Below are 57,671 nucleotides of genomic sequence, written 5' to 3' on the forward strand. Positions count from 1 at the left end.
CACCGCTTGTGCGGGCCCCCGTCAATTCCTTTGAGTTTTAACCTTGCGGTCGTAGTCCCCAGGTGGAGCACTTAACGAGTTATCTTACGGCGCTGAAGGGGTTACCCCCAACACCTAGTGCTCATCGTTTACGGCTAGGACTACCAGGGTATCTAATCCTGTTTGCTCCCCTAGCTTTCGCAGCTGAGCGTCAGGACCAAACCAGAGAGTCGCTTTCGCCACTGGTGTTCCTCCCGATCTCTACAGATTTCACCCTTACACCGGGAATTCCACTCTCCTCTTTTGGCCTCAATTCTGTCAGTTTTAGAAGCAGTTCTAAGGTTAAGCCTTAGGATTTCACTTCTAACTTAGCAGAACGCCTACCTGCCCTTTACACCCAATAAATCCGAGTAACGCTTGCCACCCCCGTATTACCGCGGCTGCTGGCACGGAGTTAGCCGTGGCTTCTTCTCTAGGTACCGTCAGCTGCAATTATTAATTGCAGGTTTCTTCCCTATCGAAAGAGGTTTACGATCCGAAAACCTTCATCCCTCACGCGGCGTCACATAGTCAGACTTTCGTCCATTGCTAAATATCCTCGACTGCAGCCTCCCGTAGGAGTCGGGGCAGTGTCTCAGTCCCCGTGTGGGTGACCACCCTCTCAGGCCACCTATTCGTCTTAGCCTTGGTAGGCCATTACCCTACCAACTAGCTGATAAAACGCGAGCTTATCTCTAAACGACAACCCTTGCGGGCCACCTTTACATATACCGACATATGTCAGTATAAACACATCTGGTATTACCTTGCGCTTTCGCGAAGCTATCCCTGTTTTAGAGGCAAATTACTCACGTGTTCCTCACCCGTCTGCCGCTATGTCTTCAACCGAATTGGCATCCACCTTACGGTTTCAACCTCTCCAATCAAAGCATCGCTCGACTTGCATGCCTAATCTACGCCGCCAGCGTTCACTCTGAGCCAGGATCAAACTCTCCGAATAAAATCTTGCCGTAGGCAAGTTCACCTACGGTGAATCTCGTAAGAGAAAGTATAATGGCTCTAAAACTACTTTTTGTTTTGTTTCCTTTTCCGCTTGGCTATAATTTAGAAAGAACGATAGATACACATCTATTTATGCGCCGCTTAGTGCTTCTCGCACACCTTGCCTTATTTGATGGCAAGTGTGCCGCGTATCAGCTTATAACACCCGGGCATAAATCACCTTGGCATAAATGATTGCCAAGTACGCCCTAGTGGGCTGGATTGCCCGGTGTCGCGCATTCTGCGCAACAAAAAAACGCCCCGTAAGTTACAGGGCGCTTGATTTTACGCCTTAACTTAAGTTAAAATTAAATTTCAGATGATTTTGTCAATATCGCTTTTATTTATTCTCACGATATATTTGACCCGTGAAGATTTTAAATATACATCTTGCAGGGTAAGTAAATATAACAGAACATGCTTTAATTGTCAAGAAATTTTTTTTATTTTTTTCTTACCTGTTTATCATCTCCGTAAGCTGGAATATCGGCATAAACAAAGCCACTACTATGCCTCCTATAATCCCGCCTAAGAATACAATGACTAAAGGCTCTATCATGCTTGTAAGCCCTGATACCGCAACATCAACCTGCTCATCATAAAAATCAGCGATCTTAGAAAGCATCTTTTCCAACTGCCCTGTTTGCTCTCCTACGCTTATCATGCGGCAGACCATCGCAGGAAAAATCTTACTTTTAGACAAAGGCTTATATATCGGCTCTCCCTCGCGCACCGCGTTGCGGCAATTAAGGATAGTTTCTTCTATGACCTTATTTCCGGAAGTTGACGCTACTATATCTAAAGCATTCAGAACCGGAACGCCGCTTTTCATTAAGGTGGCGAAGGTGCGCGAAAATTTGGCCACTCCTACTTTGCGAAAAAGCTCACCCGCTACCGGCAGCCTTAATTTTTGATAATCAATATTATATCTACCGCGGACAGTGGCGGCATAACGTTTAAAAATAAACCCGGCAACAAAAAACCCTCCTATAACAATAGGGAACCATTTCTTGAAAATATCGCTTATCCCCACCAATATCCTTGTTGGTAGCGGCAATGTTCCGCCAAGGCTGTCAAATATACCCTTAAAGGTAGGCACTACCTTTATTAATAACAAGGAAGTAATCGCAAAGGCAACTATTAAAACTACAACCGGATAAATCATACTGGAGCGCACCTTTCGGCTTAAAGAAGCTGCCTTCTCAAGGTAAGAAGCTAATCTATCCAAAACCTGATCCAACATACCGGAAGTTTCTCCTGCCTTGGCCATACTGACGAAAAGATCAGAAAATATATTAGGGTGTTTTGCCAAGGCATCGCAAAAACTCATCCCGCCCTCTATATCCTGCTGCACGCTGGAAACAACATTTCTTAAGACTGGCTGTTCGATTTGTTCTGCCAATATATTTAAAGACTGCACCAGTGGAATACCTGCGTCAATCATGGTGGCTAATTGCCGAGAAAATATAACAATATCATCTATGCCGACCTTTCCTGTTTTCTTGCGCACAGAAACAGCTACCTTGGACTGTTCAATAGCTATAACAAACAACTCCTGCTTATGCAGGATTTCGCTTGCTTCGGTCTCGCTCTTGGCCTCAACTATTCCCTTAATGGTCTGCCCGCTTTTGCCTTTGGCAATATAATTAAAGGACAACATTTATATATTCCTCCTTGATTTATTCCAAATTCTCCACAATATTCAGAAATGCGCTTACTACCTGAGGATCGAATTGAATACCGCTGTTATTTTTTATTTCTGAAACAGCTTCTTCTTTTGTCAGAGGAACCTTACGGTACGAACGCGGCGAACGCATAGCCTCGTAGGAGTCCGCCAGATTAATGATCCTTGAGCCCAAACAAATCTCTTCCCTCTTAAGCCCCTTCGGATAGCCAGACCCGTCATAATGTTCATGGTGTTGGCGGATAAGCTCAATAACTTCTTTCAAGAAAGTAAGCGGCTCTAAGATCTGCGCGGCGGTTGATGGATGACGGCGCATTTCCTGCCATTCTTCGGGTGTTAATTCCGAAGGCTTAATTAAAATACTATCCTGAATGCCCACTTTTCCTAAATCATGCAGCTCGCATGCCTCTCTTATCATTTCTATTTCCCTGGCCGGCAATTGCATTTCTTCGGCGATGCTAACCGCGTATTTGGAAACAAGCTGGGAGTGGCTGTGCGTATAATGATCACGAGCGTCTATTACCTGTGCCAGGACTTTTATCGTGCGCAAATATGTTGCGCGCAAATCCTCATAAAGATGAGTCAAATTCCGCGCCGAATCTTCTATTCTGCTGGCTAAAAGCGCATTTTGTTTTTGCAAAGAATTATTTTGTTCCTGAAGATTATGCATGGACTTCCTGTGTGAAACAAGCATGGAATGTAATACAAAAGCCCTCTCAATGGAAAAAGAGGCTTTCTTATAATCTATGGGATTCTCTATACAATCAAATACCCCTAATGCCTGCAGATCATCCTGGGTAAAATTGACCGGGTTCTGGCTAAAAACTAAAATACAGCAATCCGGATCATTCTTCCTTATCTCTTTTAAAAACCAATCAAAAACAGGAATATCCTCATTGACAATCACCACATCAAAAGCGTTATCTTTGAATTTTTCCAAAGCCAGTCCGATATCGCTTTCAAGATAAACCATCCAGCCTTCCTGATCTTTCTGTTTTTCTTTAAGCCGCGCCATCAAGGAATCGTTATTATCAACACCTACTACTAATATCTTCATTTTTTGTATCCTATTCCTCAGTAGTGATCCTGACCGCCTCTTCCAAAGAAGTAACCCCGTCTCTTACTTTTATAAAAGCATCATCTCGGAGGGTAAGCATCCCACAATTTTTTATGCAATAATCTTTGATTTCATCAATAGAGCGCTTTTTGGTAATCATCTCTCTTATCTTATCATCAATAAGAGAAGTCTCCAGGATTGCTATTCTACCATAAAAACCCGTGTCATTACAATACTTACACCCATAGGAATTATACACCGGCATTCTTTCATCAAGGCCTAAGTTGCGCAAAACATCTTTGGGCACATCTATCTGTTTGCGGCACTTAAGACACAGTTTTCTGCACAGTCTCTGAGCGCACAACATCACCAGGCTTGATGAGACTAAAAACGGCTCAACCCCCATATCCAAAAGGCGGCTTATGCTTGATATCGCATCGTTTGTATGCAGCGTTGATAAAACAAGCTGTCCTGTAAGAGCGGCCTTAATGGCAATATCCGCGGTTTCAAAATCGCGGATCTCCCCGATCATGATTACATCCGGGCTCTGCCTTAATATCGCGCGCAATCCCGAAGCAAAATCAAGTTTAATCTCATGCCTGACCTGCACCTGCGTGATGCCTTCAATCTGATACTCTACGGGATCCTCAACTGTTACAATATTTTTCTCAGGGGTATTTAACTGGTTTAAAACGGAATATAAAGTCGTGGATTTTCCTGAACCCGTGGGGCCGGTAACTAAGATCATGCCAAAAGGCTTGGCAATGGCTTGCTTAAAAACCTGGGTCGGCCTCTCTGAGAATCCAAGCTTATCCAAACCTATGGAAAGATTGGTCTTATCAAGCGCGCGCAAAACAAATTTTTGCCCGAAAGTAGTAGGCAGGCTTGAAACACGAAAATCTACTTCCCTGTTTTCAAAACGCACCTTGAACCTGCCATCTTGAGGGATACGGCTTTCGGTAATATCAAGATTCGATATAATCTTAAGCCGCGCCAAGACCGCGTTCTGGTTATTCCGAGGGATTTTAAACGCCTCCAATAAAGACCCGTCTATGCGGTAACGCACTCTCAAGCAATCGTATTCCGGCTCTAAATGAATGTCTGAAGCCCTGCGGCGCAATGCTTCGCTGAGCATTAAATCCACCATTTTGACAATCGGCGGCTTCTGGCTGTCTTTAACCGCGCTTGATAATTCTATCTGCTCGCTTCCGATCATCTCTACTGAGTCTTTGGCGTCTTGCGACATGGCTTCGCCAACAGTTTCATTAAAGATATTCTGGAAACTGGCGGGCTTAGGGGCATAATGAGCGTCGATGGCGTGGACAATTTCTTCTCTGGGGCTTAAGACTATATCAATATCACAACCAGTGCATGATTTTAAATCATCCAAGGCAAAAACATTTAACGGATCGGCAATGGCCACGGTCAGGGTATTGCCTATGCGCGACAATGGGACAATCAAAGACTGCCTGGCCATATGTTCAGGTATCAACTGTACAATATTAGGGTCAAATTTATATTTAGCTAAATGAAGCGTAGGCACATAAAGGTGCTGTGAAAAAACCGCCAATAGATCCTCTTCTGAAATAAATCCCTCGTCGATTAAGACTTTACGCAAAGAAGCCTGTTTTGTTTTCTGAATAGCCAAGGCCTTATCCAATTGCTCTTGGCTTAAAAGCTTGTTGGTAAGTAAAATATTGATAATATTATCTTTCAGCGTGGGCATTTTATTATTCGTCAGCTACGGTAACCCTGACAACCTCTTCAATAGTAGTAAGCCCTCTTAGGGCTGAGTCTATGCCTTCTTCGCGTAAAGTCCTCATCCCCTCTTTCCTGGCTTGATCTTTAATCTGATATTCTTGAGCATGAGAAAGGATCATATCCCGTATTTTAACGCTTAAGATAATGACTTCCGCGATAGCAACTCTGCCGCTATAACCAGTATTAAAACATAACGGACATTTCTTGGGGCGGTAAAATTCACTTTTACTTTTATCTAATTTTAATGCCTCTGCTATTTCCGGGCTTAATGTATATTTTTCTTTACAGTTGGAACAGATCTTACGCACCAACCTTTGCGCCACAATACCCACCACCGCCGAATTAATCAAGAATGGCTCTACTCCCATATTGATCAGGCGCACAATTGATCCAGCCGCAGTAGTAGTATGCAAAGTAGAAATAACCAAGTGCCCGGTCAAGGCGCTTTTTATGGCGATGTCCACTGTCTCATAATCACGGATCTCGCCGATCATGATAATGTTAGGGTCTTGCCTGAGGATTGCGCGCAGGGAACTGGCGAAAGTAAGGCCAATGTCGGGCTTAATGGTCACCTGATTTATCCCATCGAGCTGAAACTCAACCGGATCCTCAACAGTAACAATGTTTTTATGCGGATCATCCACAAATTTAAGTATGGAATAAAGAGTGGTAGTTTTTCCGCTTCCCGTGGGCCCGGTGACCAAAAACATTCCATGCGGCATCTTTGAAGCTTGTTGGATCTTAGTAACATTATTATCAGAAAATCCCAATTTTGCTAAATCCAAGTTGGCTTGGGATTTATCAAGGATACGCAATGCCACTTTCTCGCCAAAGCTTGAAGGAATAATGGAAACACGAAAATCTATTTCTCTTCCTGATATGCGCGCCTTAAAACGTCCATCCTGCGGCAGGCGGTGCTCAGCGATATTAAGATCTGACATGACCTTAACGCGTGAGACTATGGAAGCATGCATGTTAGCCGGGGGCGACTGTTGTTCCTGAAGAACACCGTCAATACGAAAACGGACGCGCATTTTCTTGTCCCAAGGCTCGATCAAAATATCTGAAGATTTCTTCTTAACAGCGTCTTCAAGGATAAGATTGGTTACTCTTATAACCGGCACTTCGCGGCTGACCCGGGTTAACTCCTGTTCGCTGGGTTGGTTTTCTTTCTCCTCTTTAATAAGTTCAATCCCGGGGACATTTATCTCCTTGACCAAATCCTCCATCTCGTCTTTTGTAACATTGGGATAATACAGCTCTATAGCGGCAATAATATCCTGCATCCCGGAAATAATAGGATTAATATTATACCCGGTCAGGGATTTTACATGGTCAATAGCAAAAATATTCAAAGGATCAACCATAGCCAAAGTAATAGTCTGGCCTATTTTAGAAACGGCTATGATCTGATAATGACGGGCGATTTCTACGGGGATTATTCTAGCTGTAGCGGGATCGATCTTAAAACGTTTTAAATCAATAAGCGGCAGGCCCAACCCCTGGCTTAGGATAGAAACCAAATCCTGTTCCTTGATAAAACCTAAAGAGACAACAATATCGCTTAAGCGGCCTGCCTTTTCCTTCTGGATAGCAATAGCCTTATCCAATTGCTCGGAAGACAAAAGCTTACTATTAACCAACACTTCTTTAAGACGGTCCTTTAAGGAAAGCATCGGCTTTTTAGCGTCATACTTTTCAAAGTTATTTATTCACTGTAATATTTGGAAATGGCCTGTTTTATATCTGAAGAAGTAGAAACAAAGGTCTGGATATTGCATCCGGTCAGCATTTCCACATCCTCGATAGCGTGGACATTCAAAGGATTAGACATGGCTAAGGTCAAATTATTGCCTATTTTGTCTATCGGGATAAGCACGTATTGCTTGGCAACCCGGCACGGAACAATATTGGCTACATCAGAGCTTATTTCATAATTACCAAGCGGCAAATACGGAAAACCATACTGCGCGGTTAAGGATTGGGCGATATCTTCTTCCTTGGCAAACCCCAGCTCCACCATGATCTCTCCGATAAGGCCGCCTCTTTCTTTCTGGCAGTTCAACGCCTTATCAAGCTGGTCTGCGGATACAAGCCCGCGGTCCACCAACAATTCACCTAATTGCTTATTAATTATTCTTTTTATCGGCATAATCTAAATAGAAATCCTATTTCCCCCTTGGGCCTTGGCCATTTTTAAAGATTCCCTTGCCTTTAAGAAAAGCTCATCCGAGCTTACTCCGTCAATGGGGTTTTCGCTTACCGCCCCGCTTATAGTCAGATGCATATCTTGCGCTTGGGGATTACCTAAGGAAACTTCTACCTTCTTTCTTACTTCTTCAGCCATGCGTATGGAAGCGCGCTTATTCTTATCTTGAAGCACTACAGCGAATTCGTTATCGCCTGTGCGCGCCGCGCGGTCAGACTCTGAAATAAAATCCCGGATTATGTTGGCTGTTTTCTTCAAAGCCGCTTCCGTCTGCAAAGCCCCTAATTTATGGCTATAATTCTGAAAATTATCTATATTAAATATAACTAAAGAACACGGTTTCTGATAAACAATAGCCCTTTTGATTTCTTCTTGAAGACGGCTTTTAATAAAACTTTCATTATACAAGCCGGTAAGGTTGTCTTTAATCTCAAGCTCATCCACCCAACCGGAAAGCATATCATTTTCAACCGCGATAGAAAGCTGCTTGGCAAAAATATCCAGTAATTCCACATCTTCTTCATGATAACAAAAATCTTCCCTGTTATTTCCAATTACAAGAATACTGCTTAACGAACCTCTGACAAAAATCGGCAGGCTTAAAAAATTCTTCAGCCTAAATCTTTCATAAATAAGTTCGCGGTCTTTTTCCTGGATATAATTGGCTTTATCTACTGTAAGCGGCCTTGTTAAATTGGAGATTTTCGGAAAAATATCATCGCCCTTGATTACTTTTACCTTAGAAAGATACTGGGCATTAGCTCCATCAACAGCCTTCATGAAAAAATCACCATTGTCGGACTCACGCGACAAAATAAAAGCAACATCAGAGTTTGCCAAGGTGCGGGCTTTCTGCACCGAAAGAAGCAATATCTCTTCAAGCTTTAAACCTTGCGAAACAAGCGAACTTATCTGAAGAAGGCTGGAAAGCACAAGCACTCTTTTCTGTATTTCCAGATTTATCTTGGTAGTTCTTTCGCTATATCCCTTAAGCTCATCCATATTGCTGCGGATCTTAGAAGTAAGCTGATTTAAAGCATCCCCCAGGTATCCTACTTCATCACCTTTGCTGGTCTTAACGATATGCTGAAAATCCCCCTTGGCGATAATCCGGGCTTGAGCGCTTATTGAAGAAACTCTGTCAAAGACCTCTTTAATGATAAAAAACCCCGTAACAGCTACAATAACACTTATTGTCAATACCCACATAATCTGTGGACTTACCGTTAAATTGGTGCTAGGAAGAAAATAATTCATAATAACATAACCTAACACCAAAAAAGGCAATACAAGCATAAGATAAAAGACCATCCTCAGCTTGTATTTAAGATTGCCCGGACTTAAAAGGACATTTATCTGTTTATTCATAAAAAGTCCTTTTTAACATGTTAATTATTATACCTTGTATCTTATTATATTGCAATATATTTTAGAAATTGGCGCATTCCTGTGCCAAAGATTCCTTAGGAATGCCTGTATCAATGAAATCCCAAGGCAGCCTATCTTCTATTTTGCCTGCCAACAGGTAGTCTTGCGGGTTGATTCCAGAGCTAATAAAAGCATCCTGCCAAAGCTTAAAATTAAACTGGTCGTCCCAGGCCTGAAAACGCCCGCCCTGGCTAAAGACATGTTCAATGACCCCGCCTAAACGCCTATCGCCTCTGGAGAATACCGCCTCAATGAAACTCATATGCGGATCATGAAAATTAAGCCTTAAACTTTTGTGCTTAGAGGCTTTATCTCTTAGGATCTTTTGCTTAGCAAACATCGCCTCTATGTTATCCATAGCCTGCCACTGAAAACAGGTATGCGGCTTGGGGATCATCGTATTAACGCTTATATTTATCTGCGCCCGGGGCAAACCGATTTTTCTTCTTAATTCAGAAACCTTTACCGAAAAATCAATTATGCCCTCTAAATCCTCTTGCGTTTCAGAAGGCACCCCTGACATAAAATATAATTTTACCCTCTGATAACCTGCCGAATACGCTTTTTCCATGGCATCAAAGAAAACATCCTCATCAAATTCTTTATTCAGCACCCGGCGCAGCCTTTGGCTGCCTGCTTCAGGGGCAAAAGTAAGCCCGGTCTTTTTCACCTTAGAAAGAATTCCCGCGATATCGCCGGTTAAGTCTTTGGGTTTTATGGAAGGAAGCGACACGCTTACTGCCTTTTGGCTAAAACAAGCGAATAAATCTTTGAGTAATAAATCTACCCGCGGATAGTCGCTGACGCAAAGCCCGGCCAAAGAAATATCCTCATACCCGGTAGAAGAATATATTTCCTGCGCCGTAGAGATAAGTTTGTCTTTGCTTCTAAAACGCAAAGGATGATAAATTCTATTGGCCTGGCAGAAACGGCACTTATAAGGGCAGCCGCGCATTACCTCAAGCATCATGCGGTCATGGATAATCTCGATATAAGGCACAAGCCACTTCACAGGGAAAAAGCTACTGTCCAGATCCTTGATAAAACGCTTTTTTATCTTCTTGGCCGGCAAAGAAGGCACATAAACGCCTTCTATATGGGAAAACTCTTTAAGCAATTCTTCTTTAAGCAGACTGCCTGATTTATAATCATCTTTGAGCCTTGCATAAAGCCCCACTATCTCCGGGAGGGCCTCTTCAGCTTCCCCAATAAGAAAAAGATCAAAGAAATCACGCATCGGTTCAGGGTTAAAACAACAAACACCCCCTGCGATGACAAGGGGAAAATCTTTATTGCGCTCTACAGATCTCAAAGGGATATTGCCTAAATCAAGCATGCCCAGCACATTCACATAACCCAATTCATATCCTAAAGAAAACCCCGCGAAATCAAAATCTTTAAGCGGCCGGGCTTCTTCAAGAGAAGAAAACAAGAGGTTATTCGCGCGCAAAATTTGCTCCATATCCGCAGCAGGGGCAAAAAACCTTTGGCAGCAAACCCCATCCAGCTGATTTAACAAGCCATAAATTATCCTGATACCTAAATTACTCATCCCAACTTCATACAAATCCGGGAAACATAAAGCAAAGTTTACCTTGTTATCCTCAAATTTCTTTGAGGAAACATTCCATTCTCCCCCGGTATAACGCGCCGGCTTTCTTACCTGTAATAAATAATCTTCAGTCATAGTAGTAGTGTAAAGCTTAAAGCGAAAAATGCAAAATCATAATTAAAAATTTAAAAGTTTTCAATTTTACGCTATAGTTTTACGCTTTGCGCTTTGAATTTTTAGCTTTCTTAAAACACTGTCCTGGTCTTCTCAATATTGGCCAGTATTCCCAAAGATATAAATGTCACCAAGATTGAGGAACCCCCGTAACTCATTAATGGCAACGGCACTCCCACCACAGGGACAAGCCCTATATTCATGGCGATATTAATCAATACCTGCAAGCCTAACATAAAGGTAACCCCAAAAGCAAGAAGCTTACCGAAATAATCACTTGTAGATAAAGCGATGCGTATGCCCTTTTTTAGTATTAATGAATACAGGAACAATAAAACCAATACCCCCACAAGCCCCCATTCTTCAGAGAAAGTGGCAAAAATAAAATCTGTATGCGCTTCGGGCAAGAAATGCAGCTGGCTTTGCGTGCCGGCAAGCCATCCTTTTCCCAAAAATCCTCCTGAGCCAATGGCTATCTTAGATTGTATCACTGTATAGCCGGCGCCCAAGGGATCAATGTTGGGATTCAGAAAAACAAGGATCCTATTCTTCTGATAATCCTTAAGCATCTGCCATAAAATAGGCGCGCAAAGCAAAGATAATAAGAACAGCCCTGCATAGTAACGGATTTTTACCCCGGCCATAAAACTTACTGCCAAAAAAACAAATATTACTAATAATCCTGTGCCCAAATCCGGCTGTTTGATAATAATTACAGCGGGGATCATCACTAAAAAAAATGGCAGGATAAAAGCTCGCAGGATCCCGTATTTATACGCGCCCCATGTGGTATCCATCTTGCTTTGAGTAAAATATCGCGCGATAGACATAACCATTATAATCTTGGCGAATTCCGAAGGCTGGAAACTGAAAATTCCGATCCTTAACCATCTTTGCGCGCCAAGCCGAACACTGCCTAACGCCAAAACTAATAGAAGAATAATAAATATAGCAAAATAGAAAAGATAAGAAACACCCCAAAGATTCCGGTAATTAATGCTGGATATTACCCAGAATAATAACACCCCTAAGAAAACCCAGAGTATTTGACGTTGATAAATAAACTGCCAACTTTCTGCCTCTTTTTGATAAGTGCTGCTGTATATAGAAAGCACTCCGCAAGCGGTTATCAAAATAGCAATAAAAAGAATTGAGAGTCTGCTTTTCATATAAGCCCTTCCTCAAACATGCGCGTAATAATTTCTTTCGCTATTAAGCAGGCATAATAGCCTGCCTTGCCGTTTTCCAAGAAAACACAAACAGCAAATTTAGGGCGATCAGATGGGAAAAAACCGGCAAACCATCCGTGCGCAAAAGATCCAGTTACCTGCGCGGAACCTGTTTTGCCTGATACCTTAACTGGCAAATCCGCCAAAATACTGGCTGTACCAGCTGGATCTGATACGGCCTTACGCATGCCATCACTTATGTAATTAACTATCTCTTGCTTGGAAATAACTTTTATTTTCTTGCCAGAATGCCCCCCTGCGTTATATCCAGCGGCATATTTAGTAACATGCGGAACAACCAAAAAACCACCATTAGCAAAACAGGCAGTAACTCTTAGTATTTGTATAGGCGTGGTCAATAAATCACCCTGGCCAATAGAAAAATTGGCCGTATCCCCATCATACCATTTTTGATCCCGGCTTGATTTCTTCCAGGCTACTGATGGCACAAACCCGGATACCTCATATGGAAGATCTATCCCTGTGGTTTTTGCCAAACCAAATCTCAGAGAATAATCTGTTATTAGTTGCGGGCCCAAGGCTAAGCCTGTATGATAAAAAAATACATCGCAGGAACCGGCTATGGCCTGTATTAAATCTTGACGGTTATGCGTATCCCAGCACTTAAACTGCCGCCTGCCTATTGTTAGAAATCCAGGGCAAATAAAAGAAGTCCCGAGATTTATTTTCTTTTTTTCCAGGCCCGCAACAGCCACAATTAACTTAAATATAGAACCAGGCGCATACGAAGCGCTTATCGCGCGATTCAAAAAAGGCGAATGCTTGTCGTTTAAAACCTCTTCAATAGAAGAAGAGCCTTTGATAAAAATACCCGGGTCAAAATCCGGGAAACTTGCTAACGCCAGGATTTCCCCTGTATCAGGCTGCATAATAATAACCGCGCCTTTTTGGTTTTGCATCGCCTGTTGGACGATTTGCTGGATCTTAATATCTAAGGTTAGGCCCACATCGCCACCATTAACAGCAGGCTTATATCCTATTACTCTGACTAATTTTCCGACATGATCTACTTCCGCGGATATCGCCCCATCGCCTTGGCGTAAAATATAATCATATTTTTCTTCTGCCCCGCCAAATCCCACAATATCTGCCGGCTTATAACCGTAATCGGATAATTTATAAAGCCGCCACTGGTCTATTTGGCTTAGATACCCTAACACATGGCATGCCAGATTGCCATACGGATAATAGCGTAATGGATGCGGCTGTATGATAATTCCGGGTGAATCAAATTTAGCCTGCTCAAGGGCGATAAGCTTTTTGTTATCAGAAATCGTATCCAAAACAACTGGCAGCGATTCAGAGATATAACGCGACCTGAATCTCTTCCTAAGCTTCTGCTCATCCTGCTCTAATACAAAGGCGATTTTCCTTAACGCCCTTTCAAGTTCATCTTTATTTTGCCCTGAAACCATCACATCAAAAGCCAGGTAATTGTCCGCAATAGGATTTCCGTTACGGTCCAAGATCCTTCCTCTTGCGCCTTCTTGAGGCAGAACCCGGATGCAGTTCTTTTGGCTGAGCAAGCTGAATTTGGCCCCCTGGATTATTGCAAGATTAAAAACCCCAAAGCCCAAAACAACAAAGCTGGCGATAAAAACCGATATTACAAGTTTTGTCCTGTTCGGATAAGTCATTTTATGGATGGATTAATTATATATTCCCAAAGGATATAAGAACCTGCTGCGGAAAAAATAACACCAACGGCCAATATCCTTAAGAATACACCCCAAGATACGCTTAAGCCGTTTGTCAGCATCAGCCCGTGGATAATCAATGAATAAAACAAAAAACCTGCCGCCACCACAGAAATCTTTACAAAGATATTTTCTATTTCTATTTTTCTGGCAACAAAAGAAAATAAAAGGCTGAATACCGGAAATAAAATACAATTTAACCCAACCGAACCCGAGATAAAAATATCCTTAGCCAAACCGCAAAACAGGCCGATAATTAAAACCCTCGCGATATTATAACAAAACAATAAACTAAACAACGCGTTAATCAAAAACAAAAGATCCGGCTTAAGATATAATAACCGCATATCGTTTATAATGCCGGCCTGAAAATACGCGGTTAATAATATAAGCCCCGCTATAAAAATACTGCTCATTGCGCAACCACCATTACTTCCTCTGTGTTTGCTAAATCTGAAAAGGGTTTGACAATTGCGTATTTACTTAAGCCTGAGAATTCCTCGCCTACATAAGTTACCGTGCCAATCATTAAACCTTTAGGGCAGCCTGAGGTTAGCCCGGAGGTAACTATCACATCAGAAACCTGGATGTCCGCATCGCGCGGCAGATACTTCATATTTAAGCAATTTCCTAACCCGCCACAGATCAAACCTTCCTGACGGCTGCGCATAACTAAAGCAGAAATACTTAAACTAGGATCACTAATAAGAAGGACTTTGCTTGTAAAATTACCAGTCTCAACCACCCTGCCCAACAGCCCCTTATAAGACAAAACCGTCATTCCTTTATTGATGCCGCTTGCTTTTCCTTTATTAATAATAAGGCTTGCTGACCAGTTATCCGGGGAATGCGCGATTACACCCGCCACGCGCACCTTAAATGAAGATTGATCTTTCAGGGAAAGAAGCTCTCTTAAGCGGGAATTTTCCGCGTCTATTTCATCTATCTTATTTAACATCTGCTTCAGAAGCCCGTTCTCTTCTTCTAATTTAATATTATTTTTATAATTACGGTGATAGAAAATAGCGGCCTTTGTTTCATCGGCAAGAAAATTAAACAACGATAACGGCAGGTGTGAAATGTCTAAAGCAATGGGTTTAAGATAGGAAACGGTTAGAGAACAAACTAAAGCAAAGCCGGCTACTACGAAAGTAAGGGTTAGATTTTTACTGGGTTTAAACACATTTAAGAATGCATCTCAGACTTTATCGGAACGGTAACTCTCTTGAGGTATTTTATTTCATTAAGCACTTTGCCTGTTCCGTTTGCTACCGCGGTAAGAGGGTCATCGGCAACATGCACCGGCAGGCCTGTCTCTTCAGAAATTAATTTATCCAAACCTCTTAATAGAGAACCGCCGCCCGCCATCATAATCCCATGCTCAATAAGGTCCGCTGACAATTCCGGAGGAGTCCTCTCAAGAGAGATCTTAGCAGATTCCACGATTGCCCTTAAGGGCTCTTGCAACGCCTCTCTTATTTCTTCAGAAGTAATGGTGACGGTTTTAGGCAGGCCCGCGATTAAATCTCTGCCTTTAACCTCAAGGCTCATTTCCTCTTCTAAAGGATAGGCAGAGCCTATTTTTATTTTTATATCTTCAGCAGTACGCTCGCCGATCATTAAATTGTAAGTCTTTTTAAGATATTCAATGACCGCCTGATCCATTTCATCTCCGCCAATGCGTATAGAACGGGCAAAGACAATCCCCGCCAAAGAAATAACCGCGATCTCAGTTGTGCCGCCTCCTATATCTATGATCATATTGCCAATCGGGTCCTGAATCGGCAATCCCACCCCAATAGCCGCGGCCACAGGCTCTTCAATTAAAAATACTTCCCTGGCGCCAGCGCGCTCAGCTGAATCCTTAACCGCGCGTTTTTCCACTTCCGTAATGCCCGATGGGATGGCAATAACAATTCTGGGCCTGACTAAAACCCTGCGATGATGCACCTTCTTAATAAAATACCGCAGCATCGCTTCGGTAATTTCAAAATCCGCAATAACCCCGTCTTTCATAGGGCGAATGGCGATAATATTGCCCGGGGTCCGGCCTAACATGCGCTTTGCTTCATCCCCTACAGCTAAAACATGGGAAGTCCCGCGCTCTATAGCTACTACTGAAGGCTCACACAAAACTACGCCTTCTCCTTTAACATAAACCAAAGTAGAGGCGGTGCCTAAGTCTATCCCCATGTCATTAGAGAATAAACCTAATATATAATTTATTGTTTTCTTCAGTATCTCAGGGATTTGCGCCATAGCAAGGATTTTAACAGAGTTTCAAAGTGCTGTCAAACAAAAAGTTAGATTAAAATAGCCTTTAAAGTGCTTAGAAAATCCGGAAAAGACTTATCAATGCAGCTGACATCATCTAAAATACTCTCATCCCGGGCTGCTAAGGCGGCAATAATCAGGCTCATGGCAGTCCGATGGTCATTAAAACTTCTTAAGATAGCCGCGTAAAGCTCTGATGGAGCGTTAATAATAACATCTTCCCCGTATTTGGAAGGCACAACCTTAATATCTACGCCCATACGGGCCAAATTGCTGCGCATAGACTCTATCCTGTCGGTTTCTTTGAAGCGCAACTCCCCTACCCCGTGAAAAACACTTTTGCCTTTGGCAAGACTTGCAGCTACCATTAATATAGGAAGTTCATCAATTAAAGACGGCACCTGTTTCGCGGATATATTCACGCCGCTTAAACGGCTCGTGCTTACAAAGATATCGCCTGCCGGCTCAAAACGGGAAAATTTGTTATTATATTTTTTAATCCTGATCTTACCGCCCATTCTTTTAAGCACCCTTAAGAAACCAACGCGCGAAGGATTAAGGCTGACATTTTTGATAATCAAAGATGAATTCCTGAAAACAGCTGCTGCCACAATAAAGAAACTCGCCGAAGAAATATCCCCCGGAATAGTAATGGCTCCCGGAGAAACAAGCTTATCCAGAGCCTCTACAGAAACACTGTTTTTCTTAATTTCAACAGGCGCGCCAAAAAGTTTAAGCATACGCTCGGTGTGGTCACGCGTTTTAACAGACTCGATAACTGCTGTTTTTCCTTTTGCGCAAAGCCCTGCCAAAAGTACCGCTGACTTTACCTGAGCTGAGGCAACCGGCATTTTGTAATTAATAGATTTAAGCCCTCCCCCTTGAATAGTTAGAGGGGCATATTCTTCGGATTTAGCGCCTTTCATTCTTACTTTTGAGGTTATCTTAGCGCCCATTAATCTCAAAGGAAGGTTAACCCGCAGCATTGGCCGGCGGCCAAGAGACCTGCCTACCTTAATAGAGGCTCTAAAATTACAACCTGCTAAAACCCCCAACACAAGGCGCAAGGTCGTGCCGGATTCAGCAATAAAAAGCCTGCCGCTTTGGGGTCTCTTAAGATTCTTAAGCCCTTTGCCGTGCACTGTTACTAATAACCCGGGAAATCTTTTATTATTGCTCTTACGAAAACAGATATCCACGCCTAATTTTTGCAAAACTTCTATCGTGGAAAGGCAATCCTGATTGGCGGGAAAATTACTGATCACAACTTTGCTACTTGATAAAGCGCTTATTATAGCGCTTCTATGGGCAATGGACTTATCACCTGAGAAACAAATCCTGCCTCTTAACCCTGCAGCCGGCCGAATTAAGAAAAAACACATTTATTTTTTTATGACCTTATCACCCTCTTGGACTACTTCTTTTAATCCTGCGGAAGCAAAACCTGCCGCGGACATAGAATCATGCACTTTTTCTACGTTAACTTCTCCCAAAAGCTTATTGTTGCGGGAAACCTGAAAAGTGTCCCCGGCTTTCACGCCGTCTTTTTCGCCGATATTCAACACCACAAAATCATACTCACGGTTTACTACCGCGATGCTGCCTTCGGGATTAAGCAAGGCCTGCCGGGCAAGCTCTTTTGCTTTTTGCGCCTCTTTTGCAGCCTGGGCTTTCGCTTCAACCTCTTGCTGATTATCATACTTCTTGGTTGTGCGCTGCATCTCTTTGCGCATCTTCTCTTCATTCTTAAGTTTTAACTCGTCTTGTTTTTTCTGGGCAAGCTGCTGGTCTTTCTTTATTTTCTCTTCCAGCTTAAGCTTTGCCTCTTGGGCTTTCTGTTTTTCCCTGGCTTCCCTGGCTTCTTCTTTTGTGTTTTTCTTGACAGAAACTGCTTGCGGCTTATCTTCAGGGGAAACAACGATAGTGCCTAACTGCACGCCTTTAAATTTTTCTTCCAACTGGCGGGATTTTTCTTCCAAGTCTTTAATTTTTACCTCTAAATCTATTTTCTTATTTTCCAGTTCCGCCAAACGGGCTTGGATGGTTTTATTTTCTTCCTGCGCGCGGGAAAGCTGTTTGGCCAAATCATCTTTAGAGACAACCTGCTTATTCAGCTCTGCCTTTACTACGCCAATCTGATCCATGGCATCTTGCTTTGCCGCTTTCTCATTTTCCAATTCAGTATTTAAAGCAGAAACTTTTTTCTCCGTGGAGCTTAATTTATCCTCTAGGCTGAAGATCGTTTTCTTTGAATCTTCTAATTTCATTTTGGTCAGCTTCTGCTCAGCCCTGACATCTTCAAGCTGTTGCTGGATTTGGGCCTTAGCTAATTTTTCCTGATTAAGAAGATAATATAGGCCGCCTGATAAAGCCAAAGATATAATGATAAGAAGTGTTAATATGATAATCGCGACTTTACCTTTTTTATTCATGGCCATTCTCTCCTCCGTTTTTAATTTTTCAAGACCCTTAACTGGTTATTATAAGTAAACTACCGTTAAAATCAAGCTATTTTTAAGAATTCCTGCGGAATAGAAGAATCAAACTCTATAGCCTTCTGGCTTGTTGGATGGATAAAAGAAATATATTTCGCGTGCAGCGCCATGCGCGAAAAAGAATTATTCTTGCCGTATTTATCATCGCCTAATATAGGATAACCTAAATGCGACAGATGCACCCTTAATTGATGGGTCCTGCCGGTAAACGGCTCTAATTCTACTAAAGTAGAATCCTTATTGCGTTTGATGACCCGGTAAGAAGTCTTGGCGTATTTATTGCCTGAAGAAAAACTAACTGCCATATTTTTCCTTTTGGAAGGATGCCTTCCGATAGGAAGCTCAATTACATCATGGTCAAAATCCATAACCCCTTTAACCAAGGCCACATATTTTCTATTAATGGAATGCCGGGCGAATTGTTCAGCCAAACAAAGGTGGCTGGCGTTATTTTTCGCGATAACCAGAAGCCCGGAAGTATCCTTATCTAAGCGATGCACTATCCCGGGCCGCTCTGGGTTTATTGAAGAAAGATTTTTAAAACGAAACAGCATCGCGTTGACAAGGGTCTTATCCGGATTCCCCGCGGCAGGATGCACACAAAGCCCGGGCTGCTTATTAATCACCGCCAAGTCATCATCTTCATAAATAACATCCAAAGAAATCTCTTGAGCTAATAAAGCGGCGGCCTGCTTCTCTTGAAAAGAAAAAACAATTTCTTCATCCAGATGTAATTTATAATGGGCGCTTTTTACCGGCTGGCCCTGGATTAAAACACCTCCTTTAGAAATAAAATCCTGGATTTTCTCACGGGAAATGCCTAATTTATTTTCTTTGGAGAAAGCCGCCAATACCGCATCAACACGTTTGCCAACTTCATTGGCTGTAACCTTTAACCTGTATTCTGGCATATGTTAGCGTTTGTTAAGCTGGATCAGTTTTAGGCAAGCAAAGATAAAAAAACCCGCGCTTATAATCTGGAATAAGCTTAAGCCGTAAAAGAAATGCGGATTATCCGCGCGCAAGAATTCCATAAAAAACCTCTTGGTTGAGTATAATAAAAGATACCACAAGAATACCTGGCCCTGTCTATGGGGCTTATCCTGTAAGTTCTTCAGGAAAAGAAAAAGCGCAAAAAGAATAATGCTTGAATAAAGTTGCGTTGGAATAAGAAAGGCGTCATGCGCGGGAAAATACATCCCCCATATTTTGTTTTCCCTGCCGTAGCAACAGCCATTTAAAAAACACCCCAGCCTGCCAATGGCATGGCCTAATGCCAAAAACGGCGCCAATAGATCAAGTACCGTGTAGATTCTTAATTTGTTTCTTTTGACATAATATAACGCGGTTAATGACCCGGCAGTAAAACCGCCAAACCAGGACATTCCGCCGTGCTGCAGCATGATTATTTCTAAAGGTTCAGCCAAATAATCCCTAAAATGCTCTACTACAAAAAATATCCGCGCCCCCAAAATCCCCGCGATAAAAGAATAAAAACAAAGATTGTAGATTATGTTGGGATCTATCCCTTGCTTCTTAGCCTGACGGCAAGCTAAGGATACCGCGGTTAAAAAAGCAACAACCATCATTAAACCGTAGGAATAAATGGTAAATGGACCGATTTGACAGATAATTGGATGCATAATTTTAATTTAAAGCTTAAAACGCAAAGCGTAAAACCATAGCGTAAAATTAAAAATTTTGAATTTTGAATTATAGTTTTGCGTTTTTCGTTTTACGCTTATTTGTTATTAATATTGTCCATCCTAACAACATTGCTCCTGCTGTTATCGCCGAATCCGCGATATTGAACACCGGCCAGATACGAAAATCCAGAAAATCAACCACATAACCAAACATCAAACGGTCAATAAGATTTCCCAGGCCGCCGGCAAGGATCAAGGTTAAAGAAAAATTACAAAGGTTGTTCTTATAGCCCTCTTTTTTAAGCTTGCGGATTATAAAAAAACTCACCAGCAAAGTAATGGCGATAAAAATCCAGCGTTGATATTTGAATAGGCCAAATGCCGCGCCGCGGTTATGCACCAAAGTAACATGAAAAACATTCTGGATAACCGGGATAGATTGATAAAGGTATAGTTTTGAGGAAACAAAGGCCTTACTAAGCTGATCAGCAATAATAAGGCCAAAGAGAAATAAAGAAAATTTAAAGAAAGGTTTTATTTTTTTTCCAGTTTTTCCTGACATTTAACACAAAGCCGGGCATAAGGCACTGCTTTAAGGCGAGTCTTGGAAATAGTCTTCTTACAGCTCTCACAAAAGCCGTAACTTCCTTCATCTATTTTCTTCATCGCGTCATCCAGCTCATAAAGGAATTTGCGGTCATTTGAAGCGATGCCCAAAGAAAATTCACGGTCATAGGTATCGGTAGCCACATCAGCCATATGATAAGTATAGCCTGATATATCTCCGGATGCCTCTTTCTGTGATTTTTTAAGCGTGTCCTCGGAAATATGGTTGATATCGTCAATAACGCCGTCCTTGACCTTAATCAATAATCTCTTAAACTCAATCAACTCTTTTTTATTCATTTTCTTCTTCACGCTGAAATCCCCCCTATGGCTTTAAGGCAAGTCTTACAGATTGACGGATGCGCATCATCTTCCCCCACCGAATGCGAATAATTCCAACAGCGCATGCATTTTACCCCATCTGCTTTACTGGCGGCCAGGCATACATCCGGAAAAACGGTATTACGCCAATCTCCACCAGAAATAAGATCTTTGGATTCTTCCACAATCACAGAAGAAACTTTAAAGGCCTCACAGAGCTGTTGGCTTAAGCTGCGTAAGAATGTATACTGATTAGGGGACTTTGTCAATATATTTATTTTGGCGTCAAAAGAACTGCCGATTATTCCGGCAATGCGCTTCTCTTCTAAAGCCTTGGCAACATCGGGGACCATCTTAAGGACCTCTTCCATATCTTGATAAGCCAAAGAGCCATGGACCTTGCCGGATTCCAACAAAGACAAAATAAGCCTGGTATCTGGATATTCCAAAAGATGCACACTGGCGGCATCTTTATCTTTAGAAGTTTTAGGCATATAAAACCATATTTCTTCAGCGGTAAAAGACAAAATCGGCGCGACTACCCTTACGATCGCATTTAACAAATCATATATCGCCGTCTGAGCAGACCTTCTTTCAAGGGAATCTGCCCCGTATGTATACAATCTGCCCTTTACCATATCCAAATAATACATGGATAGATCTTCATTGCAAAAATCATAAATACCTTTATAGGCTTTATAAAATTCAAATTCTTCATAGCCGTTTGTTATAACTTTATCAAGCGCAAGGCAACTTTTATAGAGTATCCATTTATCAAGCATGCCCATATCATCATAGCTTATTCTGTCTTTATCGGGATTAAAATCATAGAGGTTGCTTAAGATAAACCTGCAGGTGTTGCGCACTTTACGGTAACCTTCCGAGAGCCTTTGCAGGATTTCTTTGGATATTCTTATATCCTCGTTGTAATCGCTTGAAGCCACCCACAGGCGCAAAATATCCGCGCCATAGTCTTTTATAATATCAAATGGAGAAACCACATTGCCTTGCGACTTGGACATTTTTCTTCCCTGACCATCCACCACAAAACCATGGGTTAGGACACTTTTAAATGGCGCCTGATTATCAATGCAGACAGCCGGGATAAGCGAAGACTGGAACCACCCCCTATGCTGGTCTGAACCCTCAAGGTACAAAGAAGCGGGAAATTCCAATTCACTTCTTTTCTTTAATACTGACTGGCTGCTTACTCCGGAATCAAACCATACATCAAGGATATCTGTGCCTTTAGAGAATATTTTTCCCGCGCAGCAAGGGCATTGGATGTCTTTATATAAAAACTCCTGCACGCCAGATTCAAACCAAACATCCGTTCCATTTTCTTTAACCATCTGGCGGAATACCTCAATAACCTTATTATCCAGGAATTCTTCTTTGCAATTATTGCATACCAAAGAGGGAATCGGCACCCCCCAATATCTTTGACGCGATAAACACCAATCCGGGCGCAAGCCCACCATTGAACCAATGCGCTCTTTTCCCGAAGAGGGAATCCACTTCACCTTATTTTGGATTACTTCAAGTAAAGCCTGCCTGAGATTATTATGTTCAAGTTTTAAGAACCATTGATTTGTCGCTCTGAAAATAACCGGTGACTTGCAGCGCCAGCAATGCGGATAAGAATGCGGATATTTCATGCTATAAACAAGCATCCCTAAACTATCCAATTTTTGTATGATCGGATCATTGGCAGAAAATACCTGCATCCCTTTAAATTCACCGGTAGAAGCGTCAAAATTCCCCCGGTTATCAACCGGCATAATAATATCCAACTTGTATTTTATCCCGGTGAAATAATCGTCATTGCCATGCCCGGGAGCGGTATGCACCAAACCAGTGCCTTCTTCATGTGAAACATAATCTGCCAAAACTACTTTTCCTTTTCTATCTAAAAAAGGATGCTCATAAACAAGCCCATCCAGCTTTTCGCCTTTAATGCGGGAAATAACCGCACATTGGCCAAGGCCGGTATTTTTTATAACTGTATCGAGCAGGCTTTCGGCAATAACTAAAATTCCTTTCGCAGTGTTTACCAAAACATATTCCAGTTTTTGATGCACTGCTACTGCCACATTAGCCAGAAGCGTCCAGGGGGTGGTAGTCCAAATCAATAAATAAGCGTCTTGGCCATCTAAGGGATTGGTTAATTTAAATTTCACATAAACAGAGGGAGAAACATGATCCTCGTATTCAACCTCTGCCTCGGCAAGGGCGGTTTCACATTTATAACACCAGTTAACCGGCTTTAATCCTCTATAGATATACCCCTTCTGCGCCAGTTTGCCAAAAGAATCCACTATCCCCTCTTCATACTGGCGTGATAAAGTAAGATACGGATTATCCCAATCCCCGAATATACCTAAACGCTTAAACTGTTCTTTCTGCAAACCCACATATTTCATCGCGTAATCATGCGCTTTCTTGCGGAAATCAAGCTGCGATATCTGGGTTTTATTGATCTTTAATTCCTTTAACAACTGATGCTCAATGGGCAACCCATGGCAATCCCAACCCGGAACATAGGCGCAATTAAAAGCACGCATGGTTTTATATTTAAGAATGATATCCTTAAGTGTCTTGTTTAAGGCATGGCCTATATGTATATCCCCGTTGGCATAAGGCGGCCCGTCATGCAAAATATATTTTGGCAAACCTTGAGTTTTATTCTGGATAGAAACGTAAATATTCTTCTTCTCCCACTGCTCAAAAATAACGGGCTCTTTCTTGGGCAGATCCGCCTTCATGGGAAAATCAGTTTTAGGAAGATTAAGAGTAAGTTTATAGTCCATTTTTCAGCTATCAGCTATCAGCTATCAGCTATCAGCTATCAGCTATCAGCTATCAGCTAAAAAAGCTGAAGACTGAAAGCTGAAGGCTGAAAGCTTAAATATATTTTCCTATAATTATCTTTAAATCCTTTTTTACTTTCGCCGGAATCATTTTTCTATCAGTGACAATCGCGCATTTTAAGGCATCCTGACAAGAACATACGCGCTTGTCAGGCAGCGCTTTAACGATCTGAATAATCATTTTCTTGGCGTTTTCAATATTCCTTTGCAGATTTTGCATCACCATATCCACCGTCACGCTTGCGTGCTTGGGATACCAGCAGTCATAATCTGTAACAGCGGCCAAAGTAGAGTAACATATCTCTGCTTCTCGGGATAGTTTTGCTTCAGCCATATTGGTCATTCCAATTATGTCCATGCCCCAACTTCGGTAAAGATTCGATTCAGCCAAAGTTGAGAATGCCGGGCCTTCCATGTTAATATAAGTCCCGCGAGGATGAATGTCTAATTTCAGCTTCTCGCCCGCAGCATAAACTACCTTTGCCAAATCTTGGCAAACAGGATGCGCGAAAACTATATGCGCCACAATGCCTTCATCAAAAAATGTCATCGCGCGAGCGTTATTAGTGCGGTCCACAAACTGATCAATAACCACAAAATCAAGCGGCTTGAATTCTTCTTTAAGGCTGCCGCAGGCGCTTATGGAAACAATGCTTTCCACGCCAAGTTTCTTCATCCCATAAATATTGGCGCGGTAATTTATTTGGCTGGGAGAAATACAATGCCCTCTTCCGTGGCGAGGAAGAAAAACAACTTCTTTGCCCTCTATTTTCCCGGTAATAAATTTATCTGAAGGCTTGCCAAAAGGAGTGCTTAATGCGACCTCTTTTATGCCCTTCAAACTATCAATCTGATATAAACCGCTACCGCCAATAATCCCCAATTTAGACATTTTGTCCTCCTAGGCAGCTAATTCTTTAGCCCTTTTAATAGACGCCATGATCGCGTCTTTTAATGTCCCGCCAGAATTAAGCACATCTAAGCCTGCCTGGGTTGTCCCGCCTTTAGATGCCACCTGCTGACGCAGCCCTACAGGATCCGCGCCATTCTCAAGCATTTTGTCTGCCCCGCGCAAAGTAATCAAAGACATAAAATGTGCCTGATCAGGGCTGAACCCTAAAGACCTTGCCGCATCCTCAAGCTCGGCGGTAAAATTTTCCATAAAACCAGACCAGTTATTTTTATAAGCTTCCGGGTTATTGGCTACCGCGTTAAAAAACCACCCCGGCCCACTGCCGGAAATCGCGGTAGCTTCATCCATTTTCGCTTCGTCAATAGCCATAACTTCTCCCATATACTCAAATACATCTTGCGCGAAATCAAAATCTTCAAGGCTGGCGTATTTACCAGAGCACAAGCAAGTCATCCCATAACCAATACGAGCAGGCATATTTGGCATAACCCTAACCACCCTAACCACCCCTAAAAGGTTTTCTATATAAGAAGTGCCCAGGCCGGCTGCGATAGAAATAAAAAGTTTATCCAGAATATGCGGGTACTTTTTTATTTGGCCTAAAAGTTCTGCGAAATCCTGCGGTTTCACCGCCAAAATTATCGCGTCCGCTTTCTCCAGTAATTCCTGGATAGAACCTACCGCTTGGATATCTTCAACAGAAGATACCCTAGCCTTATCCTTTTCATAGGCAAAAACCGTATAAGTATTTTTTATCTTTGAGGCGATTGCCTGGCCCATGTTGCCTAAACCGATTATCCCTATTTTCATTTTATCTTACCTTTCAAATATCGCTCTGCCTAATCTTATTATTGTGGCGGCTTCTTCAATAGCAATTTCAAAATCATCGCTCATGCCCATGGAAAGCTGTAAGCTATAAGCTGTAAGCTTTAAGCTGTAAATCTTATCCCTTAATTCCCTAAGCTGGCGAAAATAGGGACGCGCTTCTTCGGGCGCACTAACTAAAGGGGCGATGGTCATTAAACCTTTTAATTTTATATTTTTTAAAGAAGCGATCTGTTTTATAACCAAAACCGCGTCATCAGGACTTAAACCAAATTTTGTTTCTTCTGGAGAAGTCTTTATCTGTAGTAATATCTGCTGTACTTTATTGATCTTGGCAGCCTGCCTATCGATTTCCTCTGCCAGGCGCAGGCTATCTACAGAATGAATCAAATCAAAGATCCTAACCGCATCTTTTACTTTATTAGTCTGCAAGTGGCCGATCATATGCCATTTAATGGCAAATGGCAAATGGCAAATGGCAGACAGCTGATTAAATTTCAAAACAGCTTCTTGGACTTTATTCTCGCCGATATCAGATATGCCCTGTTGTAAAACCTCTTGTATTTCTTGGGCGCTTCTGCCCTTGGCTACCGCAACAATAGTTATTTCAGAAGGGTCGCGGTTTGCTTTAAGGCAGGCCTGACCGACACGAAAACTAACATCAGCCAATCCATTATACATAAAAACCCCTGAGGCACAATCTTAAAAATACTCCAGGTACAAAGCCTTGGCTTGATCAACTAACCTCTGTAATGGTTTGCGGCTAGCGTCATGAGGAAAAATAAACCCGGGCAATTTATCGTTTTCCAAAACCTCAACTAAAATGCCAAGGCAGGTAAGATACCCCAAATATTTCATCCCGGAAAGTTTAGGGTGGTTGATCAATGAAGAAACTCTCTGGGAGCTGACACGGGCAAGCTGCACCGGAAAAGAAAAAACAGACTCTGCTTTCTCCAAGAAACCTTCCTGTAAAACTGTGCCTCCGTATAAAACAAAATTAGTCACTTGGTTACTATTAAAATTAACAAAGGCATTTTTCTTGATTTCTTCAAGCAAACACTTTGCGCTATTGGTCACAACATCAACGATAAGCTTATGGCTTATCGGCTTATAGATATTATCCCTTTTGATTAAGATTTCTTTATCTACTGCAGGCGAAGCTGCCAAATAAATACTGCCGTATGTTTTCTTTACTTCTTCAGCCAAAGAATAAGGAATTCCTATTTCTTTAGAAATGGCCAGCGTAATATCATCTCCTCCGATGGGCAAATTGTGCACTTCTTTTAACATGCCATTTTCTAAGATAACAAGCTGCGTTATGTCGCTTCCAATATCGCAGAAAATACTTAAACCCTGCTTCATTTTCTCTTCAAAAAGAAGCTTGCTGGTAATCATCCCTGAATAAAATACCTCTTTTAAGTCAAGCCCCGCCTGACTTATAGCGCCAGTTAAATTCTGAAGGCAAGAAAGGCGCGCGCAAATAAGGTACAAATCTACCTGCAAACGGTGGCTGTATAGGCCTATTGGGTTGACAATATCTGCTTTATTATCAATAGCGTAACCAAAAGGCACCTCTGCAATAATCTCATCTTCCATGTTAGATCCCAAAATCCGCGCCTGAAGATTGGCTTTTTCTACATCAAAAGAAGTAATTACCTTATTGCCTCTTTCCGCCAAAGGGATGATCGCATGGCTATGACGGGCGCTTATATCCTCACCGGCGATATTAGCATAAACATATTTTATCTGAATGCCGGAATTATTTCTAATCTTCTTGAATAAACTGCCTAAGGCTTTTACCAATTCTATTGAATCAACAACCGACCCTCTTCTTAGGCCGCAGGAAGGGATACTTTCAAAGAAAACCTCAGCAATCTTGCCTTGGGCAAGCCTTGCTACAGCCACAGATATCTTGCTTGATCCTATATCTAACGCGCAGATACTACGTTTACTGAACATGTGATCCTTATCCTTTTTTAGTCAGTCTCATAGAATTTGATTGCCGGCTCCTTAAAACGTAAATCCACATACTTGATATTTATATTACTTTTTGACGACTGATTAAGCAGGTTTCCCAAAAGGCTTATTTTTTCTTTTAAGTCTGCCAGGTCAAACCTCACTTCTATTCCCCTGCCAAAAGGCAATGGATAGATCATGCAAGAAAAACCTTCCGGCGGGCTTGCGTCTATTTCCCGCAAGGCATAGCCCTTAAGGCTTTTCTTTTCCCTAAAAGCTGTGGCTATTTCTATGGCCAATTTTAATTCACGCACCTGGTATTTCTTGCCTGACTGGGCGCCGAATATCTTTGTATCAAGCCCGGTGATTACCGGCATTCCGGTAACGGGAGAATTTTCTTCGCAAAGAAATAATACCCCTTCTTCATCGGTATAAAAATACCGGTATAATTTCACAAAGGCCACGGGAGACCTTTTCAAAAAATCAACCCATAAGATACCGGGCAATAAACGGGTAATCCTGATCTTGCTGTAACCGGAATACCTATTCTCAAGTTGAAGCGACAAAGCCCGCAGATCGACTGAGAAGATATTGCGCCCCTTCAAATAAGAAAGGTTGAATTCATTATTTTTAGACGCTACCTCTTGGATTATGAAATATTCCGATTGCCTTAAGAACATGGAGATGCCGGATACGCAAGAAGCAACGCCTAAAACAAGAATTATAAGTATAACCCCTATAGCAAAGAATTCTTTGTTTTTCTTAAAGGCTTTGGCAGACATTTCTCTTGTAAGCTAATTCAATAAGCCTAAGGCATAGCTGGCTAAAATCAACTCCGATAAACTTCGCCGCTTTGGGAAGAAGGCTGGTGGAGGTCATCCCGGGTATAGCGTTAACTTCTAAAATATACGGGATATTATCCCCTCCAAGCATCATATCCACCCGCGAACAACCAAAACACCCTAAAAGCCTATGCGCTTTTACCGCCTGTTCTTGCGCCTTCCAAAAAGTATTTTCATCAAGTAAAGCGGGGATTATATACTGGGTTGTTGAAGATTTATATTTTGATTCATAATCAAAGATCTCGCCCTGATATTTAATCTCAATCACCGGAAGCGGTTTATCGTCTAATATCCCCACAGTAAGCTCTCTGCCCTGGATAAACTCTTCCAAAACAACCCGATTATCTACTGCAAAAGCGCGCTCTATGGAAGAAATCAAATCCTGGGGAAAAGAAACCACAGACAAGCCAATACTTGAACCTGCGCACGCAGGTTTTACTACAAGAGGATATTTCAGCTCTTTATATTTCAACTTATCCCTATCAAAGGAATCTCTATCTATAATAAGATAAGCCTTGGGCATAAAAATCCCTTCCTCTTCAAAAATCTTGCGAGACGCTATTTTATCCATTGCCAGGCGGCTGGCTGGCACGCCTGATCCAGTGTAAGGCAAAGATAGGCTTTCTAAAACTTCCTGTATCCCCCCGTCTTCGCCAAAACTTCCATGAAGCGCGATAAAGGCGCAATCCAAACTGTGCTTCTTGAGGATTTCCGCGTTCTGGGTTTTATCATCGCTTTTAATATCAATGGCAACCACATCAAGATTCAGGCATTTTAAATGCTCATAAACAGCCATCCCTGATTTAAACGAAACCTCCCTTTCAGTAGAAGGCCCGCCCATCAATACCCCAATTCTTCCTATTTTTTCTATTTCCATATTTTTATTTCTGGCTGAAGCTCTATGCCAAACTTTCTTTTGACCTTAAGGCGTGCCAAATCCATCAAGGATAAAATATCGCTTGTTTTAGCGCGACCATCATTAATAATAAAATTAGCGTGCTTTGCGCTTATATAAGCCCCGCCAATGCGCTTGCCCTTAAGGCCGCAGGCGTCAATAAGTTTACCGGCAGACTGGCTTTTGGGGTTTTTAAACACGCACCCTGCGGAAAACCCGGACACCAGCTGTTTTTTCCTCCGGTATAAACAATAATCTTTTATCATCCGCCTGATAACTTCTTTTTTTTGCGCCTTAAATCTAAAGCGGGCACTCAAAATAATGTACTTGCCTAAATTGCTTGCTCGATAGGCAAATTTTATTCTATCTCTTGGAATAGCTTTTATCTTCCCGGCGGCATCCATCACTGTCACAGACAAAACTATATCCTGCATCCACCGTTTTTTATAAGCTTGCCCGGCGTTGCCAACTATCGCCCCTCCCACTGTCCCGGGAATGCCAGACAAAAATTCAAAGCCTCCCAGCCCCAGAGAAACCGCGTAAGAAACAACAGCCCCCAACGGGCATCCAGCGCCTGCCTCTATAAAATTGCGCGCCTTTTTTATTTTCTTGAAAAAAGGCGCTGACAACTGAATCACTGCGCCTTTTTTCCCCTGGTCTGAAATCAAAAGGTTGCTGCCTAAACCAATAATTGAATATGATATATTATATCTTTTTAGGCACTTTAGCAATAATTTTAAATCCTCTACTGTGCAAGGCTTAATAAAATACTCTGCTTTCCCGCCCAGCCTAAAAGTAGTATGCCTGGATAAGGGATAATTAAGTTTTATTTTTATTCTGTTTTGACAATTCTTCGGCAATCTCATCAGATATTCTGGTAATATCACCCGCTCCCAATGTAAGAATTAGATCTTCTTTATTGAGGCCATCTATGACATGTTCTTTTATTTTATCTTTAGGCGTAAAGCACACCCGAGATCCCGGCATGGCCTTGGCTATTGCCAGGGCAAGATTTTGCGCATCCACTCCAGGAATAGGCTTTTCGCTTGCGGGGTAAATATCAGTGATGATCAATACGTCTGCCCCGGAAAAACATTTTGTAAACTCATCAAATAAACGCTGGGTGCGGCTGTAACGATGCGGCTGGAATATCACGACCATGCGCTTGTATTTAAGGTTATTTACCGCGGAAAGCGTGGCTTTTATCTCCGTAGGATGATGCGCGTAATCATCAATAAGCGCGCAACGGGAGTCTTGATATTTTACCTGGATACGCCTACCCGAACCTTTATAACCCTGAAGGGCGCTACTGATAATTGATTTATTAATCCCCAATTTCAAACCCAAGGCCACAACGCTTAAAGAATTTGAAATATTGTGCTTGCCCCCTAAAGATAATTTAAACCTGCCGATATTCTTATTCTTATAAATACAATCAAATTCTGAAGATAGTCCGTCCATCTTAATATTTGAAGCATAAATATGGTTATCTTTACCCAGGCCGAAGAATAAGAAATCTTCCGTGTATTTGGATAAAATCTGGCGCAAGTTAGAGTCGTCTCCGCAGGCAAACACACAGCCTCCAACAGCAGTTTTATCAATAAAATCAGAAAAACACCTTTTGAGATAATTAAAATCACGGTAATAATCCATATGTTCGTCGTCTAAATTCGTAATAACCGAATATAAAGGATTGTAATAAAGAAACGAACCGTCGGATTCATCCGCCTCAGCGACAAAAAATCCGCCATCCCCATGGCAGGCGTTATCCTGGATATTATTCAATATCCCGCCTATAACAACGCTTGGGCACATCTTGGCTTCCATCAAAAGGCAGGAAATAAGAGACGCGGTCGTGGTTTTCCCGTGAGCGCCTGTTACCGTAATTACTTTTTGCTCGCGCATAAGCTCTGCCAAAGCCTGGGCGCGCTTAATAACTCTGCGGGAAGATCTTCTTGCCTCCGCCAGCTCCGGATTGTCTTCTGCAATTGCTGATGAATAAACCACCAGGTCGGCATCGCCTAGATTTTCTTTGGCATGCCCAATAAAAATATCCGCCCCCTTAGAACGCAATAATGATATCAGACTAGTTTCTTTAACATCGGAGCCGCTCACGCGCGCGGCACCCCTGGTAATAAAAAGTTTGGCAATCCCGCTCATGCCGATGCCGCCGATGCCTATAAAATGAACATGCCTATTCATTCTTGAAAGAACTCTCCCATTTATCCCCTAATGCTTTTAAACCGTTTATAGGATAGGCTGATTTTATAGCCTGATCCATATCCTTTTTATCCCTCAAATATCTGCAGAAATAAACAAAATAATCCTTGCCGAAATTAGCGATAAGATAATCCACGATGCTGACCGACTCCATATAAAACAAATCGATTTTATCCTTATCTTCCAGCATGGACGGGTTTAAGCGGATTAACTGCGAAAATGGGATAAATTCCCCTTTGCTATATGCCTTTTGCAGTATATAACGCAGGCCTATGTACCTTGTTTTCTGGTGATAAGAAGCCACTGCTTCATCCAGCCATACCGGCACAGCAGGGTTACCCACTCCAACAAATTCCCGAAAGATAATATGCGCCATTTCATGGGATAATATCTGTTCAGAGAAACCTGAAGGCTTAGCATAGCTGTAGATCTCTTTTTCTTTTAGAGAGGCGTGTCCTCCCGCCCATTGCGGCTGTCCGGTCAACCTATGGTATTGTTCTTTGGTATCATATATGTATATCTTGGCGCGGTCATCCCAGAGCCAAAAGTCAAACCTCCTGAATCCTAATTCATCAGCAATAAGATTATAGTAGTTTTCCGCGCTTGACATTAGGTTATTTATAAAATCCTCCGGGGCATTCTGGTAGCAAACAATAAAATGCGTGCCTTTCTTCTCTTGCCACTTTTCATCAGCAAAAGAACTCTTAAAATAAAATAAAACAACCGCCAGGGCGATAGTGACCGCTATGTTTATTTTCATCTTTTAGGGCAAGAAAAATGAATCCGCAAGCCTGATCATATTGCCTAAAGCATCTATACTGGCCAAAGGCTGGTATGATTGGCGCATCTTTAGCAGATTTTCTTCAGAACAAACCAAGGGCTCTATTATCTGATTTAAAACTAAGGCGCTTAAATCACAATCTTGGACAATCGAACAAGCCCCGCACTGCGCGAGGACTTGGGCGTTAGCTTTTTGATGGCAGCGCGCATAAGGATATGGCACTAAAACCGCCGGAAGCTTATAGCGGATCAGCTCGCTTATGGTCATCGCTCCGGAACGCGCAACAGAAAAACAAGAAGCGCTATACGCGTAGTGCATTTTATCAAAATAACTAAACAGCTTGTACTCTATATTTAAGCTTTTGTATTCTTCCTGAAGAAAAGCGTAATCATTGGCCCCGCAAATATGTATAACCTGAAGTTTAGCACAAAATTTACATTCTTTCAAAAAACTGATAAAGGCGCTGTTTATGCTGCTACTGCCTTGGCTTCCTCCGGAAACAAGTATGGTAAATTTACAAGCAGAGAAACCAAAATAAGACAACGCTTCTTGCTGGGGCAAAATAACCAAATCCTTACGTAAAGGGTTCCCGGTAAAGGCCACTTTACTTCTTGAAAAAGTTAAATAACCCTTTGTCCCTTCAAAAGACACTGCTATTTTATCCGCAAAATATGACAAAAAAACAGTTGCCGCGCCCGGGACAACATTCTGCTCATGGATTAGGGTATTGGCCCTGAATAACCAGCCCCAGAAAACAAAAGCAACGCTGGTGATACTGCCGAAACCAACTACCAGGTCGGGCCTAAAATTTAAAACATCCCTTGCTGCTTCCAAAGAACTCTTAAAAGTTTTAAGAACATTCAAGAGGTTTTTTATTTTTAAGGACGGTTTCAATGAAAAAATAGCAACATATTTTACCTTTACATTAAGAAGCTCGATTTCCCGCCTGACAACGCTATTGACAGGCAAAACCAGAAGTATTTCTGCAGCATCTTTCTTATCTTTTAAGCCTTGGATAAAAGCCAAAGCCGGAAAGATATGCCCGCCGCTTGCCCCAGAAACAACTAGGATCTTTTTCACGGATAGTCCCCTGTGCGCGCGATATTCATAATAATGCCAACGCTTACCATATCAAATATGAATGAGGACCCTCCGTAGCTTATAAAAGGTAACGGCAGCCCCTTAGTCGGCATAACCCCACAGGAAACCCCGATATTGACTACCGCCTTAAAGGCAATCATTGAAACAAGGCCCAAAATAAGGAAATACCCGAACCTGTCCAAAGTGTTACGGGCGATTTTCACGCATTGCCAGATAAAAAGCATAAAAAGCATAATCACGCACAATGTCCCGATCAGGCCTAATTCTTCTCCGATAATTGAAAAAATAAAATCCGTGTGCGCTGCTGGAAGGTAAAAAAGCTTCTGTTTGGAATGGCCCAGGCCTTCGCCAAAAAAGCCTCCTGAGCCAATGGCCACCTGTGATTGAATAACCTGAAAACCGCTTCCTTTGGCATCCGCCCATGGATCCAAAAAAGCAAGTATCCTCGCTCTGCGGTAAGGCACGCTAAAAACCAAAAGGTATAGCGCTGGCAAGCTTAATAGAAATAAATAGACTAAATAGCTCTTTCTTACCCCGGCGACAAAAAGCATAGTAAAGATAACAAGGCCTAAAGAAACTGTTGTCCCCAGATCAGGCTGAACCAAGATCAATAGAGCAGTCATGCCTAACGCCATGATAACCGGCATAAACCCTCTCCAAAAGGATTTAATCAAATCACCTTTTCTGGCGATAAAATCAGCGGTATAAATAATAAGCGCCAGATTTGCCAATTCCGATGGCTGAAAACTTAAGAACTTAAACCGAAACCATCTGCGGGCGCCTGATATCTCCCTGCCAATTCCCGGAATAAGCACTAGAACAAGCAGGATCAATGAAATAACAAGAAAAGGCTTGGCAAAGCGCCTAAATTTATGATAATCCATGGCCATAGCCAGAAATGAAAGGAAAATCCCGATAATAAGAAAAGCGATATGCCGCTTAAGAAAAAACAGGCTGTCATTCTGCTTTTCCATGGCATAGATTCCGGAAGAGCTATAGATCATTACTATCCCGACACAAATCAATATAACAGTAATTGCGAAAAGATTTATACGTAAGTTTCTAATCATTGCTATAACTTTAATACCTCTTTCTTAAAAACTTCCCCCCGCTGTTTATAGTTATCAAACATATCAAAACTGGAGCACATAGGAGACAAAAGAACATAATCGCCGCTGTTGGCATTTAAAAAAGCCTTAACCACCGCGTCACGCATAGAAGAAGCTTCTATAACCGGTATTTTCTTAAAGATACACCGGCGGATTTTGTCTTTTGCTTCTCCGATCAAAACAGCAAGCCTGACTTTCCCGGCAGCCTCTTTAAGCATTAATCCGTAATCTACTCCCTTGTCTTTTCCTCCGGCAATTAAAACAACATCTGAATTGATATTTCTTAAAGCCCAAACGCAAGATTCAACAGTAGTGGCCTTAGAGTCATTAATAAAGCTTACCCCTTTTTTCTTAGCCACAAATTCCATGCGATGCGCCAGGCCTTTAAATGCGCTGAACACTTTAAGACAAGTCTTACGCGCAATACCCAAGAGTTCTCCAACCTTGATTACCGCCTGCTGATTAGGATTCAATTTGCCATCTGGCTCGTACCAAACAATCTCAGAAAGAGCGCTTTTGGAAACTTTCTTTAGCAGCTTGTCCTTGCTGTTAAGAACAAGATAATCTGAAGGGCCCTGATTTATGAAAATACGTTTCTTGGCCTCTAAGTATTCCCGCATATCTTTATGGCGGTCAAGATGATTGCGGTTAAAATTCAGAATAAGGGCTATTTTAGGACGAAAATTATAGCAGCTCTCCAGCTGAAAAGAACTGACTTCTAAAGAAACGAAATCTTCCGGGCGCATCTTCTTGACTAAAGACGTAAAAGGCGTGCCGATATTCCCGCAAACAAACACCCTGCGGGAACTGGCTTCTATGATCTTGCCGATCAAAGTTGTAACCGTGGTCTTGCCATTTGAACCGGTAACCGCGATGATTGAAGCATCACACAACATCCACCCTACTTCTATCTCGCTTATCGCAGGAATATTCTTTTCTTTAGCCCAAAGAACTGGCTGGCTTACGGGGGTTACGCCCGGGGAGAGGACCAGCAGATCGCTTTTCTGAATTAAATCCTTACTGTGTTTGCCGGTTTCCACAAAAATATTTTTATCTTTTAGCTTCTTAGCTAGACAACGAACCGGTGCATCGTCCTTATTATCGGTAACGCTAACCCTAGACCCCAAATCATGAAGCAAATTCGCGCAGGAAAAACCGGAACTAGCTAAACCTACCACAGTTATTCTCTTGTCGCGGAAAAATTCAATATTTCTCATATTACCGTATCTTTAAAGTAACGATGGTAAATAAAGCCAGAAGGCTGGCGATAATCCAAAACCGCACGATAACTTTATTTTCCTGCCATCCTGAAAAGCGAAAATGATGGTGTATCGGCGCAATCTTAAATATCCGCTTCTTGAAGAAACGGAAAGAAAATACCTGTAAGATAACTGATAGCGCTTCTACGACAAAAATCCCTCCCACTATCCCTAAAAGAAATTCTTTTTTAATGAAAACCGCTACCGCCCCCAAACATCCGCCTAAGGCGAGGGAACCCACATCTCCCATAAAAATAGACGCCGGATAACAATTAAACCACAAAAAACCTAAACCCGCGCCCAGGATACTGGCGCATAAAACTGTTAATTCTCCCGCCCCTCTTATATAGGGTATTAATAAGTAACTGCTGAATTTGATATTCCCGGAAACATAACTTAAGACGCTAAAGGCAACCGCCACCATTATTACGCATCCAATAGCCAAACCATCAAGCCCGTCAGTCAGATTTACCGCGTTTGAAGTTCCGGTAATAACCAAAACCACAAATAAAATATATAAAATTCCTAAATCAATAGAAACATCTTTTAGAAACGGTATATCTAATTTAGTACTTATCTGAGGATCAAGATAAATAAAAGCCCCCAAGATAAATCCTAAAGTTATTTGGCTGATTAGTTTCTGTGAAGCATTCATCCCCTTGGCGCGGTGTTTTATCTGCTTTAGGTAATCATCGGCAAAACCAGTGGCCCCCAGCCAAACAATCACCAGTATCGATAAGAGTATATATTTATCGGTCATGTCAGCCCACAAAAACAAGGATATTAAAATCGCGGCAATAATGAATATTCCCCCCATGGTCGGAGTATCACGCTTAAAGCTGTGCTGTTTATCCAAATCCGCGCTATCGCCTTTGTTAATCTTCTCGGTAAGCTTATATTGTTTTAATATCTTAATCACCAATGGCCCAAAAATAAGGCTTAACAGAAAAGCGGTGATCGCTGCCATGGCCGCGCGAAAAGTGATATATTGAAATATATTCAAAAAAGGCAATATATCTCTTAAGGGATATAAAAGACTGTGTAACATTTTACGTAATTACTCCTTCCATTTTCATAGAACGTGAGCCCTTAACTAAAATCAGATCGTGCTTATCCGGATTCACCTTATCCAAAAGAATGTTTTTTGCTTCTTGGGCGCTTTCGCATGTAAAAACAGATTGCGCGCCGTTTTTAACAGCCTGCTTTGCCGCGTATTTGGCTAATTTGCCAACGCAAATAATAACGTCACAGACACCCGCCGCAAATTCTCCGGATTCTTTATGAAAATTCTTGGAGTTCTCCCCCAGCTCCAACATATCTGCCATGACCAGTATCCTTCTTTTCTTTACCGGATAATCCTTCAGGGCCTGCAAAGCCATCTTTAAAGAAAGCGGATTGCAGTTATAAGTATCATCAATAAATTTTAGGCTCCCCTTTTTAATTATGCTTAATCTGCCTTGCGGAAATTTGAAATTTCTTAATCTTGAAGCGATCTGTTTATAGCTTACTCCCAAAATCCTAGCTGTGGCCACAGAAGATAAGGCATTATACACATTATATTGCCCGCAAGTAGATAAAGCAACTCTTTGTCTGTTATTCACCACAAACATGGCCTTTTCTTTAAAAAGCCTGACAGAAGAAGCCTGAAAGTCGCTTTTTTTATTTATCCCGAAACCTATCGAGATGGGGCTTTTAACGCCTGATGCTTTACGGTATAAAAAAGGATCGTCATAGTTGAATACCGCTATACCCTTGGGCCTTAGGTTACGGATAAGGCTATATTTCTCAGAAAATACTCCTTGGAGGTCCTTTAAATACTCCAAATGCGAACAGCCAATATTAGTAATCACTCCGATATCAGGGGAAGCGATCTGGGCTAAATATTCAATCTCGCCAAAATGGTTAGTGCCTAATTCTAAAACCACCACTTGGTGTTTTCCTGAAAGCTCAAGAAGCGTCATGGGCAGACCAATATGATTATTTTTCGTGCCCTTGGTTTTAAGCACCTTAAACGCGCCCGATAAAACCCATGAGAGCATATCCTTGGTTGTAGTCTTTCCATTACTGCCGGTGACAGCGATCACAACAGGATTGAATTTATTCCTTACATAAGAAGCCAGATAACCTAAAACCTTAAGGGTGTCTTTCCCGACTAAGAAAGTTACGCTCTTAGGCACTTGAGCGGATAAATCCTTCTGGGCGATAATACACCCGGCGCCATTTTTAACTGCTTGCTTTATAAAATCATGCCCATCCAGACGCTTGCCCTTTATGGCCACAAAAATATCGCCGGCAGCAACCTGGCGGGAATCAATGACAACTTTCCTAAAGGAATTTTTGCTGCCTGCCTGCGCCAAAGAAATGCGGCCATGGATAATTAATTCTTTTATCTTAAACATTTTAAAGCAACCTTGCGATCGTCAAAATCAATTCTTTTGTTTTTTAATATCTGGTAATGCTCATGGCCTTTACCGGCGATAAGAACAACCTCGCCTTTATCTGCCAGGGAAATAGCCTTCTTGACCGCCTTTTCCCTGTCCGTAATAATTTCATAATTATTCTTACTAATGCCAGAAACGATATCTTGGATAATCTTATGCGGATCTTCCTGCCGCGGGTTATCGTTGGTAATAATGGCATGATCGGCTAATTGCGTAACCACTTTGCCCATTTTAGGGCGCTTCAGAGAATCCCTGTCCCCTCCGCAACCAAAAACTACAATAACTTTATTGCCTGATATGCCTCTAAGCGCGCCGATCACATTCCTCAAGGCGTCATCGGTATGGGCATAATCCACAAAAACGTTAATCCCTTTTCTATTAGCCACGCGCTCTAATCTGCCTCGGACAGTCTTAAAGTTTTCTATGGCAGATACGATATTCTTTAAGGCAATTGCTTCTTTTAACCCCCAAGAAAAAGCTGCCAGGACATTATAGACATTATGCCTGCCAATTAAAGAAGTCTTTAAAGAAACTTCTCTTTTCCCAAACTTAATACAAAAACTTGTCCCGCTATAACTGCATTTAATATCTTCTGCCCGGACATCAGCTTTATTCTCTATCCCATAGGTTATAACATCTGTTTTTATAAAAGGCATCATTTTCCTGCCATAGGCATCATCAATATTGACTACCGCAAAATTTCTTCCCCTCAGAGACTTAAAAAGTTTCAATTTCGCCTGAAAATAACTGTCCATATCATGGTGATAATCTAAATGATCCTGTGTAATATTAGTAAATACCGCAGAGCTAAATTTAATCCCGCCAACCCTATTTTGATCTAAGGCGTGAGAAGAAACCTCCATAACAAGATAATCAACTTTGCCGTTTTGCATACTGCTTAGTATCTGGGCAAGCTCGAGCGGGCCGGGGGTAGTATTAACAGGGGAGAAATATTTATTATTAAAACGGTAATTGATTGTTCCGATAACACCGGGGTTGTTAAGCGCTTTCTTTAGGATAGCTTCAATAATATAAGAAACTGTGGTCTTGCCATTGGTGCCGGTAATGCCGATAACTTTTATCTCTTCAGATGGCCTGCCATAAAAAGCGTTCGATATTACTGCTAAGGCCTGGCGGCTATCTTTTACTTTTACTACATGGATATTCCTATCTTTACAGCGATCTTCATCCTGGAGAATAATACACTTTGCCCCAAGGCGCAGCGCCTCGGGAATAAAATCATGGGCATCACAACAAGCCCCTTTGATCGCCACAAAAACAGAATCTTTTGTTACTTGCTTGGAATCACAAAAAATTCCTTTGACCAGGAAATCGTTTCCGCAAGAAACAAGCTTGCCTTGCCCTAAAGATTTCAGAAGTTTCTTTATGCGCATTCTTACTTGGCCTCCAATCCTACAGGAAGCTGTTTGGTATTAAGATATTTCAATGAATCTTCGGCTACTTTCTTAAACACCGGAGCTGAAACCACGCCTCCGTAATAAGAGCCGTGCGGCTCATCCACAACTACGACAATGGCAATTTTGGGGTCTTCTGCCGGGGCAAAACCAACAAAGGACGCCATAAATTTTGAATGCGAATAGCCCCTGCCCTCTATTTTCTGAGCAGTGCCGGTCTTACCGGCGGCTTTAACTGAATCCATCTTGGCTAAAGTCCCTGTTCCCTTTTCTACAACCCCTGTAAGTATATTGCGCACCCTGACTGCTGTATCTATAGAAATAACCTTGCGAATCAATACCGGAGAAAATGATTTGAGCGTCTCTGCGTATTTATCCCTTATTTCTTTTATTAAATACGGTTTCATCAGTTGCCCGCCGTTAGCAATAACAGAAATTGCGCTTACAAGCTGCAAAGCAGTAACCCCGACCTCTTGCCCCATGGGCACTGCGGTAATTGATGTCTTCGACCATACGCGCAAATCCCTGACCATGCCGGAGATTTCCCCAGAGATATCTATGCCAAGCTTATTCCCAAAACCAAAAAGTTTTATATACCTATATAAAAGCGGCGCCCCTAAAACTTGTGCCGCCTTACAAGTGCCGATATTGCTAGATTGCTCTATAACTTCGCTGAAGGCCAACCACCCATGCGAAGTGTGGTCATGCAAGATATGCCCTGCTATATAATAAGCCCCGTTCTCACAATAGAACCTATCGGTTTCTTTAACTTTATTTTCCTCTAAAGAAGCGCAAGCAGTAACAATCTTGAATACTGAACCCGGCTCAAACATATCCGCTATCGCACGGTTACGTATATCATCCTTGGAACTTTTAGAATAGTTATTTAAATCATAGCTAGGACGATTCGCCAAGGCCAATATTGCGCCTGTATGCGGATCCATGACAATAATACTTGCCCCATTCGCGCGGTAATGCTTAAACACCTTGTCTAATTCCCTCTCAGCGATATACTGAATAACCTCATCAATAGTTAAGATTACATCATTGCCATCCTTGGGCAGCATCATTTCTTGCCCAAAATCAAGTTTGTTCTGGCGGGCATCGCGCAAGAATATCGCCCATCCGGGCTGCCCTTTTAAATATTGATCACACTTTGCCTCTATGCCTTCAAGGCCTGAATTATCAAGCCCCGCAAAACCAACAACATGGGCTGCCAGATAAGAATTTGGGTAACAACGCTTAGTTTCCTTAATCAAACCTATGCCTTTTATTTTTTCTGCTCTAAGCTTTAAACTTTGTTCCGGGGTAATCTTGCGGGCTACCCAAACAAAAGATTTCTTGCGCGACAATTTCTCTCTGACAGAATCATAATCTAAATATAAAATGGAAGACAACCTGCGGGCAGCATTGTCTTTTTTATCCTCCTGCATGTCTTTGGGGCTGGCGTAAACCGAATCCACGCTTATATTGATTGCCAAGGGATGCATAGTGCTATCGTATATTGCCCCGCGGCGAGGCTCTATCTCCACAAACAGATTATGCTGTTTATTGGCTAAGGCGTTTAGGTATTGCGAACGGAAGAATTGTATATAGAGAAGCCGAAGAATGCAGATAACAAAAATAATAAAGAAGAGTATGAATACAGCGTTAAAGCGGCGGCGGTAATTGGTAATATACACTATTTATAAATATATGAATTCACTCTCCCGGCGTAATTACCGGAAGACAGAAAAATCAAGGTTAAATATTTTCTTTTAAGGCTTGATGGTCTTGGCCTGAGCCTCGCGAACCGTGCCTAACAAGCGGGCAAATATATTCTCTTTGCCGACCGCTTGAGAAGCTAAAACGTGCGTTGATCTTGGGCTATATAGCCTTACCAACTGATAAGAATTTGGCATGCTGTAATCGCTGTTGTCGTAAATTTTATCGCCGATCCGGGTCAAGGACGTATTCTTTTCAATATTATAACGCAGCAGGTTATTCTTATCAAGAAGTTCCTGGAAGAAAACAGCTTTTTTCTGAGTGATATAGGCAAAGCGCACAATCTCGGTCTGTTGGTGCACATAAAGAAGCGAGAGAAAAGTAATTGTTGTAAGCGACAACATAAAACTGCCTAATTTCACTTTATATCCTTTCTGCCACCCGCAACTTAGCGCTGCGGCAGGCGCGATTGCCTTTAATTTGTTCCCATGACGGCTCAAGAGGTTTACGGGTAATAATCTTTAATAATCCGCTTTTCTCTTTCTCGCGGAAAGCTAATTTCACAATCCTGTCTTCCAGGGAATGGAATGATATAACAGCAATCCGCCCGTTTTTTCTTAATAGCCCAATGGCCTTTACTATGGCCTGGCCTAGAATTTCAAGCTCGCGGTTAACCGCGATGCGCACCGCCTGAAAGGTCCGGGTAGCCGGATGTATGCGCTGGTGCCCTCTATAAGGAACGGCCTTAAGCACAATCCGCGAAAGCTCTGCAGTTGTAGCAATAGGGTGCTTTTGCCTTTCCTGCACCAAAAAACGGGCAATGCGATTATGCCATCTCTCTTGGCCAAAATTACGCAAGATGCCGGATAATTCTTCTTCATTTAAATTATTCACTAGATCATAGGCGGATATATAGCTATCCTGATCAAGACGCATGTCTAAAGGGCCGTCCTTGCTGAAACTAAACCCTCTGGCGGGGTCGTCAAGTTGATAAGAAGAAACGCCTAAATCAAGGATTATGCCGTCTACCTGCTGAACAGCTAAACCCAAAAGCACCTTATCTAAATCTACAAAATTGCTATGGATAAAAACACAATTATTTTGATAATCAGATAATCTTTCAGCGGCTATCTTCAGGGAGTTGCTATCTTTATCTATGCAGATAAGTTTACCCGAAGGCCCGATGCGTTTAATAATTTCACTGCTGTGTCCGGCAGTGCCAACAGTAGCATCAACTATAACCTTGCCTTCAGAAAGGCCAAGATATTCTAAAACCTGTTCCAGCATCACCGGATTATGATATTTTATTTCCATAGCCTTTAAGCGTTATCTATAAGTTTTTCAGCAATGGATTCAAAAGACTGCTGGGAGTTGTTATAGAATTCGTTCCATTTATCGCGCGACCAGATCTCAACCCTGTTAGAAACACCAACCACCACCACATCTTTTTTGATCAAAGCGTAGTCTTTCAAATACTGCGGAAGAAGAATCCTGCCTTGTTTATCCGGCACGATCTCTGAGGCCCCGGAAAAATAAAGCCGGTTAAAATTTCGGCTCTCCTGCTTAGTAAAAGACAAAGCCTTAAATTTATTTTCCTGCGTGCGCCACTCTTCCTCGGCAAACATAAAAAGGCAGCGGTCAAGGCCGCGGGTAATGAAAAATCTCTCAATGAAATTATTCTTTGCCGCTTCACGAAAACGAGACGGCAGGATCAAGCGACCTTTACGGTCTATAGAATGGAAATATTCACCGTAGAACATAAATGACCTTCCTTGCTCACCACTTTACTCCACTTTTAACCACTTTGTATTCCCAAGTATATGTATTTTTACTTTTTTTGTCAAGATAAAAAAAAGCCTATAATGGGCTATCACAACCGATAGTGCCCCAAAGATATACAAAACATATATATTGTGGTATTTATAGGAGGTTTTTTAGGGAATTTGTGGGGGCTTTAGAGAAATTAAGCGAAGAATTTATGACAAGCCAAAATATCTTTTTCTATTTGCCGCTTTAAAGATTGCAGGCTGGAGAATTTCTTATCATTGCGGATTTTATTCAGGAAAAATACTTCCATGTTCTTGCCGTAGATACTGCGGGAAAAATCAAAAATATGGACTTCAATATGCACTTTTGGTTTGCAAAATTTTTTATGCAAAGTAGGCCGCGTCCCGATATAAGAAATACCATTGTAAATCTTGCCTTCCAAAAACACCTTAACCGCGTATATGCCTGAGGCCGGCAATACTTCATGATGCGGATTTAAATTAGCAGTAGGCACGCCTAATCTACGAGCTAAAGCATTTCCTTTTATCACTGTGCCTAAAATGCTAACCGGCCTTAATAAAAAATGCCTGGCCCTGTTAAGCTTTCCGGTTTTGATAAGCTGGCGGATATAGGTACTGCTGACCGGCTCTCCATTTACTTTAATCGTATCAAAAACCCTAAGTTTAAATCCGTATTCGCCGGAAAACTTTTTAAGAAACTGCGCGTCTCCTTTGGCATTATGCCCGAAACGAAAATTATTACCTACGTATATAAAACTAGGCTTGATGCGCTTAAAAATAATATTTTTGATAAAGCTGTATGCGGAAATAAGAGAAAATGAGGCGGTAAATCTAATTACCACGCAGACATCAACCCCCAGACAAGCCAATAGATGCAGGCGATGGTCTAAAGAATATAAACTTTGCTTGGCCTTAGGATGAGGATGAAAAGTAACTACAACGCTTTTTGACCCGATTGACGCCGCCTTGGCACAGGCTTCTTCTAAGATTTTCTGGTGCGCCAGATGCATCCCGTCAAACACGCCAAGAGATAAAACACAAGATTTTGTGCCGCGGATATCTTTCAGATTATAGATTACGCGCATTAACCACCCTGGATGTTTCTTTTATTATATCTTGTTCAATCCTGCCTATACCGCCTTCTAAAGTACAACCGCTTGCGCACTTATGCCCTCCTCCGCCAAATAAAGAAGCGATCTTATTCACATCAATCTTTCCTTGAGAACGAAAATTCACCCTGACTTTGCTTCTATCTTCTGGCAGTTTGCGCAATAAAACCGCCGCCTGCACGCCTTTGAGCGCGCGGATATGGCTTAAAATATACTCTGGCAGATCAAAATCGTCTTTCTTTGATAAGGCTGCCTCCGGAATAACTACCCATGCCAATTTTCCGTTACAGGCGGTTTTTACCTGTGAAATAATCTTTGCCGCTTTTTTAAGCGAAGATATCCGGATATCTTCATATATCTTGCGGTAAATCTCAGAAACGCCGATCTTCATAAAAGGCATTAAATCCGCGACCGCCTGATGCGTAAAAGAAGATGTGGTATTGTACCTAAATGATCCCGTATCAGTCATAATCCCGGTGTAAAGGGCATTTGATGATACGCGGTCAAACTTTATTTTAGATTTCTTAAACAGGCGATATACAATTTCAGAACATGAAGAAGCGCCAGCAAGCACCAGATTTACATCTGCGAAATAAGTATTAGAAATATGATGGTCGATATTAAGCACAAAAGCTTTTTTTGTTTTATTAAGCTGCCAGACCTTGCCGCATCTATCTTCCGAGGAACAATCCACCAGGCAAAAACAATCAAAATTATTTTCCCGCTTAAGATTTCTTAAAAGCTTTATTTTATTTATCCCCGGCATAAAACTATATTCTTCCGGAGCAGGGTCATCATTCACGATTATAACTTTCTTGCCTAATGCTTTCAAAAGCTGGGCAATAGCTAATTCCGAACCCAAGGCATCACCCTCCAGATTCTTATGGCTGGTGACTAAAAAACTTTTATGTCCGCGTATACACCTGAGCGCTTTATCCATAAATGCTGCCTCCAAAGAAAAAACATCATTCTTTATTATTTTTCTTATCCATTTCTTTTATCTGATCAATGACCTGCTGGATCTTGACGCTATACTCGCTTGAGCGGTCTTCCCTGAAGTCTATCTCCGGGACAAAGCGCAGTTGAACACGCTCTGCGATTAAACGGCGCACAAACCCTAATGCCGAATCAAGCGCCTGCTTACTTTTCTTATATTCCTGCTCGCCGCCTAAGACGCTAAAGAAAACTTTGGCATAGCGCAAGTCCTGGGTCAATTCCACGCGCGTAATAGTTACAAAGCCTAAACGCGGGTCATTGATTTCGCGCTGCAGGATATTGCTTATTTCTTTATGAATTTGTTCCGCGACTTTCTCATACCTGGCCATTTTTCCTCCAAAAGTTGTAACTGCTCTCTAACCGGAAGAGCCGTCTTCAGGATAGATAGCCGTTGCAGATTTTCTATCTGCCGAAGCGGGTCTTTTTCATTCAAACAAAGGCGCAGCTCACGGGAAATCCTATACCCGGAAATCCTGGAAAACATTTCCAGTTTCAGCGCATCATTGATCCCTTGCAGAGTGCGCGCGTCTATCTTAAAACCAAGCCGCTGCTGTAAACGTGCCGCCCGTAATATCCGCGTAGGATCATCAATAAAGCTTAAATCATGCAAAAACCTTATGGTTTTATCGCGCAGGTCTTTTAAACCGCCAAAAATATCAATCAAATAACCGTAGTCATCAGGATTCAAGCTTATCGCCATAGCATTAATGGTAAAATCCCTGCGCCGCAAGTCATCGAGGATAGAGCCGGGAGAAACTACCGGAAGCGATCCTGGATGAGGGTATTTCTCCACCCTTGAACGGGCGATATCTATTTTTAACCCACCGTCAAAAATAACAGTGGCGGTAAAAAATTTTTTGTAATAAGCTACCTTAAGAAGGCGCTGTTTCTTGCGAAGAAACTCCAGAAATCTTACAACATCTGCCTCTAAACAGATATCTATATCCAGGTTTTTCTTCCTTAAAAGCAAATCCCGCACGCAACCTCCGACAAGGAAAATCCGCGCGCTGCTTGCTTCAGATGCTTCTTGCAGCAAAGCAATTATGGCTTTAACCTGCGATGGTAATTTATTCATTAAATTTTTCATCATTTCTTCCCCCACAACTAAACCCCACCCTTAACCCCTGCCTACCGGCAGGCAGGCACAACCCATAACCCATAACTGACCCTATCATTTAAGGGCGCGGATGATACATCCTGTGGATGCTTTTTAAACGGTCTTTATTTATATGTGTATATATCTGCGTGGTAGAGATATTCGCATGTCCTAACATCTCCTGCACAGAACGCAAGTCCGCTCCATGTTCTAAAAGATGCGTGGCAAAAGAATGACGCAAGATATGCGGCTTGATATGCTTCTTGATCCCGGCCTGGCGGCTGTAACGCTGGATTATTTTCCATAAAGATTGCCGGGAAAGCCGCCCTCCTAAGCGGCTTATAAAAAGATATTCACTTTCTTTCTTGCCTAAAAGTTTAGGCCGCGATGATTCCAAATATTTACGCACACAAGCAATTGCCTTTTTACCTACGGGCACCACTCTTTCTTTATTGCCTTTACCTATGCAACGCAAGAAGCCAACATCTAAATTAACCTCTTTAAGTTTTAAATGCGCTGACTCGGAAACACGCATTCCGGTAGCGTACAATATTTCTAATATCGCCTTATCCCGGATGCCTTGGGTGTCCCGGGAATCTGGCGCGTTCAACAACGCTTCCACTTCGCTTAAAGAGAGAGTCTCCGGGATTTTCTTCCACAGCTTAGGCGAATCTACTAAACTTGTAGGATCTTCCTTCAATACCCTCTCACGCACTAAAAAGCGATAAAAAGATTTTATCGCTGCCAGGCGGCGGGAAATCGAAACCGCCGAAATACCTCTATCTTTTTGTTTAAGCATGAAGCCGCTTATATTATTACGGTTTGTCTGGGACAAAAGCGCAATCTTCTGCGATTCTAAAAAAGCAAAATATGCCTCCAAGTCATCGCGGTAAGAATTTATGGTATTAACAGCCAGACCGCGCTCTACAGAAATATAATCCAAAAATGAATCAATCAACTCTCTCATATCTTATAGATAGGGGTTATGTGTTTTCTCATAAGCTATAGTAGAACTTGCCCCGTGCCCGGGATAAACAACCGTTTTATCGGGAAGAATAAAAAGTTTTTCTTTTATCCCTTTGATTAAACTCTTTTCACTGCCGCCTGTAAAATCCGTTCTTCCAATGCCTTCACGGAAAAGGCAATCTCCGGTAAAAACAATATCCTCTTTTGGGTTTTCCATATATAAAGCCATCCCTCCGGGGGAATGCCCCGGGATATGAAGCACCCTTAAGCTTATGCCTGATTCTTCGATCAATTGCCCGTCTGTTACTGTGCGAATTTGCCCTTTAACACTGTAACCGCAAGAGAAAAAACCGGAAAGATTAAGCATAGGGTCTCTTAATAAAGCCAGGTCATCCTGATGCACATAGACCGGCGCGCCGAATTCATCATCGCAGCCGATATGGTCATAATGCGCGTGGGTATTAATAACCGCCGCCGCAGTTAAGCCATATTTATCTAATGATTTCTTGATCTTTCTAAGGTCATCTCCGGGATCAATGACAATCGCTGTGGAGTTTTTTTCTTTTGCCACAACATAACAATTAACCTCAAGAGAGCCCACCACTACTGTTTCAAGTATAATGCCCATATCATTGCTTCAAATCATTCTTCAATTGTGAATAGGAAAAATCTTTCATGACGTTTCTTTTGATCTTTTCGGCTGTTTGACGGTAAAAAGAAATATTGTTTCCGTAATAATCCGCTCCCACATCTTTCCCCAGGGCCGCCAGATCATTTATATATCCATCAAGCTTGGCCTGTTTCTTCTGGCCAACCAGCGTTTTAATCCCGGCAAGATTTTTGGAAGCTTCTTCTATGCAACTAAGCTGTTTTTTGCGGTTACTTCTGTCATTAAATGACTCTATTAATTCGTCCTGCCAGCTGCGCCAATACAAATAATATTGCCGGTATTGATCTACTTTAGATATTTCAGGCCTAACATATTCCTGCGGGGCGATAACCATTTCCTCCTGCTTCTGCTCTGCGGGTTTCTTTTTGCGGGTGAACTTACGCACAAACGCATCACAGCCTGCCAACAAGGGAACGACCATCGCCACAACCAAAATCAAACTTATACTTTTTGAATTAGGCCTGCCACTGGCGCTTATGCCTAATTCACACTTGCCTCTGGCAAGTGTTGACTCCTTATTTTTCTCTTCCATTTATCATCTCCTTGAACTTATCTTCGTTGATAATCTTAACCCCCAGAGAAACCGCCTTGTTGTATTTTGAGCCCGCGTTTTCACCTGACACCAAAAAATCCGTGTTCTTGCTTACCGAACTAGAAGCATCTGCCCCTAGTTTGCGCACTAATTGTTCCGCCTGCAAACGGCTATATTCTTTTAATTCTCCCGTAAAAACAAACTTCTTCCCGGATAAAATCTGCTTAGCAGAATCCGGCACATCCTCATGCGTATTCAAGCCAGATCTATTTAATTCAGATATTAATTTCTTAACCGACTCTTGCGCGAAGTAGTCTTTTATTGAACCTGCCATAACCGAACCAATTTCATATATTTCATCCAGGTCTTCAAGCCTGGCGTGCATTAAATTGTCTAAATCCTTGTATCTTTGCGCCAAGATAAAACTAGCCTTCTCTCCGACATGACGAATGCCTAAAGCAAAAATAAGCCGTGACAGCGGCTGTTTTTTGCTTGCCTCTATGGCAGCAAGCAGGTTATTGATCTTCTTATCTTTAAATAATTCCAGATTCGCCAATTCCCTGGCAGAAAGTTTATAAATATCCGCGAAATTGCGCACTAAATTCATGCTCACCAGCTGCTTCACCACTGACTGGCCAAACCCCTGAATATCCATAGCCGTGCGGCTGGCAAAATGAAGAAGCGCGCGCTCTATCTGCTGCGGACAAGAAGGATTAATACAGCGGTAAGCCACGTCTTCATCTTTTTCTTTGAAGATTTTTTCTTTGCATACCGGGCAGGCCTTAGGTATCACAAAAGCTTTTTTGCCTGAACTCTTAACTACTTTGACTATTTTCGGGATCACATCCCCAGCTCTTTCAATTAATACCGTATCCCCGATACGCAATCCTAAACGTTTAATCTCATCAAAATTATGCAAAGTAGCAGAACTAATAGTCACCCCAGAACATTCCACGGGTTTTAAGCTTGCGCTGGGGGTGATAACCCCGGTCCTGCCAACATTCAAAACAATATCTAAGATTTCCGTGGTGGCCTGACGCGCAGGAAATTTATAGGCAATCGCCCAGCGGGGGCTTTTCATGGTCGCGCCAAGTTTATCCTGATCGCTTAAAGAATTAAGTTTAATTACCATCCCGTCTATTTCATAATCCAAAGAGTCCCGGTTTTTCTGCCAGAATTCACAATAATCAATCACTTCATCAAAATTCCTGCATAATTTATTCTGCGGGTTAACGCGCATGCCAAAATTTTTAATCTTTTCTAGAAATTCCCAATGGGTTTTAAAATTCAACCCCCTGCAATACCCCAAGGAATGCGCGAAAAAACTAAGCCTGCGGCTGGCGGTTAAAGAGGTATCCAATAATTTTAATGAACCGCTTGCGGCATTACGCGGATTAGCGAATAAGGCTTGGCCGTTTTCCTGTTTTTCCCTGTTCAAAAGCCTGAAATCTTTCTTATCCATATAAACCTCGCCGCGGATCTCCATTAATTCAAAAGCATCCCCTGACATAAAAACAAGCGGTATCGCGCGGATAGTCTTAATATTTGCGCTTACATCTTCTCCAGTTTCTCCATCGCCTCTTGTGGCAGCTTGCGTAAGCCTTGATTTTTCATAAGTAAGATTTGCACTTATCCCGTCAATTTTCAATTCTACTACATACTCAATACTATTACCTGCGACAAGTTTTCTTACGCGATTATCCCAATCCTTTAATTCTTGCACCGAATAGGTATTATCCAAAGAAAGCATCTTGGCCTTATGGCGCAAAGCGCCAAACCCATCAATAATCCCAGAGCCCAAACGCACCGTAGGAGAATCTTCTGTCTTATATTGCGGGTATTGCTCTTCAAGATGCTTAAGCTTCAAGATCAAATCATCATATTCTTTATCCGCAATCTGCGGCTGTGAAACAGCATAATACAAATAATCATGTTTTCTTATTTCCTGCCTTAAAATTTCTATTTGTTTTCTTGCTTTTTGGCTCATATTTTCTAATGCATTATCTTAAAATCAGGAAGACTAACGCTTGCATTATTCCAATGCTCCTGTTGATCAGTGATATAACCGGAGAAATTATCGCTTATTTGATCAAGATATTGTTTTAGGCAAGGCTGCGGACCTTGAGCAAATAATTCTACTCTGCCATCGGAGAGATTCTTTACCCAGCCTTTTACGCCAAGTTTACACGCGATATCTCTGGCAGTAAAACGAAAACCTACCCCCTGGACGCTTCCGCTGTAATAGATATGCACCTGTTGGCCTGACATGGGCTTATTCTGGTGAGATGATTTTAAAATCGGGGGAGTGGGACTTGAACCCACGGCCTCAGCGTCCCGAACGCTGCGCTCTACCAAGCTGAGCCACCCCCCGTTATTTTCCGAAATTTAACTTTACAAGTATAGCAGATTTCCGGCGGGCGAACAAGCGCAAAATTAGACAACGCCATGCATGTCGAATTCCAAATTAACTTTATCTGAAGGCCCCTTAAAAGACAAGGTGGTATTTTTAAGGGTATGCGGGATAATATAAACAAAAAGGGAATTTGAAAGCTTCTGCATTATAGTCAGGCTTATTCCATCCACGGCAATAGAACCTTTAGGAGAAACATACTTAATGAATTGCTGAGGAAAGAAAATCTGGAAGAAAGTATTTCCTTCGCGTATGCCTTTCTTGCGGATAAGCCCTTCACAATGGACATGGCCATTTACTAAATGCCCGGAAACCCTGTCGCCAAATTTAAGCGCCTTTTCCAAGTTCACCTTATCCAAAGGCCTTAAACTCTTAAGATTGCTATCCTTTAATGTCTGCGGCATTGCCTCAAAAGAAAGCATTTTATCTTTTTGCCCCACCAAAGTAAGGCATACTCCATTGACCGCTATGCTGTCCCCGAGATTAAGGCCTTCAGTAATCTTAGAAGCGATAATTTGGATAAGCGTAACATTGCCCCGGCGGGAAATAAGATGGACGCTTCCTAATTCTTCCACAATTCCGCTAAACATAGGCCTGAAAGAGAAAATCTTCCCCTATTTTATTCACCGTTACATCTTTTAATTTAAAAGCGCTCTGCACTTTTTCTATGCCTTTGCCCATGACTGAAGAGATTGCCTCTTTCCCCCCGATAATCTTGGGGCTGGTAAAAAACATGATCTTATCCACCAGCTTCTCGTCAAAAAGAGACCCCACCAATGTGCCTCCGCCCTCTACAAGAATGTTAGTTATCTGAAGCCGGGCCAATTTCTTCAAAGCATCCCTTAAATTCACCTGCCCATTCTGGGATTCTTTAACCTCAAGAATCCTCGCCTTAGAAGAAAGATCGCCTCTGTTCTGAGTTTCTTGAGCCGGCTTAACCGGCAGAGTAACAATAATCACTTCGCTTTTCTTTTTAAAAATATTGGCACCGGGTGGAGTGCTTAACTGACTGTCCACAATAATCTTTTTTAGTTCTTTCTGGGAAAACCAGGGGTCAAGATAAGGATTATCCCTTAATACGGTATTAACCCCCACCATGATCGCGTCAAAACCGGCCCTTTTCTGATGGGCAAAAGCGCGAGAACGGTCAGATGTAATCCATTTAGAATCTCCCGTACGCGTGGCAATCTTTCCGTCTAAAGACTGGGCGATCTTAACAGTAATAAAAGGCACATTCCTGGTAATATATTTAATGAAAACTTCATTCAATTTTCTCAATTCGTCTTCCATTACTCCAACTTCTACTTTTATCCCATTCTGCTTTAAGATTTCCACTCCCCTTGTATTATTCAATGGGTTTGGATCGATCATCCCCACAACAACTTTCTTTATCTTGCTTCTTATGATCGCCTCAATACAAGGAGGAGTCCTGCCGTAATGCGCGCAAGGCTCTAAAGTAACATACAAACAAGCACCTTCTGCCTTGCTGCCCGCCTGCTCTAAAGCCATAACTTCAGCATGGACACTACCAGCTTTCTTATGATAACCGGTTGCGACTATTTTTCCGTGCTTTACCAAAACAGCCCCCACCATAGGATTAGGGCTAGTCTTACCCTTGCCTTTTAAAGCAAGCTTCATCGCTTGACGCATATAATACTGATTATTCTTATTCATTTATTTTCCTGGCTTGTTTTAATTTCTCTACTAACTCATAGGGGATCTTTGCCTGCCCGATTTTCACATCCGGCTTGGCTTTACCATGATAATCAGAACCACCGGTAACTAAAAGCTTATACTTATCCGCCATCTCAAGATAATATTGCGTAAGAACAAAATTGTGCTCCGGATAATAAACTTCTAAACCCTGCAAACCGTAACCGACAAACTCTTCAATAAGCTTGTCGTTTCTTAATAGATAAGGGTGCGCCAATACCGCGATGCCTCCAAAATCCTTGATAAATTTTATCGCCTCAATAATAGTAAAACGAAAACCACAGACATAGGCCGGGCCATTATCTCCGATATATTTCTGAAACGCCTCTTGGGTTGTCTTGATCAAGCCCTTTGCAAACATCGCCCGCGCGACATGCAATCTGCCTACTGTGCCCTCACCGCCAATATCAAAGACATCTTTAGGATCTAAATCCACTCCTATATTCTTTAGCTTAGAGCAGATTTTATATACGCGTTCTTGGCGGATAGTCTTCAAGGATTCGAGTTTATCTTGAAAACTTTTCGATAAATAATCAATAAAATAACCCAACAAATGAACCTCTATCCCGCCATGATCAACGCTAAGCTCTATCCCCGGGATAACTTCCAAGCCCTGCTGTTGGGCGTAAAAGCTGGCGGCAAGCAATCCCGAAACAGTATCATGGTCAGTAATCGAAATAGCCGCGAGATTTGTCTTTTTTACTTTAGCAATAAGCTGTTCGGGCTCAACTGTGCCATCGGAAAAAGTAGTATGCAGATGCAGATCGGCAAAACTCATAAATCCTTGATGTGTTTTTGTTTTTCCTGCTTGATTTTATCAACAATGCCGTTTACAAACTTTCCGGATTCAGGCGCGGAGAATTTCTTGGCTAAATCCACAGCTTCATTGATAGCAACCTTAGGCGGAATATCATCGCAAAACATCAATTCATAGCAGCTCAAGCGCAGGACGTTCCTATCCACCACCGCCATTCTATCCAGCCTCCAGTTAGTGGCATATTGCGAAATGATCTTATCAAGAGCTTCCTTATGGTCAAGCACGCCCTGAACTAACTGATTAGCAAAACTCTGCGAAACCTGCTCTACATCTTCACGGCTAGACCAGAAGTCAGGCATAGTCTTATCATCAAACTGGCCTGTTATGTCAATCTGATATAAAATCTGCAGAGCGCATTCCCGCGCTAATGTGCGTTTACGCATTTTTAGATTTTCTCCATGATGTTTGCCATCTCTATAGCGCTTATGGCAGCGTCTTTACCTTTATTGCCGTCTTTGGTGCCAGCGCGTTCAATAGCCTGTTCAATTGTATCAGCGGTAATCACCCCAAAAATAACCGGCAAACCTGCATCTAAAGAAACCTTGGCTGTGCCTTTTGAAACTTCCGCAGCCACATAATCGAAATGCGGAGTAGAACCGCGTATTACTGTGCCTAAACAGATAAGCGCGTCGTAGGTTTTAGATTCAGCCATTTTTGATGCTACTAAAGGCAACTCAAATGCCCCCGGCGCCCAAACCAATGTTATATCTTTCTCGTCAGCTCCATGCCTTACCAAAGTATCAATACAGCCAGCAACCAATTGCTTAGTCACAAAATCATTAAACCGCGAAGCAATGAGCGCGAATTTCTTTTGTTTTGCGATTAAGTTTCCCTCTATTGTTTTTACCATGTTTCCTCCTTTTTTTTATCAACTAAATATATAATCCCAATAACCAATGACCAAATCTCAATCACCAAATAAATTCCAATAATCAATAACCAATTTACCAAACAGGTTTGGTAAATTGGGCAATTGGTAATTGGTTATTGTTTGATTATTGGTGCTTGATAATTGGTTATTAATCATATGAACTATTGATATTTATGCCCACTATTCACCTTATATCTAAATGATGACCCATCTTCTCTTTTTTAGTCTTAAGATACCTGTAATTAACATTGTTAGGCTCTATCTCTATGGGAAGCCGCTCAACAACTTTAAGCCCATACCCTTCAAGCCCTACTATCTTGCGTGGATTATTGGTCATAAGACGGATATTCTTTATTCCTAAATCCACCAAAATCTGCGCCCCAATGCCATAGTCGCGTAAGTCCGGCTTAAAACCTAAAGCCTGATTTGCCTCTACTGTATCAAGGCCTTTATCCTGAAGCGCGTAGGCGCGGATTTTCTCTACCAAACCAATGCCTCTGCCCTCCTGATTCATGTATAAGATGACACCTTTTTTCTCTTTTTCAATAAGCTGCATGGCTTTTTTAAGCTGCCTGCCGCAGTCACAACGTAAAGATGAAAAAACATCCCCGGTTAAACATTCTGAATGCACCCTGACTAAAACATTTTCATTGCCAAATTCACCCATAGCCAAGACTGTATGCACCTGATTATTCACCAAATCTTTATACAGAATAAGCTTATAAGTACCGTATTCGGTTGGGACATCTGTTTCTGCAACCCGCTTAATTAATTTTTCATAACGCCTGCGGTACTGAATTAAATCTGCGATGGAACATATTCTTAGGTTATGCCTAGAGGCAAATTCCTTCAACTGAGGCAATCTTGCCATAGTGCCGTCTTCATTCATGATCTCGCAAATAACCCCGGCCGGATACAAGCCAGCGAGTTTAGCTAAATCCACGCAAGCTTCAGTATGGCCAGAACGCACCAAGACCCCGCCCTTCTGCGCCCTTAAGGGAAACAAATGGCCCGGACGGATCAAATCTTCCGGCAAAGACTGCGGATTAATCAACACTTCTATTGTATGTGCGCGGTCATGCGCTGAAATGCCAGTGGCAATCCCTCTGGAAGCATCCACAGAAACCATCCAAGCGGTAGAAAATTTGTCTTTGTGGAAAGAAATGTTTTTATCCATAAACATAGGCCCTAAATTAAGCGCGCTAAGCCTTTCTTCTTCCATGGGCACGCAAATAAGGCCTCTGCCGAATTTAGCCATAAAATTAATGTGTTCGGCCTTAACAAAAGAGGCAGCCATCAAAAGGTCGCCTTCGTTCTCGCGGGATTCATCATCCACGACTACGACCATTTTGCCGTTTTTTAAGTCTTCTAAGATTTCTGGAATTGAGTTAAACATAGTTTAGCTGGATATAGTCTAATTTTTTTACATTGTTTCTGATTATACCCGGCGCAACTTGATGCGCCGGTATGTTGTCTTCTACAACAAAAGGCCCGAAGAACATTCTCTTCGGGCGAATAGATATTACTATTAATCATCTTCTCTCATCTGGACTTTGCGCAGATAGCGCACGCCGATCCTTAAAATAGGATCGGGCGACGCCTACTATGCGTGCCTGGCTACCCCCAATTCAATTTGATGAATTGGGGTGCCTTTTCTAGGCTACCATCGGTACTGGAATTACACCAGTTCATGCCTGTTTAAGGCTTGCGGACTGTTACACCCGGCGCAATTTGATGCGCCGGTGTGCGCTTGCCTAAGCTACACCCGGCGCAATTTGATGCGCCGGTGTGCGCTTGCTGCGCTACCGCCGGTCGGGAATTTCACCCTGCCCTGAAGATTAAGCTTTATTATATAGGTAAAAGTATCCTTGTCAATATATTTAATCAAAGGTATAATGTTATATTATGGAAACCATTGCCAAACAAATACATACGCTGCTGATTAAGAATAAAAAGACTGTTGCTGTGGCTGAATCCTGCACTGGAGGATACACCTGCATGCTTCTCACTCAATTTCCAGGCAGTTCTGCTTATTTCTTAGCTGGGATAGTAGCCTATCACAATAGCTCTAAAACAAAACTATTGGGTATTTCCAAAGAGATCTTAAAAAAACACGGGGCGGTAAGCGCCATTGTAGCAAGAAAAATGGCTGAGCATATCCGTAAAACTACCGGCGCAAACTTAAGCATCGGAATAACCGGCATTGCCGGCCCATCTGGAGCAACAAAAAATAAACCCATAGGAACAGTATTTATCGGCTTGTCAGGAAAAAGGCAAATTGTTAAAAGATTTCTATTGCGCGGCACAAGAATGGATATACAGAAAAAAACTGCTTTAAAAGCCTTGCAACTATTAAAAAAAATAATATGAGGGCCTTTATCGCTATAGAACTTGACCTTGCAGCAAAGAAAAAAATATCTTCCCTGCAGCAAGAACTAAAAAACCTGTCTTGCGATGTAAAGTGGGTTGATAGCGACAACCTGCATTTAACCTTAAAGTTTCTTGGGCAGGTCCCAGAAGAACAAACAGATCAAATCTGTTCTGTGCTGGAGAAGATGGCAAAAGAAAAAACGCCCTACTCTATTGCCCTTGATTGCATAGGAGCATTTCCAAACCCCAGAAACCCTAAAGTAATCTGGGTGGGAACTAGAAAGCAAAATCAACAAACACAGAATATATTCAATCAAATAGAAGAGGATTTAAGCCATCTGGGGATACCGAGAGAGGAAAAAGATTTCTCTTGCCACATAACTCTGGGCAGATCAAGAAATACGCTTAAATGCCAAAGGATTGCCTCAGGCGTAGAGAAACTGGATAAGAAAATACTTGAAAACCCTATTGAATTTACAGTGCAGAAAATAACTCTTTTTGAAAGCAAGCTCTCAAAGGAGGGGCCGGCTTACCGACAGCTTAAAGCAGCCCACCTTAAAACTGCCTGAAGAATCATATTAGTGTAAAAGGCGGCCACTAAATCATCCGCCACAATCCCCCATCCTGCTTTTGCCGACTGAACAAGATACCCCGGATAGGGCTTAATAGTATCCATGGCCCTGAACAAAATAAAAGCCATCAGGATTACTTTTACGCTGTAACACGGCAGCAAAGCTAACGCAAGAAGCATCCCAAGGACTTCATCTATCACAACTGCCCCGGGGTCTTTCTTATGGAAAAGCCTCTCCGCGCTTTTCCCTAGAGCTAC

Annotated in this window: 56 protein-coding genes, 1 tRNA gene and 1 rRNA gene (1 of these 58 running past the window's edge); 2 read left to right on the forward strand and 56 right to left on the reverse strand. The window is 42.1% G+C overall.

What is annotated here, in order from left to right:
• From MUF05_06720 to MUF05_06990, 55 genes are all read right to left on the reverse strand, one after another.
• A 16S ribosomal RNA gene (locus MUF05_06720) occupies nt 1-979 on the reverse strand; the annotation flags it as partial.
• A 495-nt stretch (nt 980-1,474) separates the two neighbouring features.
• Nucleotides 1,475-2,680, reverse strand: a complete 1,206-nt coding sequence (locus tag MUF05_06725) for a type II secretion system F family protein (GenBank protein MCU0666767.1) — start codon at nt 2,678-2,680, stop codon at nt 1,475-1,477.
• 19 nt (nt 2,681-2,699) lie between these two features.
• Entirely contained in the window at nt 2,700-3,761 is a 1,062-nt protein-coding gene (locus MUF05_06730) for an HD domain-containing protein (GenBank protein MCU0666768.1), read from the reverse strand.
• A gap of 10 nt (nt 3,762-3,771) precedes the next feature.
• Nucleotides 3,772-5,487 (reverse strand): GspE/PulE family protein, encoded by a 1,716-nt coding sequence (locus MUF05_06735; protein ID MCU0666769.1) that lies wholly within the window; start codon nt 5,485-5,487, stop codon nt 3,772-3,774.
• Between the two features lie 4 nt (nt 5,488-5,491).
• The gene (gene tadA / locus MUF05_06740; protein MCU0666770.1) at nt 5,492-7,198 is read right to left on the reverse strand and encodes a Flp pilus assembly complex ATPase component TadA; all 1,707 of its coding nucleotides are present in this window, start codon (nt 7,196-7,198) and stop codon (nt 5,492-5,494) included.
• Between the two features lie 32 nt (nt 7,199-7,230).
• Entirely contained in the window at nt 7,231-7,674 is a 444-nt protein-coding gene (locus MUF05_06745) for a hypothetical protein (GenBank protein MCU0666771.1), read from the reverse strand.
• 3 nt (nt 7,675-7,677) lie between these two features.
• Nucleotides 7,678-9,099, reverse strand: a complete 1,422-nt coding sequence (locus MUF05_06750) for a diguanylate cyclase (GenBank protein MCU0666772.1) — start codon at nt 9,097-9,099, stop codon at nt 7,678-7,680.
• Between the two features lie 61 nt (nt 9,100-9,160).
• On the reverse strand, nt 9,161-10,846 hold the full coding sequence (locus MUF05_06755) for a radical SAM protein (protein MCU0666773.1): 1,686 nt from the start codon (nt 10,844-10,846) through the stop codon (nt 9,161-9,163).
• A 110-nt stretch (nt 10,847-10,956) separates the two neighbouring features.
• Nucleotides 10,957-12,054: a rod shape-determining protein RodA gene (gene rodA / locus MUF05_06760; GenBank protein MCU0666774.1), complete on the reverse strand. Its 1,098-nt coding sequence runs from the start codon at nt 12,052-12,054 to the stop codon at nt 10,957-10,959.
• Entirely contained in the window at nt 12,051-13,772 is a 1,722-nt protein-coding gene (gene mrdA, locus MUF05_06765; GenBank protein MCU0666775.1) for a penicillin-binding protein 2, read from the reverse strand. Before mrdA ends, rodA begins: the two co-directional genes overlap by 4 nt.
• Nucleotides 13,769-14,248 (reverse strand): hypothetical protein, encoded by a 480-nt coding sequence (locus MUF05_06770; GenBank protein ID MCU0666776.1) that lies wholly within the window; start codon nt 14,246-14,248, stop codon nt 13,769-13,771. The genes mrdA and MUF05_06770 overlap by 4 nt, the downstream gene beginning before the upstream one ends.
• Nucleotides 14,245-15,015, reverse strand: a complete 771-nt coding sequence (gene mreC / locus MUF05_06775; GenBank protein MCU0666777.1) for a rod shape-determining protein MreC — start codon at nt 15,013-15,015, stop codon at nt 14,245-14,247. The genes MUF05_06770 and mreC overlap by 4 nt, the downstream gene beginning before the upstream one ends.
• A gap of 2 nt (nt 15,016-15,017) precedes the next feature.
• Entirely contained in the window at nt 15,018-16,091 is a 1,074-nt protein-coding gene (locus MUF05_06780; protein MCU0666778.1) for a rod shape-determining protein, read from the reverse strand.
• 44 nt (nt 16,092-16,135) lie between these two features.
• Nucleotides 16,136-17,488, reverse strand: coding sequence for a 3-phosphoshikimate 1-carboxyvinyltransferase (gene aroA / locus MUF05_06785; GenBank protein ID MCU0666779.1), 1,353 nt, complete (start codon nt 17,486-17,488; stop codon nt 16,136-16,138).
• On the reverse strand, nt 17,489-18,538 hold the full coding sequence (locus MUF05_06790) for a hypothetical protein (protein ID MCU0666780.1): 1,050 nt from the start codon (nt 18,536-18,538) through the stop codon (nt 17,489-17,491).
• Nucleotides 18,539-18,609: 71 nt separating this feature from the next.
• The gene (locus MUF05_06795) at nt 18,610-19,512 is read right to left on the reverse strand and encodes an RluA family pseudouridine synthase (protein ID MCU0666781.1); all 903 of its coding nucleotides are present in this window, start codon (nt 19,510-19,512) and stop codon (nt 18,610-18,612) included.
• Nucleotides 19,513-19,515: 3 nt separating this feature from the next.
• Nucleotides 19,516-20,244: a prolipoprotein diacylglyceryl transferase gene (gene lgt / locus MUF05_06800; protein ID MCU0666782.1), complete on the reverse strand. Its 729-nt coding sequence runs from the start codon at nt 20,242-20,244 to the stop codon at nt 19,516-19,518.
• Between the two features lie 70 nt (nt 20,245-20,314).
• Nucleotides 20,315-20,809 (reverse strand): signal peptidase II, encoded by a 495-nt coding sequence (gene lspA / locus MUF05_06805; GenBank protein ID MCU0666783.1) that lies wholly within the window; start codon nt 20,807-20,809, stop codon nt 20,315-20,317.
• Nucleotides 20,782-21,165 (reverse strand): TraR/DksA family transcriptional regulator, encoded by a 384-nt coding sequence (locus tag MUF05_06810; GenBank protein ID MCU0666784.1) that lies wholly within the window; start codon nt 21,163-21,165, stop codon nt 20,782-20,784. The genes lspA and MUF05_06810 overlap by 28 nt, the downstream gene beginning before the upstream one ends.
• Entirely contained in the window at nt 21,162-23,984 is a 2,823-nt protein-coding gene (ileS, locus tag MUF05_06815; protein MCU0666785.1) for an isoleucine--tRNA ligase, read from the reverse strand. Before ileS ends, MUF05_06810 begins: the two co-directional genes overlap by 4 nt.
• A 94-nt stretch (nt 23,985-24,078) precedes the next feature.
• A complete protein-coding gene (gene mtnP / locus MUF05_06820) occupies nt 24,079-24,936 on the reverse strand; it encodes an S-methyl-5'-thioadenosine phosphorylase (protein MCU0666786.1) in 858 nt (285 codons plus the stop codon).
• Between the two features lie 9 nt (nt 24,937-24,945).
• Complete coding sequence (locus tag MUF05_06825; protein ID MCU0666787.1) at nt 24,946-25,767, reverse strand: pyrroline-5-carboxylate reductase; 822 nt, start codon at nt 25,765-25,767, stop codon at nt 24,946-24,948.
• A gap of 6 nt (nt 25,768-25,773) precedes the next feature.
• The gene (locus MUF05_06830) at nt 25,774-26,463 is read right to left on the reverse strand and encodes a YggS family pyridoxal phosphate-dependent enzyme (protein ID MCU0666788.1); all 690 of its coding nucleotides are present in this window, start codon (nt 26,461-26,463) and stop codon (nt 25,774-25,776) included.
• A 21-nt stretch (nt 26,464-26,484) separates the two neighbouring features.
• On the reverse strand, nt 26,485-27,741 hold the full coding sequence (gene ftsA, locus MUF05_06835) for a cell division protein FtsA (GenBank protein ID MCU0666789.1): 1,257 nt from the start codon (nt 27,739-27,741) through the stop codon (nt 26,485-26,487).
• Between the two features lie 17 nt (nt 27,742-27,758).
• Nucleotides 27,759-28,520, reverse strand: coding sequence for a cell division protein FtsQ (locus MUF05_06840; GenBank protein MCU0666790.1), 762 nt, complete (start codon nt 28,518-28,520; stop codon nt 27,759-27,761).
• Nucleotides 28,501-29,457 carry a D-alanine--D-alanine ligase gene (locus MUF05_06845; GenBank protein MCU0666791.1) on the reverse strand — a complete coding sequence of 319 codons (957 nt, stop codon included), beginning with the start codon at nt 29,455-29,457 and terminating at the stop codon, nt 28,501-28,503. The genes MUF05_06840 and MUF05_06845 overlap by 20 nt, the downstream gene beginning before the upstream one ends.
• Nucleotides 29,448-30,341, reverse strand: coding sequence for a UDP-N-acetylmuramate dehydrogenase (gene murB, locus MUF05_06850; protein MCU0666792.1), 894 nt, complete (start codon nt 30,339-30,341; stop codon nt 29,448-29,450). Before murB ends, MUF05_06845 begins: the two co-directional genes overlap by 10 nt.
• Nucleotides 30,295-31,677 carry a UDP-N-acetylmuramate--L-alanine ligase gene (gene murC / locus MUF05_06855; protein ID MCU0666793.1) on the reverse strand — a complete coding sequence of 461 codons (1,383 nt, stop codon included), beginning with the start codon at nt 31,675-31,677 and terminating at the stop codon, nt 30,295-30,297. The genes murB and murC overlap by 47 nt, the downstream gene beginning before the upstream one ends.
• The gene (locus tag MUF05_06860) at nt 31,670-32,455 is read right to left on the reverse strand and encodes a peptidase MA family metallohydrolase (protein ID MCU0666794.1); all 786 of its coding nucleotides are present in this window, start codon (nt 32,453-32,455) and stop codon (nt 31,670-31,672) included. Before MUF05_06860 ends, murC begins: the two co-directional genes overlap by 8 nt.
• A gap of 3 nt (nt 32,456-32,458) precedes the next feature.
• Nucleotides 32,459-33,556, reverse strand: coding sequence for a UDP-N-acetylglucosamine--N-acetylmuramyl-(pentapeptide) pyrophosphoryl-undecaprenol N-acetylglucosamine transferase (locus MUF05_06865; GenBank protein MCU0666795.1), 1,098 nt, complete (start codon nt 33,554-33,556; stop codon nt 32,459-32,461).
• Nucleotides 33,553-34,647 (reverse strand): putative lipid II flippase FtsW, encoded by a 1,095-nt coding sequence (gene ftsW, locus MUF05_06870; protein ID MCU0666796.1) that lies wholly within the window; start codon nt 34,645-34,647, stop codon nt 33,553-33,555. Before ftsW ends, MUF05_06865 begins: the two co-directional genes overlap by 4 nt.
• A gap of 2 nt (nt 34,648-34,649) precedes the next feature.
• Nucleotides 34,650-35,903, reverse strand: a complete 1,254-nt coding sequence (locus MUF05_06875; protein MCU0666797.1) for a UDP-N-acetylmuramoyl-L-alanine--D-glutamate ligase — start codon at nt 35,901-35,903, stop codon at nt 34,650-34,652.
• 1 nt (nt 35,904) lies between these two features.
• The gene (gene mraY / locus MUF05_06880; protein MCU0666798.1) at nt 35,905-36,993 is read right to left on the reverse strand and encodes a phospho-N-acetylmuramoyl-pentapeptide-transferase; all 1,089 of its coding nucleotides are present in this window, start codon (nt 36,991-36,993) and stop codon (nt 35,905-35,907) included.
• A 1-nt stretch (nt 36,994) separates the two neighbouring features.
• Nucleotides 36,995-38,344, reverse strand: coding sequence for a UDP-N-acetylmuramoyl-tripeptide--D-alanyl-D-alanine ligase (locus MUF05_06885; GenBank protein MCU0666799.1), 1,350 nt, complete (start codon nt 38,342-38,344; stop codon nt 36,995-36,997).
• Entirely contained in the window at nt 38,332-39,780 is a 1,449-nt protein-coding gene (locus tag MUF05_06890; GenBank protein MCU0666800.1) for a UDP-N-acetylmuramoyl-L-alanyl-D-glutamate--2,6-diaminopimelate ligase, read from the reverse strand. Before MUF05_06890 ends, MUF05_06885 begins: the two co-directional genes overlap by 13 nt.
• Before the next feature lie 2 nt (nt 39,781-39,782).
• A complete protein-coding gene (locus MUF05_06895; GenBank protein ID MCU0666801.1) occupies nt 39,783-41,483 on the reverse strand; it encodes a penicillin-binding transpeptidase domain-containing protein in 1,701 nt (566 codons plus the stop codon).
• Between the two features lie 75 nt (nt 41,484-41,558).
• Entirely contained in the window at nt 41,559-41,927 is a 369-nt protein-coding gene (locus MUF05_06900) for a hypothetical protein (GenBank protein MCU0666802.1), read from the reverse strand.
• A 1-nt stretch (nt 41,928) separates the two neighbouring features.
• Complete coding sequence (gene rsmH / locus MUF05_06905; GenBank protein ID MCU0666803.1) at nt 41,929-42,819, reverse strand: 16S rRNA (cytosine(1402)-N(4))-methyltransferase RsmH; 891 nt, start codon at nt 42,817-42,819, stop codon at nt 41,929-41,931.
• Between the two features lie 5 nt (nt 42,820-42,824).
• Nucleotides 42,825-43,265 (reverse strand): division/cell wall cluster transcriptional repressor MraZ, encoded by a 441-nt coding sequence (gene mraZ, locus MUF05_06910; protein ID MCU0666804.1) that lies wholly within the window; start codon nt 43,263-43,265, stop codon nt 42,825-42,827.
• Between the two features lie 203 nt (nt 43,266-43,468).
• A complete protein-coding gene (locus tag MUF05_06915; protein MCU0666805.1) occupies nt 43,469-44,377 on the reverse strand; it encodes a bifunctional riboflavin kinase/FAD synthetase in 909 nt (302 codons plus the stop codon).
• Nucleotides 44,361-45,341, reverse strand: a complete 981-nt coding sequence (locus tag MUF05_06920; protein ID MCU0666806.1) for a bifunctional oligoribonuclease/PAP phosphatase NrnA — start codon at nt 45,339-45,341, stop codon at nt 44,361-44,363. Before MUF05_06920 ends, MUF05_06915 begins: the two co-directional genes overlap by 17 nt.
• Nucleotides 45,342-45,366: 25 nt before the next feature.
• Nucleotides 45,367-45,726, reverse strand: coding sequence for a 30S ribosome-binding factor RbfA (gene rbfA / locus MUF05_06925; GenBank protein MCU0666807.1), 360 nt, complete (start codon nt 45,724-45,726; stop codon nt 45,367-45,369).
• Nucleotides 45,681-46,487: a hypothetical protein gene (locus MUF05_06930; GenBank protein MCU0666808.1), complete on the reverse strand. Its 807-nt coding sequence runs from the start codon at nt 46,485-46,487 to the stop codon at nt 45,681-45,683. Before MUF05_06930 ends, rbfA begins: the two co-directional genes overlap by 46 nt.
• Nucleotides 46,488-46,572: 85 nt before the next feature.
• The gene (gene xerD, locus MUF05_06935) at nt 46,573-47,460 is read right to left on the reverse strand and encodes a site-specific tyrosine recombinase XerD (GenBank protein MCU0666809.1); all 888 of its coding nucleotides are present in this window, start codon (nt 47,458-47,460) and stop codon (nt 46,573-46,575) included.
• A 3-nt stretch (nt 47,461-47,463) separates the two neighbouring features.
• Nucleotides 47,464-48,087 carry an MBL fold metallo-hydrolase gene (locus MUF05_06940; GenBank protein ID MCU0666810.1) on the reverse strand — a complete coding sequence of 208 codons (624 nt, stop codon included), beginning with the start codon at nt 48,085-48,087 and terminating at the stop codon, nt 47,464-47,466.
• A 1-nt stretch (nt 48,088) separates the two neighbouring features.
• A complete protein-coding gene (locus MUF05_06945; GenBank protein ID MCU0666811.1) occupies nt 48,089-48,661 on the reverse strand; it encodes a hypothetical protein in 573 nt (190 codons plus the stop codon).
• Nucleotides 48,645-50,648: an NAD-dependent DNA ligase LigA gene (gene ligA / locus MUF05_06950; protein ID MCU0666812.1), complete on the reverse strand. Its 2,004-nt coding sequence runs from the start codon at nt 50,646-50,648 to the stop codon at nt 48,645-48,647. The genes MUF05_06945 and ligA overlap by 17 nt, the downstream gene beginning before the upstream one ends.
• Nucleotides 50,649-50,653: 5 nt before the next feature.
• Nucleotides 50,654-50,929, reverse strand: a complete 276-nt coding sequence (locus tag MUF05_06955) for an acylphosphatase (protein MCU0666813.1) — start codon at nt 50,927-50,929, stop codon at nt 50,654-50,656.
• A 29-nt stretch (nt 50,930-50,958) separates the two neighbouring features.
• Nucleotides 50,959-51,032: transfer RNA gene (locus tag MUF05_06960), tRNA-Pro, on the reverse strand.
• Between the two features lie 62 nt (nt 51,033-51,094).
• Nucleotides 51,095-51,661 carry a riboflavin synthase gene (locus tag MUF05_06965; protein ID MCU0666814.1) on the reverse strand — a complete coding sequence of 189 codons (567 nt, stop codon included), beginning with the start codon at nt 51,659-51,661 and terminating at the stop codon, nt 51,095-51,097.
• Entirely contained in the window at nt 51,654-52,745 is a 1,092-nt protein-coding gene (gene ribD / locus MUF05_06970) for a bifunctional diaminohydroxyphosphoribosylaminopyrimidine deaminase/5-amino-6-(5-phosphoribosylamino)uracil reductase RibD (protein ID MCU0666815.1), read from the reverse strand. The genes MUF05_06965 and ribD overlap by 8 nt, the downstream gene beginning before the upstream one ends.
• Complete coding sequence (locus MUF05_06975; GenBank protein ID MCU0666816.1) at nt 52,738-53,562, reverse strand: PHP domain-containing protein; 825 nt, start codon at nt 53,560-53,562, stop codon at nt 52,738-52,740. Before MUF05_06975 ends, ribD begins: the two co-directional genes overlap by 8 nt.
• Nucleotides 53,559-53,984, reverse strand: coding sequence for a transcription antitermination factor NusB (gene nusB / locus MUF05_06980; GenBank protein MCU0666817.1), 426 nt, complete (start codon nt 53,982-53,984; stop codon nt 53,559-53,561). Before nusB ends, MUF05_06975 begins: the two co-directional genes overlap by 4 nt.
• 2 nt (nt 53,985-53,986) lie before the next feature.
• Entirely contained in the window at nt 53,987-54,451 is a 465-nt protein-coding gene (gene ribE / locus MUF05_06985; protein ID MCU0666818.1) for a 6,7-dimethyl-8-ribityllumazine synthase, read from the reverse strand.
• A gap of 205 nt (nt 54,452-54,656) precedes the next feature.
• Entirely contained in the window at nt 54,657-55,868 is a 1,212-nt protein-coding gene (locus tag MUF05_06990) for a bifunctional 3,4-dihydroxy-2-butanone-4-phosphate synthase/GTP cyclohydrolase II (protein ID MCU0666819.1), read from the reverse strand.
• A gap of 509 nt (nt 55,869-56,377) precedes the next feature.
• Between MUF05_06990 and MUF05_06995 the strand changes: the two genes are divergently transcribed.
• Together MUF05_06995 and thpR are read left to right on the forward strand one after the other, a co-directional pair.
• Nucleotides 56,378-56,842, forward strand: a complete 465-nt coding sequence (locus tag MUF05_06995; GenBank protein ID MCU0666820.1) for a CinA family protein — start codon at nt 56,378-56,380, stop codon at nt 56,840-56,842.
• Nucleotides 56,839-57,411 carry an RNA 2',3'-cyclic phosphodiesterase gene (gene thpR / locus MUF05_07000; protein ID MCU0666821.1) on the forward strand — a complete coding sequence of 191 codons (573 nt, stop codon included), beginning with the start codon at nt 56,839-56,841 and terminating at the stop codon, nt 57,409-57,411. Before MUF05_06995 ends, thpR begins: the two co-directional genes overlap by 4 nt.
• On the opposite strand, the gene MUF05_07005 is transcribed toward thpR, so the two are convergent.
• Nucleotides 57,372-57,671, reverse strand: partial view of a phosphatidylglycerophosphatase A gene (locus MUF05_07005; GenBank protein MCU0666822.1) — the 3' portion only. The gene runs 171 nt beyond the window's last position; 300 of the gene's 471 nt are visible here — the last part of the coding sequence; the start codon falls outside the window, past its right edge — the gene reads right to left on this strand; its stop codon occupies nt 57,372-57,374. The genes thpR and MUF05_07005 overlap by 40 nt on opposite strands.

The organism is Candidatus Omnitrophota bacterium, assembly GCA_025453395.1.
Taxonomy (GTDB): Bacteria; Omnitrophota; Gorgyraeia; order Gygaellales; family Profunditerraquicolaceae; genus JAlOQK01.

What these genes read in the sequence shown, in the direction of transcription:
- MUF05_06725 (MCU0666767.1), bottom strand. Translation starts at nt 2,680, where the DNA reads ATGTTGTCCTTTAATTATATTGCCAAAGGCAAAAGCGGGCAGACCATT.
- MUF05_06730 (MCU0666768.1), bottom strand. Translation starts at nt 3,761, where the DNA reads ATGAAGATATTAGTAGTAGGTGTTGATAATAACGATTCCTTGATGGCG.
- MUF05_06735 (MCU0666769.1), bottom strand. Translation starts at nt 5,487, where the DNA reads ATGCCCACGCTGAAAGATAATATTATCAATATTTTACTTACCAACAAG.
- tadA (MCU0666770.1), bottom strand. Translation starts at nt 7,198, where the DNA reads ATGCTTTCCTTAAAGGACCGTCTTAAAGAAGTGTTGGTTAATAGTAAG.
- MUF05_06745 (MCU0666771.1), bottom strand. Translation starts at nt 7,674, where the DNA reads ATGCCGATAAAAAGAATAATTAATAAGCAATTAGGTGAATTGTTGGTG.
- MUF05_06750 (MCU0666772.1), bottom strand. Translation starts at nt 9,099, where the DNA reads ATGAATAAACAGATAAATGTCCTTTTAAGTCCGGGCAATCTTAAATAC.
- MUF05_06755 (MCU0666773.1), bottom strand. Translation starts at nt 10,846, where the DNA reads ATGACTGAAGATTATTTATTACAGGTAAGAAAGCCGGCGCGTTATACC.
- rodA (MCU0666774.1), bottom strand. Translation starts at nt 12,054, where the DNA reads ATGAAAAGCAGACTCTCAATTCTTTTTATTGCTATTTTGATAACCGCT.
- mrdA (MCU0666775.1), bottom strand. Translation starts at nt 13,772, where the DNA reads ATGACTTATCCGAACAGGACAAAACTTGTAATATCGGTTTTTATCGCC.
- MUF05_06770 (MCU0666776.1), bottom strand. Translation starts at nt 14,248, where the DNA reads ATGAGCAGTATTTTTATAGCGGGGCTTATATTATTAACCGCGTATTTT.
- MUF05_06780 (MCU0666778.1), bottom strand. Translation starts at nt 16,091, where the DNA reads ATGGCGCAAATCCCTGAGATACTGAAGAAAACAATAAATTATATATTA.
- aroA (MCU0666779.1), bottom strand. Translation starts at nt 17,488, where the DNA reads ATGTGTTTTTTCTTAATTCGGCCGGCTGCAGGGTTAAGAGGCAGGATT.
- MUF05_06790 (MCU0666780.1), bottom strand. Translation starts at nt 18,538, where the DNA reads ATGAATAAAAAAGGTAAAGTCGCGATTATCATATTAACACTTCTTATC.
- MUF05_06795 (MCU0666781.1), bottom strand. Translation starts at nt 19,512, where the DNA reads ATGCCAGAATACAGGTTAAAGGTTACAGCCAATGAAGTTGGCAAACGT.
- lgt (MCU0666782.1), bottom strand. Translation starts at nt 20,244, where the DNA reads ATGCATCCAATTATCTGTCAAATCGGTCCATTTACCATTTATTCCTAC.
- lspA (MCU0666783.1), bottom strand. Translation starts at nt 20,809, where the DNA reads ATGTCAGGAAAAACTGGAAAAAAAATAAAACCTTTCTTTAAATTTTCT.
- ileS (MCU0666785.1), bottom strand. Translation starts at nt 23,984, where the DNA reads ATGGACTATAAACTTACTCTTAATCTTCCTAAAACTGATTTTCCCATG.
- mtnP (MCU0666786.1), bottom strand. Translation starts at nt 24,936, where the DNA reads ATGTCTAAATTGGGGATTATTGGCGGTAGCGGTTTATATCAGATTGAT.
- MUF05_06825 (MCU0666787.1), bottom strand. Translation starts at nt 25,767, where the DNA reads ATGAAAATAGGGATAATCGGTTTAGGCAACATGGGCCAGGCAATCGCC.
- MUF05_06830 (MCU0666788.1), bottom strand. Translation starts at nt 26,463, where the DNA reads ATGTATAATGGATTGGCTGATGTTAGTTTTCGTGTCGGTCAGGCCTGC.
- ftsA (MCU0666789.1), bottom strand. Translation starts at nt 27,741, where the DNA reads ATGTTCAGTAAACGTAGTATCTGCGCGTTAGATATAGGATCAAGCAAG.
- MUF05_06840 (MCU0666790.1), bottom strand. Translation starts at nt 28,520, where the DNA reads ATGTCTGCCAAAGCCTTTAAGAAAAACAAAGAATTCTTTGCTATAGGG.
- MUF05_06845 (MCU0666791.1), bottom strand. Translation starts at nt 29,457, where the DNA reads ATGGAAATAGAAAAAATAGGAAGAATTGGGGTATTGATGGGCGGGCCT.
- murB (MCU0666792.1), bottom strand. Translation starts at nt 30,341, where the DNA reads ATGAGATTGCCGAAGAATTGTCAAAACAGAATAAAAATAAAACTTAAT.
- murC (MCU0666793.1), bottom strand. Translation starts at nt 31,677, where the DNA reads ATGAATAGGCATGTTCATTTTATAGGCATCGGCGGCATCGGCATGAGC.
- MUF05_06860 (MCU0666794.1), bottom strand. Translation starts at nt 32,455, where the DNA reads ATGAAAATAAACATAGCGGTCACTATCGCCCTGGCGGTTGTTTTATTT.
- ftsW (MCU0666796.1), bottom strand. Translation starts at nt 34,647, where the DNA reads ATGATTAGAAACTTACGTATAAATCTTTTCGCAATTACTGTTATATTG.
- MUF05_06875 (MCU0666797.1), bottom strand. Translation starts at nt 35,903, where the DNA reads ATGAGAAATATTGAATTTTTCCGCGACAAGAGAATAACTGTGGTAGGT.
- mraY (MCU0666798.1), bottom strand. Translation starts at nt 36,993, where the DNA reads ATGTTACACAGTCTTTTATATCCCTTAAGAGATATATTGCCTTTTTTG.
- MUF05_06885 (MCU0666799.1), bottom strand. Translation starts at nt 38,344, where the DNA reads ATGTTTAAGATAAAAGAATTAATTATCCATGGCCGCATTTCTTTGGCG.
- MUF05_06890 (MCU0666800.1), bottom strand. Translation starts at nt 39,780, where the DNA reads ATGCGCATAAAGAAACTTCTGAAATCTTTAGGGCAAGGCAAGCTTGTT.
- rsmH (MCU0666803.1), bottom strand. Translation starts at nt 42,819, where the DNA reads ATGGAAATAAAATATCATAATCCGGTGATGCTGGAACAGGTTTTAGAA.
- mraZ (MCU0666804.1), bottom strand. Translation starts at nt 43,265, where the DNA reads ATGTTCTACGGTGAATATTTCCATTCTATAGACCGTAAAGGTCGCTTG.
- MUF05_06915 (MCU0666805.1), bottom strand. Translation starts at nt 44,377, where the DNA reads ATGCGCGTAATCTATAATCTGAAAGATATCCGCGGCACAAAATCTTGT.
- MUF05_06920 (MCU0666806.1), bottom strand. Translation starts at nt 45,341, where the DNA reads ATGGATAAAGCGCTCAGGTGTATACGCGGACATAAAAGTTTTTTAGTC.
- rbfA (MCU0666807.1), bottom strand. Translation starts at nt 45,726, where the DNA reads ATGGCCAGGTATGAGAAAGTCGCGGAACAAATTCATAAAGAAATAAGC.
- MUF05_06930 (MCU0666808.1), bottom strand. Translation starts at nt 46,487, where the DNA reads ATGATGAAAAATTTAATGAATAAATTACCATCGCAGGTTAAAGCCATA.
- xerD (MCU0666809.1), bottom strand. Translation starts at nt 47,460, where the DNA reads ATGAGAGAGTTGATTGATTCATTTTTGGATTATATTTCTGTAGAGCGC.
- MUF05_06940 (MCU0666810.1), bottom strand. Translation starts at nt 48,087, where the DNA reads ATGGGCATTATACTTGAAACAGTAGTGGTGGGCTCTCTTGAGGTTAAT.
- MUF05_06945 (MCU0666811.1), bottom strand. Translation starts at nt 48,661, where the DNA reads ATGGAAGAGAAAAATAAGGAGTCAACACTTGCCAGAGGCAAGTGTGAA.
- ligA (MCU0666812.1), bottom strand. Translation starts at nt 50,648, where the DNA reads ATGAGCCAAAAAGCAAGAAAACAAATAGAAATTTTAAGGCAGGAAATA.
- MUF05_06955 (MCU0666813.1), bottom strand. Translation starts at nt 50,929, where the DNA reads ATGTCAGGCCAACAGGTGCATATCTATTACAGCGGAAGCGTCCAGGGG.
- MUF05_06965 (MCU0666814.1), bottom strand. Translation starts at nt 51,661, where the DNA reads ATGTTTAGCGGAATTGTGGAAGAATTAGGAAGCGTCCATCTTATTTCC.
- ribD (MCU0666815.1), bottom strand. Translation starts at nt 52,745, where the DNA reads ATGAATAAGAATAATCAGTATTATATGCGTCAAGCGATGAAGCTTGCT.
- MUF05_06975 (MCU0666816.1), bottom strand. Translation starts at nt 53,562, where the DNA reads ATGAGTTTTGCCGATCTGCATCTGCATACTACTTTTTCCGATGGCACA.
- nusB (MCU0666817.1), bottom strand. Translation starts at nt 53,984, where the DNA reads ATGCGTAAACGCACATTAGCGCGGGAATGCGCTCTGCAGATTTTATAT.
- ribE (MCU0666818.1), bottom strand. Translation starts at nt 54,451, where the DNA reads ATGGTAAAAACAATAGAGGGAAACTTAATCGCAAAACAAAAGAAATTC.
- MUF05_06990 (MCU0666819.1), bottom strand. Translation starts at nt 55,868, where the DNA reads ATGTTTAACTCAATTCCAGAAATCTTAGAAGACTTAAAAAACGGCAAA.
- MUF05_06995 (MCU0666820.1), top strand. Translation starts at nt 56,378, where the DNA reads ATGGAAACCATTGCCAAACAAATACATACGCTGCTGATTAAGAATAAA.
- thpR (MCU0666821.1), top strand. Translation starts at nt 56,839, where the DNA reads ATGAGGGCCTTTATCGCTATAGAACTTGACCTTGCAGCAAAGAAAAAA.